At 65.2% G+C, this 57,671-nt stretch carries 47 protein-coding genes and 1 pseudogene (1 of these 48 running past the window's edge); 28 read left to right on the forward strand and 20 right to left on the reverse strand.

The window, feature by feature from the left end; translation table 11 throughout:
• Positions 1 to 223 precede the first annotated feature (223 nt).
• On the forward strand, positions 224 to 1,579 hold the full coding sequence (locus OXT71_00155) for a PQQ-binding-like beta-propeller repeat protein (GenBank protein MDE2924800.1): 1,356 nt from the start codon (positions 224 to 226) through the stop codon (positions 1,577 to 1,579).
• 18 nt (positions 1,580 to 1,597) lie between these two features.
• Here the strand turns inward: OXT71_00155 and OXT71_00160 are convergent, their stop codons facing one another.
• Positions 1,598 to 2,905, reverse strand: coding sequence for a Gfo/Idh/MocA family oxidoreductase (locus OXT71_00160; GenBank protein MDE2924801.1), 1,308 nt, complete (start codon positions 2,903 to 2,905; stop codon positions 1,598 to 1,600).
• Between the two features lie 71 nt (positions 2,906 to 2,976).
• Here OXT71_00160 and OXT71_00165 point away from each other — a divergent pair, with 71 nt between their 5' ends.
• Entirely contained in the window at positions 2,977 to 3,567 is a 591-nt protein-coding gene (locus OXT71_00165) for a DNA-3-methyladenine glycosylase I (GenBank protein ID MDE2924802.1), read from the forward strand.
• 13 nt (positions 3,568 to 3,580) lie between these two features.
• Here OXT71_00165 and OXT71_00170 read toward each other — a convergent pair whose 3' ends face one another.
• Entirely contained in the window at positions 3,581 to 4,639 is a 1,059-nt protein-coding gene (locus tag OXT71_00170; protein ID MDE2924803.1) for a sodium:calcium antiporter, read from the reverse strand.
• 193 nt (positions 4,640 to 4,832) lie between these two features.
• Here OXT71_00170 and OXT71_00175 point away from each other — a divergent pair, with 193 nt between their 5' ends.
• Positions 4,833 to 6,152 (forward strand): Gfo/Idh/MocA family oxidoreductase, encoded by a 1,320-nt coding sequence (locus OXT71_00175; protein ID MDE2924804.1) that lies wholly within the window; start codon positions 4,833 to 4,835, stop codon positions 6,150 to 6,152.
• 13 nt (positions 6,153 to 6,165) lie between these two features.
• Here OXT71_00175 and OXT71_00180 read toward each other — a convergent pair whose 3' ends face one another.
• Entirely contained in the window at positions 6,166 to 6,708 is a 543-nt protein-coding gene (locus OXT71_00180; GenBank protein ID MDE2924805.1) for a DinB family protein, read from the reverse strand.
• Positions 6,705 to 7,817 (reverse strand): deoxyhypusine synthase family protein, encoded by a 1,113-nt coding sequence (locus tag OXT71_00185; GenBank protein MDE2924806.1) that lies wholly within the window; start codon positions 7,815 to 7,817, stop codon positions 6,705 to 6,707. The genes OXT71_00180 and OXT71_00185 overlap by 4 nt, the downstream gene beginning before the upstream one ends.
• Positions 7,818 to 8,036: 219 nt before the next feature.
• On the opposite strand from OXT71_00185, the gene OXT71_00190 reads away from it, so the two are divergent.
• From OXT71_00190 to OXT71_00200, 3 genes are all read left to right on the forward strand, one after another.
• Positions 8,037 to 9,002: a dihydrodipicolinate synthase family protein gene (locus tag OXT71_00190; protein ID MDE2924807.1), complete on the forward strand. Its 966-nt coding sequence runs from the start codon at positions 8,037 to 8,039 to the stop codon at positions 9,000 to 9,002.
• A gap of 303 nt (positions 9,003 to 9,305) precedes the next feature.
• On the forward strand, positions 9,306 to 9,830 hold the full coding sequence (locus OXT71_00195) for a hypothetical protein (protein ID MDE2924808.1): 525 nt from the start codon (positions 9,306 to 9,308) through the stop codon (positions 9,828 to 9,830).
• A gap of 9 nt (positions 9,831 to 9,839) precedes the next feature.
• Positions 9,840 to 10,883, forward strand: coding sequence for a mannonate dehydratase (locus OXT71_00200; protein ID MDE2924809.1), 1,044 nt, complete (start codon positions 9,840 to 9,842; stop codon positions 10,881 to 10,883).
• Positions 10,884 to 10,896: 13 nt separating this feature from the next.
• Here OXT71_00200 and OXT71_00205 read toward each other — a convergent pair whose 3' ends face one another.
• A complete protein-coding gene (locus OXT71_00205) occupies positions 10,897 to 11,988 on the reverse strand; it encodes a Gfo/Idh/MocA family oxidoreductase (GenBank protein ID MDE2924810.1) in 1,092 nt (363 codons plus the stop codon).
• Between the two features lie 28 nt (positions 11,989 to 12,016).
• The gene (locus OXT71_00210; protein ID MDE2924811.1) at positions 12,017 to 13,642 is read right to left on the reverse strand and encodes a sodium/solute symporter; all 1,626 of its coding nucleotides are present in this window, start codon (positions 13,640 to 13,642) and stop codon (positions 12,017 to 12,019) included.
• A 284-nt stretch (positions 13,643 to 13,926) separates the two neighbouring features.
• Between OXT71_00210 and OXT71_00215 the strand changes: the two genes are divergently transcribed.
• A complete protein-coding gene (locus tag OXT71_00215) occupies positions 13,927 to 15,543 on the forward strand; it encodes an MATE family efflux transporter (protein MDE2924812.1) in 1,617 nt (538 codons plus the stop codon).
• Positions 15,544 to 15,556: 13 nt separating this feature from the next.
• Here the strand turns inward: OXT71_00215 and OXT71_00220 are convergent, their stop codons facing one another.
• Positions 15,557 to 16,747 carry a pyridoxal phosphate-dependent aminotransferase gene (locus OXT71_00220; GenBank protein MDE2924813.1) on the reverse strand — a complete coding sequence of 397 codons (1,191 nt, stop codon included), beginning with the start codon at positions 16,745 to 16,747 and terminating at the stop codon, positions 15,557 to 15,559.
• A gap of 34 nt (positions 16,748 to 16,781) precedes the next feature.
• Here OXT71_00220 and OXT71_00225 point away from each other — a divergent pair, with 34 nt between their 5' ends.
• The 8 genes from OXT71_00225 to OXT71_00260 all read left to right on the forward strand — a co-directional run bounded on the left by OXT71_00225 (position 16,782) and on the right by OXT71_00260 (position 23,201).
• Positions 16,782 to 17,522 (forward strand): phenylalanine--tRNA ligase beta subunit-related protein, encoded by a 741-nt coding sequence (locus OXT71_00225; GenBank protein ID MDE2924814.1) that lies wholly within the window; start codon positions 16,782 to 16,784, stop codon positions 17,520 to 17,522.
• 15 nt (positions 17,523 to 17,537) lie between these two features.
• Complete coding sequence (locus OXT71_00230) at positions 17,538 to 18,371, forward strand: methyltransferase domain-containing protein (GenBank protein MDE2924815.1); 834 nt, start codon at positions 17,538 to 17,540, stop codon at positions 18,369 to 18,371.
• A gap of 34 nt (positions 18,372 to 18,405) precedes the next feature.
• Complete coding sequence (locus OXT71_00235; GenBank protein MDE2924816.1) at positions 18,406 to 19,443, forward strand: helix-turn-helix domain-containing protein; 1,038 nt, start codon at positions 18,406 to 18,408, stop codon at positions 19,441 to 19,443.
• Complete coding sequence (modA, locus tag OXT71_00240) at positions 19,440 to 20,318, forward strand: molybdate ABC transporter substrate-binding protein (protein MDE2924817.1); 879 nt, start codon at positions 19,440 to 19,442, stop codon at positions 20,316 to 20,318. Before OXT71_00235 ends, modA begins: the two co-directional genes overlap by 4 nt.
• Positions 20,312 to 20,998, forward strand: a complete 687-nt coding sequence (modB, locus tag OXT71_00245; protein ID MDE2924818.1) for a molybdate ABC transporter permease subunit — start codon at positions 20,312 to 20,314, stop codon at positions 20,996 to 20,998. Before modA ends, modB begins: the two co-directional genes overlap by 7 nt.
• Complete coding sequence (locus OXT71_00250) at positions 20,985 to 21,653, forward strand: ATP-binding cassette domain-containing protein (protein MDE2924819.1); 669 nt, start codon at positions 20,985 to 20,987, stop codon at positions 21,651 to 21,653. The genes modB and OXT71_00250 overlap by 14 nt, the downstream gene beginning before the upstream one ends.
• A 152-nt stretch (positions 21,654 to 21,805) precedes the next feature.
• The gene (locus OXT71_00255; GenBank protein ID MDE2924820.1) at positions 21,806 to 22,675 is read left to right on the forward strand and encodes a hypothetical protein; all 870 of its coding nucleotides are present in this window, start codon (positions 21,806 to 21,808) and stop codon (positions 22,673 to 22,675) included.
• Entirely contained in the window at positions 22,563 to 23,201 is a 639-nt protein-coding gene (locus OXT71_00260) for an RES family NAD+ phosphorylase (GenBank protein MDE2924821.1), read from the forward strand. The genes OXT71_00255 and OXT71_00260 overlap by 113 nt, the downstream gene beginning before the upstream one ends.
• 57 nt (positions 23,202 to 23,258) lie before the next feature.
• On the opposite strand, the gene OXT71_00265 is transcribed toward OXT71_00260, so the two are convergent.
• The gene (locus OXT71_00265) at positions 23,259 to 24,926 is read right to left on the reverse strand and encodes a hypothetical protein (protein ID MDE2924822.1); all 1,668 of its coding nucleotides are present in this window, start codon (positions 24,924 to 24,926) and stop codon (positions 23,259 to 23,261) included.
• 214 nt (positions 24,927 to 25,140) lie between these two features.
• On the opposite strand from OXT71_00265, the gene OXT71_00270 reads away from it, so the two are divergent.
• Positions 25,141 to 27,099, forward strand: a complete 1,959-nt coding sequence (locus tag OXT71_00270) for a hypothetical protein (GenBank protein MDE2924823.1) — start codon at positions 25,141 to 25,143, stop codon at positions 27,097 to 27,099.
• Positions 27,100 to 27,132: 33 nt separating this feature from the next.
• Here OXT71_00270 and OXT71_00275 read toward each other — a convergent pair whose 3' ends face one another.
• Together OXT71_00275 and OXT71_00280 are read right to left on the reverse strand one after the other, a co-directional pair.
• Positions 27,133 to 30,312 (reverse strand): HEAT repeat domain-containing protein, encoded by a 3,180-nt coding sequence (locus OXT71_00275; GenBank protein ID MDE2924824.1) that lies wholly within the window; start codon positions 30,310 to 30,312, stop codon positions 27,133 to 27,135.
• A gap of 51 nt (positions 30,313 to 30,363) precedes the next feature.
• Complete coding sequence (locus OXT71_00280; GenBank protein ID MDE2924825.1) at positions 30,364 to 31,416, reverse strand: hypothetical protein; 1,053 nt, start codon at positions 31,414 to 31,416, stop codon at positions 30,364 to 30,366.
• Positions 31,417 to 31,532: 116 nt separating this feature from the next.
• Between OXT71_00280 and OXT71_00285 the strand changes: the two genes are divergently transcribed.
• Positions 31,533 to 33,323: a hypothetical protein gene (locus tag OXT71_00285; protein ID MDE2924826.1), complete on the forward strand. Its 1,791-nt coding sequence runs from the start codon at positions 31,533 to 31,535 to the stop codon at positions 33,321 to 33,323.
• A gap of 102 nt (positions 33,324 to 33,425) precedes the next feature.
• Here the strand turns inward: OXT71_00285 and OXT71_00290 are convergent, their stop codons facing one another.
• A complete protein-coding gene (locus OXT71_00290) occupies positions 33,426 to 34,631 on the reverse strand; it encodes a tetratricopeptide repeat protein (protein ID MDE2924827.1) in 1,206 nt (401 codons plus the stop codon).
• Positions 34,632 to 34,654: 23 nt separating this feature from the next.
• On the reverse strand, positions 34,655 to 35,908 hold the full coding sequence (locus OXT71_00295; GenBank protein MDE2924828.1) for a tetratricopeptide repeat protein: 1,254 nt from the start codon (positions 35,906 to 35,908) through the stop codon (positions 34,655 to 34,657).
• A gap of 139 nt (positions 35,909 to 36,047) precedes the next feature.
• Here OXT71_00295 and OXT71_00300 point away from each other — a divergent pair, with 139 nt between their 5' ends.
• Together OXT71_00300 and OXT71_00305 are read left to right on the forward strand one after the other, a co-directional pair.
• Positions 36,048 to 36,614 (forward strand): hypothetical protein, encoded by a 567-nt coding sequence (locus tag OXT71_00300; protein MDE2924829.1) that lies wholly within the window; start codon positions 36,048 to 36,050, stop codon positions 36,612 to 36,614.
• A gap of 49 nt (positions 36,615 to 36,663) precedes the next feature.
• Positions 36,664 to 37,557, forward strand: a complete 894-nt coding sequence (locus OXT71_00305; protein ID MDE2924830.1) for a hypothetical protein — start codon at positions 36,664 to 36,666, stop codon at positions 37,555 to 37,557.
• A gap of 15 nt (positions 37,558 to 37,572) precedes the next feature.
• Here OXT71_00305 and OXT71_00310 read toward each other — a convergent pair whose 3' ends face one another.
• Positions 37,573 to 38,301, reverse strand: a complete 729-nt coding sequence (locus tag OXT71_00310; GenBank protein MDE2924831.1) for a fatty acid desaturase — start codon at positions 38,299 to 38,301, stop codon at positions 37,573 to 37,575.
• 148 nt (positions 38,302 to 38,449) lie between these two features.
• Between OXT71_00310 and OXT71_00315 the strand changes: the two genes are divergently transcribed.
• Positions 38,450 to 39,454 (forward strand): sugar phosphate isomerase/epimerase, encoded by a 1,005-nt coding sequence (locus tag OXT71_00315; GenBank protein ID MDE2924832.1) that lies wholly within the window; start codon positions 38,450 to 38,452, stop codon positions 39,452 to 39,454.
• Between the two features lie 49 nt (positions 39,455 to 39,503).
• Positions 39,504 to 40,715 (forward strand): PQQ-binding-like beta-propeller repeat protein, encoded by a 1,212-nt coding sequence (locus OXT71_00320; GenBank protein ID MDE2924833.1) that lies wholly within the window; start codon positions 39,504 to 39,506, stop codon positions 40,713 to 40,715.
• Between the two features lie 91 nt (positions 40,716 to 40,806).
• On the opposite strand, the gene OXT71_00325 is transcribed toward OXT71_00320, so the two are convergent.
• Positions 40,807 to 43,635, reverse strand: a complete 2,829-nt coding sequence (locus OXT71_00325) for a VCBS repeat-containing protein (protein MDE2924834.1) — start codon at positions 43,633 to 43,635, stop codon at positions 40,807 to 40,809.
• Positions 43,636 to 43,654: 19 nt separating this feature from the next.
• A complete protein-coding gene (locus OXT71_00330; GenBank protein ID MDE2924835.1) occupies positions 43,655 to 44,245 on the reverse strand; it encodes a redoxin domain-containing protein in 591 nt (196 codons plus the stop codon).
• A gap of 72 nt (positions 44,246 to 44,317) precedes the next feature.
• Between OXT71_00330 and OXT71_00335 the strand changes: the two genes are divergently transcribed.
• The 3 genes from OXT71_00335 (at position 44,318) to OXT71_00345 (ending at position 48,491) form a co-directional block, all read left to right on the forward strand.
• The gene (locus OXT71_00335; GenBank protein ID MDE2924836.1) at positions 44,318 to 45,943 is read left to right on the forward strand and encodes a CRTAC1 family protein; all 1,626 of its coding nucleotides are present in this window, start codon (positions 44,318 to 44,320) and stop codon (positions 45,941 to 45,943) included.
• 65 nt (positions 45,944 to 46,008) lie between these two features.
• Positions 46,009 to 47,121 (forward strand): molybdopterin-dependent oxidoreductase, encoded by a 1,113-nt coding sequence (locus tag OXT71_00340; protein MDE2924837.1) that lies wholly within the window; start codon positions 46,009 to 46,011, stop codon positions 47,119 to 47,121.
• Entirely contained in the window at positions 47,106 to 48,491 is a 1,386-nt protein-coding gene (locus OXT71_00345; GenBank protein ID MDE2924838.1) for a tetratricopeptide repeat protein, read from the forward strand. Before OXT71_00340 ends, OXT71_00345 begins: the two co-directional genes overlap by 16 nt.
• On the opposite strand, the gene OXT71_00350 is transcribed toward OXT71_00345, so the two are convergent.
• The 4 genes from OXT71_00350 to OXT71_00365 all read right to left on the reverse strand — a co-directional run bounded on the left by OXT71_00350 (position 48,492) and on the right by OXT71_00365 (position 52,624).
• Positions 48,492 to 49,985 carry a hypothetical protein gene (locus tag OXT71_00350; protein MDE2924839.1) on the reverse strand — a complete coding sequence of 498 codons (1,494 nt, stop codon included), beginning with the start codon at positions 49,983 to 49,985 and terminating at the stop codon, positions 48,492 to 48,494.
• 6 nt (positions 49,986 to 49,991) lie between these two features.
• Complete coding sequence (locus OXT71_00355) at positions 49,992 to 51,728, reverse strand: thiamine pyrophosphate-requiring protein (GenBank protein ID MDE2924840.1); 1,737 nt, start codon at positions 51,726 to 51,728, stop codon at positions 49,992 to 49,994.
• Between the two features lie 197 nt (positions 51,729 to 51,925).
• On the reverse strand, positions 51,926 to 52,186 hold the full coding sequence (locus OXT71_00360; protein MDE2924841.1) for a hypothetical protein: 261 nt from the start codon (positions 52,184 to 52,186) through the stop codon (positions 51,926 to 51,928).
• A gap of 144 nt (positions 52,187 to 52,330) precedes the next feature.
• Entirely contained in the window at positions 52,331 to 52,624 is a 294-nt protein-coding gene (locus tag OXT71_00365) for a hypothetical protein (GenBank protein MDE2924842.1), read from the reverse strand.
• A gap of 151 nt (positions 52,625 to 52,775) precedes the next feature.
• On the opposite strand from OXT71_00365, the pseudogene OXT71_00370 reads away from it, so the two are divergent.
• The 3 genes and pseudogenes from OXT71_00370 (at position 52,776) to glcF (ending at position 56,537) form a co-directional block, all read left to right on the forward strand.
• Positions 52,776 to 54,143: pseudogene (locus tag OXT71_00370) on the forward strand (FAD-binding protein).
• Complete coding sequence (locus OXT71_00375; protein ID MDE2924843.1) at positions 54,132 to 55,274, forward strand: FAD-binding protein; 1,143 nt, start codon at positions 54,132 to 54,134, stop codon at positions 55,272 to 55,274. Before OXT71_00370 ends, OXT71_00375 begins: the two are co-directional and overlap by 12 nt.
• The gene (gene glcF, locus OXT71_00380) at positions 55,275 to 56,537 is read left to right on the forward strand and encodes a glycolate oxidase subunit GlcF (GenBank protein MDE2924844.1); all 1,263 of its coding nucleotides are present in this window, start codon (positions 55,275 to 55,277) and stop codon (positions 56,535 to 56,537) included.
• 65 nt (positions 56,538 to 56,602) lie between these two features.
• Here the strand turns inward: glcF and OXT71_00385 are convergent, their stop codons facing one another.
• The gene (locus tag OXT71_00385) at positions 56,603 to 57,004 is read right to left on the reverse strand and encodes a hypothetical protein (protein MDE2924845.1); all 402 of its coding nucleotides are present in this window, start codon (positions 57,002 to 57,004) and stop codon (positions 56,603 to 56,605) included.
• A 276-nt stretch (positions 57,005 to 57,280) separates the two neighbouring features.
• Between OXT71_00385 and OXT71_00390 the strand changes: the two genes are divergently transcribed.
• On the forward strand, positions 57,281 to 57,671 hold the beginning of the coding sequence (locus tag OXT71_00390) for a S8 family serine peptidase (protein MDE2924846.1). It continues 833 nt past the right edge of the window; 391 of the gene's 1,224 nt are visible here — the first part of the coding sequence; its start codon is at positions 57,281 to 57,283; its stop codon lies beyond the right edge, outside the window.

Here is a 57,671-nt window from a genome sequence, read left to right on the forward strand (position 1 = left end):
CCTCACAACTCATCCGGTCGGGGCCCCCAACTCCCCCCACCCGCCCCCCGCTGCGCTTCACCCGCCGAGGCCGGGGCATAGAAAGGGAAAGTGTAAAGGGGGGGACTTCCAGTCCCCCCTAACCCCCCCGGGACGGCGACAGGAATGTCGCCGCTCCGCCCTTGCGGGAAACGCTTTCCCGGCATACTCTTTGACCTCGAATCTCTCAACTGAGGTCCCCACCATGAAGAATCACATCATCGGCTCGTTCCGGCTCGCATCCCGCGTCCTCCGCCCTCTTCTGATCTGCTCATGTCTGATCTGGGCGGTGTTGATCCCGCAAGTCGCTCAAGGCGAGGACTGGCCCCAATGGAGGGGGCCGAATCGGGATGGAGTCTGGCGGGAGAGCGGGATCGTCTCCGAACTCCCTGAGCGGTTGAACTTCAAATGGCGGATGGAGATCGGCCAGGGCTATGCCGGTCCGGCGGTGGTGGGGAACCGGCTCTACGTCACCGACCTGGTGCCGGCCTCGGAGGACCGGTCTTCGGACGGCAACCGGGAGCGGGTGCTCTGCCTGGACGCCGGGACCGGAGCCACTCTCTGGAAGCACGAATACGCCTGCGACTACGAGATCTCCTACCCGCAAGGGCCTCGCACCACTCCCACCGTGGATCAGGGCAAGGTCTACACACTGGGGGCCATGGGTGACCTCATCTGCCTGGACGCCGCCACCGGCGAGGTCCAGTGGTCCCGGAACTACATCCGGGATTTCGGCGCCCAGCCGCCCGTCTGGGGATTTTCCGCCGCCCCTCTGGTGGACGGCCAAAAGCTCATCGTGATCGCCGGAGGGAGCGAGAACCGCTGCGTCATGGCCCTGGACAAGGAGACCGGCCGCGAGATCTGGCGATCACTGGAAGCCGACGAACCGGGCTACTCGGCCCCGGTCATCTTTGAGTTCGGCGGCGCCCGCCAGCTCATCATCTGGAATCCAAAAGGACTCTACGGCCTCGATCCGGAGACGGGACAAACCTACTGGAGCCGGGAGTTCCCCGTCCGCAACGGGCTCACCCTGGCCACCCCCATTTTCGATCCCGACCGGAACCTCCTGTTCGTGAGCGCCTTCTACGACGGGCCTCTCATGATGCGCACCGGCGCCGATCGGCCTTCGGCAGCGCTCCTTTGGAAGGGCAGGAGCACCAGCGAGATCGAGACCGACGGCCTGCACTCCCTCATGTGCACGCCGGTCCTGGACCGGGGGCATCTCTACGGTGTGGACAGCTACGGTCAGCTTCGCTGCCTGGACGCGCTGACGGGACAGCGGGTGTGGGAGACACTGAAAGCCACGGGAAAGGGACGCTGGTGGAACGCCTTCCTGGTCCGCCACCAGAACCGGTTCATCATCCTCAACGAGCAGGGTGAGATGATCTTCGCCCGGCTCTCGCCCGAAGGGTACCAGGAGACGAGCCGGACCACCCTGATCGAACCGGTGGTTCCCGTCCGGAGGCGCCTCACCGTCTGGTCGCACCCCGCGTTCGCCAACCGGTCCATCTACGCCCGGAACAACCGGTCGATCGTCTGCGCCGATCTGTCCGCCCGCTGAGACGCTGCGTCCGCCGGGCTAAGTCACCAACCGGGTCGACCAGTGATCGCGGTACTCCCGGGTCAACAGGGCGTTGGCCTCCGGGTCGTCCGTGATGGTCTCGGTGGCGGGATCGAATGAGAAGCTGCCCCGGGTCCGGGCCGCGATGTTCCCCAGGTGGCAGAGCGATGTGGACAGATGCCCCACCTCCGCGTCGCAATTGGGCGTTTCACGAGTCCGGATACAGTCGATGAAGTTGACGTAGTGTTCCCGGCCGCGCCTGACTTCGGCCAGTTCCTGCCGAACCAACCGGTGCTTGGAATCGTAGACGCGGAAGCCGTACGTGCGGTGTCCGTCGAAGTAGCCAGCGACCGCCTTGCCTTCGGTGCCGTAGACTTCCACGCCGTTCTGGCCATTGTTCATCTTGTAAGGGTTCCAGAGCCGCATCTCGTACTGGATGACCGTATCCTCGTAGTCGAAGACGACGGTCTGGGTGTCGGGCGTCTGCTGGTCGTCGTCGAAGTAGAGCTTGCGGCCGGCCCCGGTGACGTGTTTCGGCAGACCCGCCTTCATGACCCAACGCGCCACGTCGATCCAGTGGACACCGTCGTTTCCCAGGTCTCCACAGCCATAGTGCCAGTGCCAATTGACCGTCCCGCTGTAATGGTTCCGGTTGAAGGGGAGCACCGGGATGGGACCGTTCCAGAGATCGTAGTTGATGCCGGACGGGACCGGCTCGTCCTCCTTGTGGCCGATGTTGCGGCGCTTCTGGGTGTTCCAGACCTTGGCCATGAGCACCTTGCCGATCTTGCCCGAATGGACGTAATCGATGAAGCGGTGGGTGTTGGGCCGGCTCCTGGATTGGGTCCCCACCTGCACGACGCGATCGTATTTGCGCGCCGCCTCCACCATGAGGCGGCCCTCGCGGACGTTGTGGGAGACCGGTTTTTCCACGTAGACGTCCTTGCCGGCTTCACAGCAGAGGATGGTTCCGGGAGAGTGCCAATGGATGGGGGTGGCGATGACCACGGCGTCCACCGACTTGTCGTCCAGGACCCGCCGGATGTCCTCCTCCATCTTGGGACGTTTCCTCTGGGTCTCCTCCGCGATCTTGAAGGCAGGACCCACCACGTTCTGGTCCACGTCGCAGATGTAGGCCAGATCCACGTCGGGCATCTCGCCGAAATACCGGGTCAGGACGGGACCGCGGCCCCGGACACCCATCATGGCCACGGTCACCTTGTCATTGGCCGAAACCCGCTTGCGGCCGCCCAAACCGGCTGCAGCGGCCGAACCGATCGCGGCTCCGCCGGCCAAACTCGCTCCGAGAAAATTTCGTCTGTTCACGGTTTCACCTCCTGTTCCGGATGGATGGAATACCATGATTTGGATACCATTCCCGGGCTGGAGAATCAAGGATGAGGATTGAGACAGCGGCCGGTGACCTAGCGCGGTGCCAGTGGGCGGCGGGGCATCCGCTCCTTGCCGAGTACCACGACCGGGAATGGGGAGTTCCGGTTCACGACGACCGGAAGTTGTTCGAGTTCCTGGTCCTGGACGCCTTTCAGGCGGGATTGAGCTGGTTGACGATTCTCAAGAAGAGGGAGAACTTTCGGACCGCATTCGATGGATTCGATCCGCGGCGGATCTGCCGTTACGACGAGAGGAAGATCGCCCGCCTGCTCCAGGACCGGGGGATCATTCGCAACCGGCTCAAGGTGGTCGCCACGGTGGGGAATGCCCGCAGTTTTCTGGCGGTCCAGGAAGAGTTCGGGACATTCGACCGGTACATCTGGCAGTTCACGGGTGGGCGGACGCGCGTCAATTCGTTTGAGAACCAGGACCGGATCCCGGCCAGCACCCGGGAATCCGGCGCCATGAGCCGATCCCTCACAAAGCGGGGGTTTCGCTTCGTCGGACCCACCATCTGCTACGCCTTCATGCAGGCCGCCGGCATGGTGAACGATCACGTCACCGGTTGTTTCCGCTACCGGCAGGTCTGGGGCTAAGCGGCCTCGACGGTTACTCGCCCAGCGTTCCCAACGAGATCTGCGTTACCAGGTAGACCCCGTAAATGAGCAGCAGCGGGACGCCGTACCATCTCTGGAACCAGCCCCTGGAGGACGCCCGGAAGATGAAGACGCGAAACAGGACCAGGATCCCCAACATGAAGGGCAGGTGGACGTAGAGGAGGATCTGGGGCAATGAGGCGCCTGCCTCCACCACCGGCAACGGGGCCGCTACGGCCGAGAACCCCACCACGAACAGGACGTTCAGCACGTCCGCGCCGATGATGTTCCCCACCAGCAACTCGTTGTGCCCCCGGTAGATGCTGGCCATGCCGATCACCAACTCGGGAAGCGACGTCCCGAAGGCGACCAGGGTGGCGGCGATCACCACCTTGGGGATGAACCAGTGGTTCTCGGCCAACTCGATGACGCTGCAGATGAGGACCCGGCTCGAGAGCAGAACCAGCACCAGGCCGGCCAGCACGCTCAGCCAAAGCTGGAGCGTGCCATGGGTCACGTCGCCCGCCTCGCTGCCCATCTGGGCGGCCAGCTCGGGATGGCCCCGGCTCCAGCGGACCGAAAAAACGAGGTAGGCCGCCAGAAGCGCCACGAAAAAGAACCCCATGGAGCGGTCGATGACGGCCTCGTTTCCGGCGATCTTGTAGACACCCCAGCAGACGAGCACGAGCAACAGACCGGAGCCGAATTGGACCCAACCCTGCCGGTTGAGGATGAACCGGTCCGCCGGAAGCCGGGACAGAAGGCATCCCAGGCCGAAGATCAGGCCCGAGTCGACGATGATGGAGCCGACGGCGTTTCCCAGCGCCAGGCCCGGCTCGCCGGACCAGGCCGCCACCACCGATACGGCACATTCGGGACTGGTCGTCCCCAGAGAGACGATGGTGGCCCCCACCACCACCTTGGGAACGCCCAAGCCCTGGGCGATGCCCGAGGCGCCCTCCACCACCAGGTCGGCCGCTTTGGCCAACACCGCCACGGACGCCGCCGCGAGCAACAGCAGCATCCACTGGGACAGTCCGTCGAACCACTCGCTGGGAATCAGATATTCCAAATCGCCGCTCCTACGCCACCGCCTCTTTAATGTTCCAGTTCCCGGGCCGGAAACTCAAGCCTGGGTTTCCAAAAGTGGCTTCGACCCGGGCGTTGTCAAACCTCGTCCCGGCCCGGGCGGAGGAGATTGGCCGGGCATCGTAGTAGACTGGACAGGGACATCGCCGAACCGTTCGAGGGAGGAAAGACGGGCCATGAAGGAGCAATCGAATCGACGGGCATTCCTGAAGCGCCTGGGGGTGGGAAGCCTGGCCGCGGCGGCGGGTCCGGCCATCATCCGGGCGAGATCTTCCCATTCCCGGCTCCGCCTGGCCGGCGTCGGCGTGGGCGGAAAGGGTTGGACCGACCTGGGGGAGTGTGCCCTGGGCCACGACGTGGTGGCCATCTGCGACGTCGACGAGCGGCGGCTGGAACGGGCCGCCCAGCGCTATCCCGGCGCCAGGAAATACACGGATTGGCGCAAGCTCCTGGAGCAGAAGGACATCGACGCCCTGACCATCTCCACCCCCGACCACATGCACGCACCCATCGCCTACCAGGCCATGTCCCTGGGCAAGCACGTGTACACGCAAAAGCCCCTGACCCACTCGGTCCACGAGGCGCGCGCCCTCACTCGATTGGCCAAGGAGAAGGGCGTCGTGACCCAGATGGGCATCCAGCATCACTCCCTGGCCCCCTTGAGGACGGGGGTCCAAGTGGTCCGCGACGGGGTCATCGGAAAGGTTCGGGAAGCGCACGTCTGGACCAACCGTCCCGGGACCTACTGGAAACAGGAAATACAACGTCCGTCGGGGAGCGACCCGGTGCCCGGCCATGTTCACTGGGACCTGTGGCTGGGCGTGGCGCCCGAAAGGCCGTATGTGGACGGAGACGTCTACCATCCCTTTCACTGGCGGGGCTGGTGGGATTTCGGCACCGGCGCTCTGGGGGACATGGGCTGCCACCTCATCGATCCCGCCATCAACGCCCTGGAGTTGGGGCCTCCGTCCTCCGTCCGGGCGGAGGGCACCGATCCTCTGCCTGAGAGCGCTCCCCGCTGGTCCATCGTCCACTACGAGTTTCCGGGAACCCGGTACACGACGCCGACCCTGCCCCTGACCTGGTACGAAGCGGGGATGCGGCCGCCTCGCCAGCTCTACGGCGCACCCGACGACTGGCCCGGCTGGGCCAACGGGAATCTCCTGATCGGCGAGAAGGGGAACCTGCTGATGGCCGGGGGCCAAACGCCGATCCTGTTTCCCATGGAACGTTTCGCCGACACCGTCTTCCCCACCCAGCCGGACGAGAGTCACTACACCCAGTGGGTCAACGCCATTCTGGGGAAGGACACGGCTTCCACCGACTTTTCGTACTCGGGACCCCTGACCGAAACGGTGCTGTTGGGGAACGTGGCCTTCCGAACCGGCAAGACGTTGAAATGGGACAGCGCCAATCTGACGGCAGCCGGAGTCCCCGAGGCGGACCAGTACCTGCGCCGTCCCTACCGCAAGGGCTGGGAAACGGAGGGTCTCTGAACTCGGGTCCGAATTACCGGACCGGAAACCCCTCGGCCTGCTTCAGCCGTTCGACCTGGTCGTAGTGGCGGTCGGTGTGGAACCGGAGGAATTCCAACCGCTGGTAGGCGTCCAGGGGCCCCGACAGGTAGTGCAGGTCCAGCGCCTGGGCCGGGTCCAGTCCCGACAGGACCTGGGGGATCTGCTCCAGGGTGGTCTGGCAGGCTTCGTAACGGGCGATCCAATAGGAGAGGGGTCCCTCCCCCACCGGGTCGGTTTCGACCATGGCCTTCTCCTTGGGCTTCCAGGTCTTGGCGATCACCTCTTCGATGGGGAGACCGCGGTGCACTGCTTCGCCCGCGTGGAGGGGGACGCCCCGGCGCAAGCCTTCGGCCGCCAGCCAGATTCGCTGGACCCCCCTTTGCTCCGACAGGACCAGGTGCTCGATGTGCGCCTGGACCGACCAGCCGCCCGGCCCCTTGAAGGCGGCCTGAGCAGCCGACAGTCCCCGGTTGGCATTGATGATCCGCCTCCGAGCGGCATCCGCCGCCGCAATTCGCTCAAGAATCGAACTCATGATTCACCTCGATTCGCTGGGGCGACGCCGGCGTCACCCAACTCCTCCAGAAGTCCCCTCATCAACAGCGGCCAGACCAGGGTCGCGTCGGCGTGGACCTCGGCGTAGCGTCCGCCCTCCTCGGGAGAGACGAATTTACCCCAGCTGACCCCCTCCGCATAGCTGCAGCCCGAGAGCCCGCCCCAATGATCCGGCTCCGGACAGATGCGGACGCCATAGCGGAAGCGGGGCGGCGGACGGCGGATTCCCAGGCGGTTCACGGCCACCTCGAAGTAGGGGCCCACCTGCTGCGCCCAGTTGCGGGGGACTCCTCCGCCGATGGTGAAGATCCCCAATCGCGGCGCGGCGGCGGCGAACCGGGCATATTCCTGCAGGTCCAGGAACGGATTGAAGGGAGGAACCGCCCGGAAGATCTCATCCGGTTCAGCCGCTTCCCGGCCCTCCCGTGTGGCCGGCATCTCCCTTTCCATGGCCCAGTTGGCCAGGTCCAGTCCGATTTCGCTGTCGGTAAAGGCGGGAATGAAGACCGGGACTCCACTGCGGAAGGCGCTGCCGAGAATCCCCGGACCCCGGTCATCCTCGCTCAGCCGCCGTCCCAGCGCCCGGCAGAGGCCGGCTGACGACCAGGTTCCGCCTTCCGGCTCCTCCCGGGTCAGGACCGAATGGAGGAGTTCCTCCACGTCGTCCAGGTTCCGCTCCATCTCCAGAGTGTCGTAGATCCGGTTGTAGCCCCGGCGGTAGAGATACTCGTCGGAATGGCGGCTCTCGCAGCGGTAGTGGACGAGTCCCAGCGACTCGGTGAGCCCGTGGGCGATGAGGGCGCCGGTGGCGACCACGGCATCCACCCAACCCCGGTCCAGCATCCGGCAGATGATCCGTCCCTGCTTGGCCACGGTCATGGCCCCGGAAACGGTCAGGACCACGCGGCAACCCCGGTCGCGGATCATCTCCAGGAGGACCTGGAAAGCCTCTCCCAGGTTCCGCCCCCCGAAGGCGGTCCGGGACATGGCTCGCAACAGTTCGGGAACGGTGCCGATCTCTTCTATGGGAAGGCTCTCGAGGGGGACCAGGCCATCGGATCGCCCGTCGCTGCGACGCCTGTTTCTCATGGTTTGAACAAGTCTAGCAGGACCGAAAAACCGTAGGGGCAGCCCTTGTGGCCGGCATCCATTGCGCAAGAGGTTGCCACCGGAGGAAGGGAACCAGGGGGGACAAGACTGTCCCCCCTCCTGCTCTCCTGGAGACAACCGGCGGTGGACGCTGTACCATGAGGCCAGCGCGGGAGACGGCTCCCGCCTTTCCGTGGTTTCCAACCGGAGGTTGCTCTCATGTCCTCTTTGAAGGCTCCGTTCCTGCCCCTGGTTCTGGCAACAGTGATCCTCACGCCCTCCCTGCCGGCGGCTCCCGGCAAGATCAAGAAGCCGCTGACCCCCCGGCAGGTCATGGAGCACCTGGAGGGACCCATCTTCTCCCTGGTGCTGCCCTTCGACGCGGAAGGGAACGTGGATCACGGCGCCATCCGCAAGATGATCTCCAACGCCATGAGATACGACGTCCGGATCTTCAACATGACGGGCGGGAACACCAAGTACGACTGGATCTCCTACGACGAGGTCAAGGCCGTGACCCGGACCTTCGTGGAGGCGGTGGGCGATCACGGCATCAGCATCGTCTGCACCAACAATTTCTGGAATTCCCGGTTGATCGACTACCTGCGGTACGCCGAGGGGTTGGGGGCCGACGCCGTCGAGGTGCTGGCGCCGAGGATGGCGGAGGAGGACATCGTCGAGTACTTCCGGACCGCCGCCGCCAACACGCGCATGGCACTCTCGGTCAAGAACGTGGGCCTCAAGGACAAGACCTGGCGCAAGCTCCTGGAGATCGACTCCGTGGTGGCCATGAAGGAGCACGACATCCGGGAATACATCTTCCTGGAAGCCAAGTTCGCGGACCGGCTCCGCGTCTACAGCGGCGGCAGCATCTACCGCTTCCTGGCCGCCGCTCCCTATGGCGCCAAGACCTACTTCGACATCTACGCCATCATCGCCCCCTGGATCGCCAAGGAGTTCTGGGAGGCCTACCAGGCCGGGAACCTGGAGAAATGCTACGAGATGTCGAAGAATTACGACGTGCCCATCATCGAAAACTTCAGCCTCCCCTTCTTCCACGGGGCGCTGGAGCACTTCGGGCTCGCGAAGCGGCACCTGCGGGCTCCAATGAAATCGTACACCGACGAGCAGATGAAGGAAGTGAAGGCCTTCTTCGAGTCCCTGGGCTTGCACCCCCGGGAATAGGGAGCATTGTCAACCTGATTCGGCGGGTCCGTTCCCAACAGGAGGCCCAGTCCATCCGGAACGCCTTGGACTCTCGCTCGGGATAGCCGACCGGCACGCCGGCCCAACCGGCTCCTGTCGACGGTCCGCAGTTGCGACACGTTGACGACACCGGGTCGGGAAAGCCCACCTTCTCCACGGTCAAGGCGCACGTTGCCCGGCATGGCCCCGAGCCGGAGATTCGTAGTGATCGCCGCGTAGCCAGCGATTCTTCCAGCCGGCTGCTATCATTGCCGTTCTGATCCGCAGACCGGAGCGTCTCTTATGCTTCCCCGTTCTACTTTCCTGAAGGCTTCTTTGGTCTTCCTGGCGGCGGCTCTGCCGGGTTGCGGAGGCGGAAACCCCGCAACCGAGGCGGAGCGGGAGGCGCGGGAAGAAGCATTCCGGCAATCCATGTCGGGAGTCGTGCTGGAGGGATTCTTCACCGTCGGCGAAGGCTCGGAACTGCGGAAGGAAAGGTACGAAGTTGCCAAGGTCTCGAAGCTGGGCGGTGATATCTGGGTCTTTCAGGCCCGGATCCAGTATGGGAGCCGCGACGTCACGGTGCCGGTGCCGGTGCGGATGGAGTGGGCCGGGGACACGCCGGTCCTGAGCCTGACGGAGGTCGCCATCCCGGGCTTGGGCACCTTTACGGCGCGGGTCCTCTTCTACGACGATCAGTACGTGGGCGTCTGGCGCCACGGAGAGGTCGGCGGGCTGCACTTCGGGCAGATTGTTCCGGAATCGGCGGTTGGGAAACCGCCGTTCCAAGAATCGGCGGTTGGGACACCGCCGCTCCCGTCGGAATAGGGTCACGCCATGGCGAGACGAATTCGGGTGGCGGCCGGCAGCATCCGGGACCCCAGCGACGACATACTGACCTTCGCGGCCCAACTGGGTTGCAGCGGCATCATCCTCAACACGCCCAATCTCACCGGGCGGACTCCTTTCGGTTCCAGTCCCATCGGGTCCACCTACTGGAGCAAGCCGGGAGACGAAGAGGCCCCCACCCACTGGGACTACCTGGAACTTCTGCAACTGCGGACCCGGATCGAGTCGTACGGCCTGCGGCTGGAGGGCATCGAGAACACCCCCCTCCATTTCTACCAGCGGTGCATTCTGGGTCTTCCGGGACGGGACCGGGAGATCGAGAACTACCAGGAGACGATCCGCAACCTGGGCCGCGCGGGGATCCCCATACTCGGCTACCACTGGATGGCCAACAGCGTCTGGCGCACCTCCAAGAGCGAGCCGGCCCGGGGCGGCGCCCGGACCAGCGTCTACGACCACGAGCTGGGCCGAAGCGCTCCTTTGAGCTTCGACCGGGAATACTCCGACGCGGAACTCTGGGACAACTACGAGTACTTCATCCGGGCGGTCCTGCCCACCGCGCAGGAGGCGGGGGTCACCCTGGCGCTCCATCCCGACGACCCGCCCGTGGACTCCCTGGGAGGGGTGGCCCGGATCTTCAGGAACCTCAAGGGCTTCCGGCGCGCCATGGAGACGATCGCCCCCGAACCCAACCACAAGCTGGACTTCTGCATGGGGACCTGGGCGGAGATGGGTGTGGACGAGATGTTCGCGGGCCTGCGCTATTTCGGCGCGCGGGGCCGGATCGCATACGTCCACTTTCGAAACGTCCGGGGAGCCGTGCCCTGCATCACCGAGACCTTCATCGACGAGGGGGACGTGGACGTGGTGGAGGTCATGAAACTGCTGGTGGAGATGGGGTTCGAAGGATTCATCATCGACGATCACGTCCCCGAGATGCCCGGCGACACCCTCTGGTCGCACCGGGGGCGCGCCTACGCCACCGGCTACATCAAGGGGCTGCTCCGGGCCGTCGAATCGTTGACCGCCTGACCCTTTTTCGCGCTCAGCTCCCTACGGCCGCGACACGGCCGGTCCGGGCCGATTCGTAGATGGCTTCGATGATGGCCACCGCCTTTCGGGACTCGGATCCGTCCAGCATGAAGTCCTCGTCCCCCTCCAGCCAGTTGACGAAGCCGCGGATGTTCCCGGTGTGGAGGCTGTAGTCGATGGCCATGGGATCGGCGGCTCCCCCGCCGCTGCGGGTTTCCTGGGAAAAACGCCGGCGCACGCCGTCGTCCCCGGCCTGCTCCCGGCTGAAGGCCCAGGTGACGAGCTCGTCCTCCAGCACTTCCGCGGTCCCGCCCCTCCCCGCCAACTGAAGCCGCTTCAGCGAACCGGGAAACATGGAGGTGGCCCCCAGCAACTGGCCCAGTGCCCCGCCACGAAGACGCATGACGGCCACCGCCGTGTCCTCCACCTCGATCAGGTCCGGATCGTGACCCCGCTTGGCGGTGAAGGCGAAGATCTCTCGAACCGGATTGACGCCGGGCGGAAGATCCGGGATGGCGGCCGAGGCCAGCCACTGGGCCGCGTCGACGCCGTGAATGGACTGGTTCATCATGGCGCCGCCGCCGTCCAGTGCCAGCGTCCCCTGCCAGCGATCGGGCGCGTAGTAGGCGTCGTCACGCCACCAGGGCACATAGGCGTTGACCACCGCCAGATCGCCGAACCGGCCCTGGGAGGCGGCTCCGTGAACCTCCCGCAGCACCGGGTTGAAGCGCTGGGGGAATATGCCTCCCAGACGGATCCCGCTCTCCCGGGCCACCCGGATCATCCGGTCCACGCGCGCGACGGTGATTTCCAGGGGCTTCTCGCAAAGGACATGGACGCCGCGCCGGGCGCACGCCTCCAGCGGCTCCAGGTGAAACCCGCTGGGTGTGGCGATGGAGACGAAGTCGGGCCGGGCCTGGTCCAGGAGCTCCTGGTAGTCCCGGTACCAGCGGCAGCCGAACCGTTGTGCGAAGGCCTTGCCCTTGGCCTCGGTCCGGCAGGAACCGGCCACGAGGTCCACGTGCTCCAGATCGCCCATGGCCATGGCGTGTATGTCGGCGATGGCTCCGACGCCGATGATCGCGGCCCGGTAGGTCTTGCCCATTTCTCGTGTCTCCCGATGCGGGCCGTGACTATGGAGCCGGGGCGTTGTCGATCCAGGGATATCCCAGTATGAGTCCGGCCAATGCCAGGAGAGGAATCAGACAGACGGCCATCTTCAGGAGGATTCGCTGCCGGGAGTCCTCCGGCTTCATGAACCTGCAGGCCACGAGGCCCGCGGTCAGGTTCGCCCCCAGTGCGGCCGGAGAGATCCACTGGAAGCTGATGGCGGTGGTGTCCAAGCCGGTCCCCGCGGCGATCACTTCGTAGAAGCTTCCGGAGAATGCGACGAGGACGGCCGTGGTGACCCCGTAGATGGTGCCCACGATCACTCCGGCGGCCCGGGCGAAAGGAACGAACATGGCGAAGAAGAAGAGGCCGAAGATGGGAGTCACCAGCAGGTTGGTGGTGCGCTGGGTCATGGCCGTGAAGTTTCCCGGAACCTGGCCGATGAAGGTGCTCCCGACCACGACGATGGCCCCCACGGTGAGGGCCAGCATCTGGGCCGACCGGACGTGCCCCTTCTCCGTCTTGGGCTTCAGTCCGAACCGGTCCAGGAAGTCGGTCATGATCACCGCGGTAATGGAGTTCACTCCCGAATCGATGCTGGACATGGCGGCGGCGAACATGGCCGAAACCACGAGGCCGGTGACTCCCGGCGGCAGGTGAAAGGCGACGAAGCGGGGGAAGATCCGATCTCCGTCCGTGGTCAGACTCAGACCGGCAAGCTCGTCGGGCCTCTGCTGGAAGTAGCCCAAGAGCGCGAATCCCACCAGGACCAGGGTGAAGGCCACAAGCGTGCCGGCTCCCATCTGCGTCAGGTAGGCCTTCTTGGCGGCGCGTGCGTCCCGGGTGGCCATGAATCGCTGGACCGACACCTGGTCGCCTCCGGCCGTGCAGATCTGCCAGAGGCTGGCGCTAAGAATGGTGCCCAGGACCGTCACCCGCATCCTGGGATCGAAACTGAACAGAGGTTGCGTATCCCAGGTGGGTTGCCAACTGGTGGGGAACCAGGTGAATCCTCCCAGTTCGTAGGTCACCAGCCCGATCACCAGCCAGGCCCCGCCGAACAGCAGGGTGAACTGGAGGAAGTCGGTGATGACCACCGCCCCCAGGCCTCCCAGAGAGGTGTAGATCACCGAAACGAAACCGGTGACCAGCACCACCAGCGGGATCCATTCGTCCCCCACGCCCAACATGGTCGTCATGGCCTTGGCCGCGATGTAGACCAGCAGGGACATCCAGACCAGCCGCATGAGGATGAACAGGACCGACCCCAGCAGACGGATCCCCAGGCCGAGCCGTTCCTCCAGCAACTCGTAGGCGCTCGTGACCCGCTGCCGCATGTAGAGGTGCAGGAACAGGCCCGAGACGACCAGAAAAGCGATGGGATAGGAGCAGAGGTTGGCCACCGTGGCCACGGGCCCCTTGGCGATGGTCTCTCCCGGCATGGAGAGATAGGAGATGGTGCTCAGCAGCGTGGCGAAAAGGGAGATGCCCACCAGCAGCGGATTCATGGCCCCGCTGCCCACGAAGTATTCGCTGGTGCTTCGCTGCCGGCGCGAGAAGTAGTAGCCCAGGCCGATGGTCGACGAGGCGTAAGTGACGACGATCAGCCAGTCGATGAGGGTCAGCCCGCTCTGTCCTGTGATGTCCATGGCGTTGCGGCCACGAACTCTACCATTTTGGCTCGGCGGCTTTCCAGCCGCCGCACCGGGGCGGCGGTTTCCCAACCGCCGATTCCCGAGTTGCAGGCGGACGCGTGCAAGACCGGGCGATTGGGAAATCACCCTTCCGCTCGGGGCGGCGGTTTCCTAACCGCCGATTCCTGAGTTGCCGGGGGACGCGTGCAAGACCGGGCGATTGGAAATCGTCCCTCCTGGTTCCCTGTGCTGTTAGACTATCGGCTTCGATTCGGCGCCCGTCCCGTATAGATTTCCTCATGACGAAAACGCCCGACAGTCCTTCTCCGTCAGTCCAGCCCCTGCTTGAGCTCTGGACCATCGCCTGGCCCACGGTCATGACCATGACCAGCTACACGGTGATGCAGTTCGCCGACAAGCTCATGGTGGGGCAGGTGGGGCCGGTGGAGGTGGCCGCCCAAGGCAATGGCGGCGTCTGGGCGTTTACGCCCATCGCCTTCACGCTGGGTCTGTTGACGGTGGTCAACACCTTCGTCAGCCAGTCCTTGGGAGCGAAACGCGCCCTGGACGCCCCCCGTTACGGCTGGGCCTCGCTCTGGCTCAGCGCCGGGATGTGGGTGGCGCTGATGCTTCCCTACGCCCTGTTGCTCCAGTATCTCTTCCCGCTGATCCACTCCGCTCAACGGGACCAGATTCAACGTGGGTTGGAAAACGCTTCGGGAGCCGATCTCGTGGCGGCGCAAGCGGAAATGGAGCAGTTGGACACCTTGATCGGCCTGGAGACCCAATATGCGCAGATTCTCCTGGCCGGATCGATCCTGCTCCTCATCAGCCGGGCCCTGCACCACTATTTCTTTGGCCTGCAAAGACCCAAGGTGGCCACGGTGTCGGCCATCTGCGGGAACGTGACCAACGTCGCGGTGAACTACGCGCTCATCTTCGGACATCTGGGCGCGCCCGGCTGGGGCCTGCCCGGCATCCCGGGCCTGCCCGCCCTGGGACTGACGGGCGCCGCCCTGGGAACCATCGCCGGCACGCTGGTGGAATCGGTGATCCCCGTGATCCTGTTCCTGGGTCCCTCCATGAACCGGGAGTTGCGGAGCCGGCGGCAATGGAGACCGCAGAAGGGCCCCATCCTGGACCTGCTCCGAATCGGAGTCCCGGCAGGCGTCCAGGTGGGAAACGAAATGGCCTGCTGGTCCATCTTCATGACCCGGCTGGTGGGGGTCTTCGGGACGTATCACCAGACCGCGGGGTGGATCTCCATCACCTACATCCACCTCAGCTTCATGCCGGCCCTGGGCCTGTCGGTGGCGGTGACCACGCTGGTGGGCAACTACCAGGGTGCGGACCGGCCCGACGTGGCGGCCGCCCGGGCCCGCCTGGGAGTCCTGGTGGGCCTGATCTACATGACCCTGTTCGGAGTCATCTTCTATCTCTTCCGGTATGAGCTGGTGTCCATCTTCGTGGGCGGACTCCATCTGGACCCTGCCGAGGCCCGGCAGATCGTGGAGATCGGAGCCACCCTCATGATCTGCGCCGCCATATTCCAGGCCTTCGACGCCTTCGGGATCATCTACACGGGCGCCCTCCGGGGCGCCGGCGACACGCTCTGGCCCAGCGCCGTCACCATCCTCTACAACTGGGGCTTCATACTCGTCGGCGGGTGGCTCATGACCCGGTACTATCCCCAACTCGAATCGGTGGGTCCCTGGGTGGCCGCGACGGTGTACATCATCGTTCTGGGCGTGACCATGGCCTACCGGTTCGAATCCGGCCGCTGGCGGACGTTGCGGATTCTGGAGCCGACGAAGCAGGATGCCGCCCGGATCGCACCCCTCAGCCCCACGGCGCCGGTGTCCGAGCCGGGAGCCGCCGTGGTGGACATCGCCGAGGAAGTGGGACGCGTCGACTGAGCAAGAGTCCCGGTTACCAATCGCCGCTCTCGAGGAAACGGCAGATCCGCTCCATGGCCGGCTCCAGGACGGAAAAGCCGGGCGCCGTGCAGATGCGGAAGGATCCGCCGCCGCCCCGGCCGAAGGCCACGCCCGGAGCCACCGCCACCTTGCACTTGCGGAGAAGCGCCATGGCGAAGGCGAAGGAATCCTCCAGTCCCTCGACGGCGGGAAACACGTAGAAGGCCCCTGCCGGTTGCAGCACCGAGACCGAGTCCAGGGAGGCCAGGGCCTGGAAACAGTACTGGTTGCGCTTCCTGAACTTTTCCACCATCTGCGGGATCCCATCGTCCCGGTGGCGGAGCGCCAGTTCGCCGGCCCGCTGGATCATGGAAGCGGCGTGGGAAACGATGAACTCGTTGATCTCGGCGCCTTTGAAAATGAGGTCCCGGCGTGAGACCACCCATCCCAGCCGCCAGCCCGTCATGCAGTAGCTCTTGGAGAAGGATTGGACCACCACCACCGCGTCGGACCGGTCGGCGATCCGCAGGATCGAGGGAGCCGCCCCGCCCTGGTAGTAGATCCGTTCGTAGACCTCGTCGGCCAGCAGCCACAATCCGTTGCGGCGGCAGAAATCCAGCAATCGCCGCTGGTCTTTCGGCGACGCCACCCAGCCCAGGGGATTGGAGGGCGAACTGTAGATGAGCAGCCGGGTCCGAGGCGTCAGTGCAGACTCCAGAGCGTCGAAATCGGGGACGAATCGTCCCTCCCGCTCCAGAAACGGTACTTCCCGGGGGTTGCCGTTGAAGAGGCTGACGATAGCCGCCGCGTTGGGCCAGTTGGGGGTCAGGAGCAGCGCCTCGTCCCCCGGATTCACGAGGCACCGGATCGACAGGTTGAGGGCCTGGACTCCGGAAGCCGTCACCAGGATCTCGGAGGCCGGGTCGAGACGAACCTCATGGAGCTCGAGATACTTTTCGGCCAGGGCCTCCCTGAGACTGGGCAGTCCCGCATTCTCGGAATAGAACGTGTAGCCCTCCGCCATGGCCCGGCTTGCCGCCTCCTTGATGAAATCGGGCGTGGGCATGTCCGACTCGCCGAATTGGAGCCGGAGCACACCCTCCATGGTGAAGGCCACTTCCCCCAGCTCCCGAATCTGGGAGGGCTTCACCTGGAACACGCTGGACGCCAGACCGATGCCGTCGCCGGATCGTTCGTTGTTCATATTCCCGGGTCAGTCTACTACGGCGGCACGGGCCGTGAGTCAAACCGGCCCGCAGATTGACACGGCGACCCGGCTCGTCCAGGCTTCGGATCCATCCACGATGGATTTCTTCACCGTCTCCCCGTCCTGCCGGAAAATGGGTCTCCACTCTCGTGCCCTCCTCTTCCGGGGGGTCGCGATCCAGCCCTCACCGCCCGACTTTCCGGAACGGGTTCTCCGGGCCGCGGAGGTTCTCCGCGCCCGATTTTCCACTCCCCGGTCGGTCCGGGAGACGGGCCAGGTGGTGGAACTGCACTCCATCTTCCGAGCGGTGGGAGTCAACCCCCGAAAACTGCAGCCGTCCTGCGAAAGGCTGGTGCAATTGGCCCTGAAGCGGGGCTCCATACCCACCATCAACAACCTGGTGGACACCTACAACCTGGTGAGTCTCAAATGGATCTGTTCCCTGGGAGCTCACGATCTGGACCGGCTCTCCCCTCCGGTCGAGCTCCGGTTGCTGAACGGGGACGAGACCTTCATTCCCTTGGGCAGCCGGGAGCCGGAATCTTTCGGAAAAGGCGAATTCGGGTACGTGGACGCCCGGAATCGCTTGATCTGCCGGTTGGACGTCCGCCAGGCCGAGTTCAGCAAGATCACCCCCGGGACCACCAACGTGCTGCTCATCGTGGGCGCCACCCGCGCTCTCGGCTCCTCCGGTGTGGAACGGATTTTGACCGAGACCGTGGACGAGATCACCGGGGCCTGCGGCGGCAGCGGCCGGATCCTGGACGGATGACGGGAACCATCGAATATGACGAGCTTTCGCGACTTCGAGCACGGACGATGGCAGGAGGCCGTCGAGACCTACGCCGGCTACTGGGCCGGCCTGACCCGGCAGACCGTCCCGCCCCTGTTGGAAGCGCTTCGCGTGACTCGGGAAACCCGCCTCCTGGACGTGAGCTGCGGAACCGGACATGTCGCGGCGGCGGCGGTCTCGGCAGGGGCTTCGGTCGTTGGAGTCGACTTCTCCAGTGAAATGCTGTCCAGGGCCCGACGCCTCCACCCCGCCCTCGACTTCCGGCTGGGAGACGCCGAGGATCTGGACTTCCGCGACGGGAGCTTCGACGCCGTGGCCATCAATTTCGGGATGCTCCATTTCCAGCATCCGGAGCGGGCTCTGGCCCAGGCGTACCGCGTGCTCCGCCCGGGCGGCCGGGCCGCCTACACGGTCTGGGCGCCTCCGGACCAGTCCCGGGCCTTCGAAGTGGTCTACGGCTCCATCCGGGACTACGGCACCCTGGAGGTCCCGCTGCCGCCCGGGCCGCCCTTCTTCCGTTTCAGCGACCCTGAGGAGTCGCGCCGGATCCTCCTCGAAACCGGGTTCTGGGAGCCGCGAATCGAGTCGATCCGCCTGACCTGGCGACTCCCTTCGGCGACGGTACTCCTGAGGGCGTTCGAGGAGGGGACAGCCCGCACGGGTCCCACGCTATTGGCGCAGCGACCGGCTGACCTGGTCCGGATCCGCGAGGCCATCCTGGAGCGGGCGTCGGCCTACGAAATCGACGGCGGCCTGGAAGTCCCCATGGTGGCCGTCCTCTGCCGGGGACGAAAGGAGAATAGCCCAGGTGAAGTACGGGTGAGTTGACAGCTTAGTATCAGAATTGGATACTTCTGTATCCATGCGAAACAGCCTCTCTCACCGGCGACGGCGTCTGAACTGGTCTCAGCAGGAACTGGCCCGCCGCTCCGGCCTCTCCCGGGCCGCCATCAGCGCCATCGAGACGGGACGGGTCATTCCTTCCACCGCGGCCGCGCTTTCCCTGGCCCGCGCCTTCGACTGCTCGGTGGAGGAACTCTTCAGCCTGGGCGAAATCGACGGGCAGCAGGTCGATTGGGCCTGGGAGCCCCGGCGGCAACGGGGCCGTTTCTGGCGGGCGAGAGTCGGCGGCAGGACCCTCGCGTTCCCCACCGAGTGGACGCTGGCGGGCAGTCTGCGGCATGACGGCGTCTATGGAGAATCCAAGCTCGAGCTGACCCGGCCCATGAACCCGGAGAAGACGCTGGTGGTGGCCGGGTGCGACCCGTCGGTGGGCTTGCTCTCCTCCCACGTGGGGGCCGATTGCGGGCTCCGGGTCCTTCCCCTGATCCGCTCCAGCCGGGAAGCGATCCGGCTTCTGGGACGGGGCCTGGTGCACGCGGCCGGCCTTCATTTCGACCATGCCGAGAACCTCCGGGCTGCAGGCGAGGTCCTGGGCGGAAACTTCCATCTCGTCCGGGTGGCTCGATGGGAGGCGGGCGTGGCTCTGGACCCGGCTCAAAAGGCCGCGTCCATCCGGGAAGTGCTGGCCTCGAACCTGCGCTGGGTCGGCCGTGAGGAAGGCTCGGCCGCCCGGCAGTGCCTGGATCAGATTCTGGGATCGGGCGAGAAGCCCACCGGCTACCACCGCACGGCCCGCGACCATCATGGCGTCAGCGAGACCATTCGGACCGGCTGGGCCCAGGCCGGGATCTGCGTCCGCCTGCCGGCGCAGGAACGGGGCCTGCGCTTCCTCAAGGTCCGGGAGGAGAGCTACGACCTCTGCTACCGGGCCGACCTGGAGTCCACGCTCCCCATCCGGAGTCTCGTGGAAGTCCTCCGCTCCCGGTCCTATCGAAACGACCTGCAACAACTGCCCGGCTACGAGGCCGCGGGCGCCGGCGACCGGATCCAGGAATGACGGCGCGACGTCTCATGCCGAAACGCTCCCTGCCGAAACGCTTGCGCACGGCCGCCGCGGTCCTGCTCGCGGCCGCGGCGCCGGCCTGCGGCGTCCGCGAAGAAACCCCTTCTTCCATCCTCTTCTTCGCGGCGGCCAGCACCCAGGACGCCGTCCGGGAGATCTCCACCCGGTTCGAGGCTGCGAGCCAGGTGCCGGTGACCCTGAATTTCGCCGCCTCGTCGACCCTGGCTCAACAGATCCTGGCCGGCGCCGGAGGCGATCTGTTCCTCTCCGCCAACGTTCATTGGGTGAAGGAGGTCGTCACCGAGGGCCTGGCTTCCAGGCGGCGGGACCTGTTGGGAAACCGGCTCGTGGTCATCGCCCCGTCGGGGAGCGGCCTCCAGCTCCGGAAGCCGTCCGACCTGTTGGATCCGAAAATCGCCCGGCTGAGCCTGGCCGACCCCGAGGGCGTCCCCGCGGGGATCTACGCCCGGGATGCGCTGCAAAGACTCGACCTGTGGCGGCCCCTCCAATCCAAGGTGGTGCGCGGTTCCGACGTGCGCCAGGCCCTGTTCTTCGTGGAGCGGGGAGAGGCGGAGGCGGGTATCGTCTATGCCACCGATCTGCGGATCTCGGAGGAGGTGCAACCACTCCTGGAACTCGACACCGCCTCGAGCCGGCCCATCGTGTACCCCCTGATCCTCTTGAAATCTCCCGGCGAGGCGGCCAAGCGTTTCTTCGAGTACCTCTCCTCCCCGGAATCCGCTGAGGTCTTCCGTCGATTCGGGTTCTCGATACTTGCAGACCAGGCTGCCGGAATCGCGTCCGCGCCGCGGGCCGGGCCGCAAATTGCACCATCGGCGGGGAAAACGCCAACCGGAGGCCCATGCTGACCGAACCGGAGTGGAACGCCGTCGTCACCAGCCTCAAGGTGGCCACCGCCTCTGTGGCCCTGGGCCTGCCGTTCGCCATCGGCCTGGGCTACTTCCTGGCCCGGTGGAGGTCGGCCGGCAAATGGATCGTGGAGACGGTGGTGAACCTTCCCCTGGTATTGCCGCCGGTGGTCACCGGCTATCTTCTCCTGCTCCTGATGGGGCGAAACGGCCCCCTGGGCCGGCTGCTGGACGAGTTTCTGGGCTGGCGGGTGGTCTTCACCTGGTACGCCGCGGTTGCCGCGGGAGCCATCGTGAGCTTTCCACTGATGGTCAGGACGATCCGCGTCTCGTTCCGGAGCGTGGACACGCGCCTGGAGGAGGCGGCTCGAAGCCTGGGCCGGAGCCGGCTCTCCACCTTCTACCGGGTCAGCCTGCCGCTGGCCCTGCGGGGAATCGTGGCCGGCTCGGTGCTGGGCTTCGCCCGCACCCTGGGCGAATTCGGCGCCACCATCATGGTGGCCGGCAACATCCCGGGACAGACCCAGACCATTCCCACCGCCATCTATTCCCTGGTGCAAAGCCCGGGCGGGTGGGACCGGAGCAAACGCCTGCTGTTGGTGTCCATCCTGCTGGCCTGCGTCACGCTGGCGGCCAGCGAGATCCTGGAACGGAGACGGGAACGCCATGAGCTATCTTGACTTCCGGGCCAGCCACCGGTTCTCCACCGGGTTCCTTCTTGAGGCCGAGTTCGAGACGGACCAGTTGGTGACGGCTCTCTGCGGCCCCTCCGGGAGCGGAAAAACCACAATTCTGGAGATGATCGCGGGTCTGAAGCAACCTCAGCAGGGACGCATCGAAGTCGGCCGCAAAGTGGTCCTGGACCGGCAGCGGCGAATCATGGTGCCTCCCGAGCGGCGCCGCATCGGGTTCGTCTTCCAGGACCGGCGCCTGTTCCCGCACCTCACCGTGGAGAGCAACCTCCGCTTCGGCCGCAGGCAAAATGGAAGGCCGGGGGACGGGATCCGCTTCGACCGGCTGGTGGAGGTCCTGGATCTGGAGCGCCTGCTGAAACGCTACCCCCGTAACCTCTCGGGCGGTGAGCAGCAACGGGTGGCGTTGGGCCGGGCCCTGCTGATCCACCCGGAATTCCTGCTCCTGGACGAACCCACGGCGGCGCTGGACGAACCCCTGCGGGACCGCATCCTGGACTACATTGCGCGGGTCATCGACGAGTGGCGAATCCCCACGCTGATCGTGAGTCACGTCCGCGAGGCGGTCCTCCGCCTAGCCAGCCGAACGATCCTGCTCAACCAAGGCCGGATCGTCACTTCCGGGTCGGCGTCGTTACTGTAAGAGGGGACGAAAACAGCCGGGTTTGCGGAGGAGGCTCGACAATTCCACACGCCCTCCCCGCGACCGCCGATTCGCAAGATCGACCCGTTGGGACGATGGTATACACTAGCCAAAATCAACAGCGCTCGAATCTGCATCCCAAGGAGATCGGCATGAAATCTCTTCCCGAGAGCTACTTCGCCGCACGAGGTTTCCGGGAAACTTCATATGAATCGCTGAACCAGGCTCTGATGCTCGTTCTCGAACAGATGGAGCCGACGGTCTATGGCGACGTCACTCGGGAAATGCGGGCCGTGGAGCAAGACGTCCCTCGTCAAGGCTGTCTGGTCCTGGAACCGCAGCCGGAGCCTGATCCACTGGCTCAGACCACCGTCCAATCTGCCGCGAAACATGCCCTGATGCTCGTTCTCGAACAAATGGAACCGACGGTCTACGGCAACGCCACTCGAGAGCTGACGGTCGAGGAGCAGGACGTCCTTCGTCAAGGGGGTCTGGTCCTGGAGCCGCAGCCGGGGCCTGATCCACTGGCTCAGACCACCGTCAAATATGCCGCCATCGTCACGCGGAGCCTTTCGAGCAAGGCTGCGAGCCGTCGGCTCGGACTGAGCCCGGGCCGGATTCGCCAGATGATCGGAGATCGATCGCTGTACAGCTTTCTGATCGGCCATCGCCGTTACGTTCCGGACTTCCAGTTTCAGGGTAACCGGTTGGTGTCCAACATCGCGGGAGTCAACAAGGCGCTCCCGAGTGATCTGCATCCTGTTGAGGTGTACAACTGGTACCACTTGCCGAATCTGGATCTGTACCTGGATGAGGACATCGATCACACCATCCGACCACTGGAATGGCTGAAGGGAGGATACGACGCCGAGCGAGTGGTGTTTCTCGCCAACCGCATGAGGGGGCGCCATGGCCAAACTTCCGAACAGACCAGATCCGGTCAGACTCCAGCGCCTTCCTCCGAGCTTGGTCTCACTTCGCAGCGGGACTCCGCTACACCGAATCTATCGGCGCGGCGGTGACCATCCGACCCAGTGGCGCCGGTTCCGACACTACGGGCCGACCTCGGCTCGTTTCGATCACCACCACCCCGACGACGCGGAGAGATCTCAAGAACAGACGCGCGGCATCCTCTATCTTGCCGTCGATGTTTCGACTGCGCTGGCGGAAGTCTTCCAAGAACGGCGGACCGTCGACAGATTTCTTCAGCGGCCCTGGCTGGTGTCATTCAAGCTGGCTAACGACCTGTCATTGCTCGATCTGACCGGCACTTTCTGCGTCCGAGCCGGCGGTTCCATGAAACTGGTCAGCGGACCGGCCATCTACTCCCAGAACTGGTCGCGTGCGTTGTACGAACGCTACGGCAGCATACATGGGCTCTACTACCCCTCCTCGCTCACCAATCGGCCTGTGATCGCACTCTATGAACGCGCCCTCGCCGTCAATCCGTTCCCGGAGACACCCGGCTTCCACGGCGAGTTGAGCAGCCCGATGTTGATCGAGCCGATCCGACATGCATGTCGGAAGATTGGTTACGAATTCCTCTGAACGACTCCCGCGGGGGAGGTTTTCTCCTCGGGAGATGCCATGACGGCAAGCTCGATCCTACTGAAACCGGAAGGAATAGAACTTGCCGTTGCGCAGGTGGAAACGCAATTGAACCGGCTGGCCGGCCAGGGCCGACAGATCGGACGATCCGGCCCAGGAGACCGGTTGGGCGGCGACGGTGCGGGTGACCGGATCCATCTCCTCCAGACCGAAACCCTCCAGCGGTTCTCCTTGAGAGTTCAGCACCTCCACCCTCAGGGAAGAGTGGTGGTCCACGCCGGCCGACCCTTTTTGCGAGTCCTCGAAGCTCACCAGCAGGCGGCTTCCTTCGAATATCAGCGGGCGGGTGGTCACCGTCCCCGGATTGGGACCGGCGTCCAGCGAGACGAAGCCGTCCAGGGGAAGGGTGGCCAGTCCCACAGCCGCCTCGGCGTTCTCTCCCTCCGCCAACAAATCCTCCACGCCGTGGCGCCAGTTGACGCCCAGGTAGAAGAACCAGATCGTGCCGTCGTGCACGATGGGCTGCCGGACATAGACGCAGCCGTCGTCCCACGTGCCGTTGGCTCCAAGCGGAATGAAGGGGCCCCGGTCCGGGAGGCGCAGAAATTCGCGGCCGGCGCGGCTGTAGGCGAAATGGCTCTCCATGGTCAGGCTGTTGGTTCGGAACACCCAGGGAAACCCCAGGTAGATTCCTTCGTAGAGCAGAGCCGGCATGCCGTAGAACTGGAGGTCCGCCGGATCCATCGAATCGGGAATCAACGCCGGTTCGATGGGCGACCAGTGAACGAAGTCGTCGCTGGACGAGAAACCGATGGTCCGGATCCGGCGGTTTCCCGCGGCAGGCGCCAACTGGTCGAGCGTGTGGGAGGGCAGGCTGGCGGCTCGAACCTCGGTTGGAATGGATTCGTAGGCTGCGACGGCCTCCTGGTAGTCCTTCCATCCGGGCCGCAGATAGGCCACGTACTTCGTCCGGGAAGGGTCCCAACCCAGGACGGTGTGAGTGTCGCCCGTCCCCATCATGACCGGGTTTCCCGGATACTCGTTCCAGGCGAGCCCGTCAGGCGAAAAGTAGAGGCAGATGCCGATCTTTCCGTTTGCCGCCCGGGCGTAACCCAGGGCCTTGTAGCGCCGGTCCGGATCCTGTTCCCTGTGGTCCCGGAACGCGTTGGGTGCGCGGCCCGAGTTGTAGAGCCCGCCTTCGGAGCGGACCGACCGGTCCGAAATGATGTTGTTGCGGGTCGAGCCCTCGAACTCCACCAGACCCAGCTCGGGTCTCTCCCAGCGAACCCCGTCCCGGGAGACGGCGTAACAGGACAGGTCCAGTTGCTCCTGGTAATTGCTGGCGCGAAGCAGGCTCTCGTATTCCTCCAGTGGTCCGGGAGGCCGCTCGGCCGTGATCAGACTGGGGACGTACCACATCTTGAAGAGGGCGTCCTGGGGATCGTAGATCACGGAGCTCACGGCGGCGAAGTTTCCTTCCCACTTGCGCTCCGGCCTCAACACCGGTCCTCCGGGATGCTTGACCGGCCGGTTCAGGACCCGGGAGACGGACGACATGGTCTCCACGATGTGGTCGTCGATGAAGAGCTGCTTGACGGAGCCGATCCGGACCGGCTCCCGGTCCCGGGACGGATGCGAAGAGCATCCGGCCAATCCGGCCACGATGAGGACGGCAGCAGCCGCCAGACACCCATTCTCCAGCGAGCTTCTCCCGTTGCAGGTCATGCGGCGCAGTCTACCGCACCCACGTGTCCGGAAGTAGATGCCAGGATGGGGCCGGCGGTTTCCCAGCCGCCGATTCTTATTACCAAAGCAAACGAGGGAAACCGGGCGATTGGAAATCATCCCTCCCACGCCGTGCCGTTCCCATCGGTGGAAACGGACACGGCGCACTTGCCACGGACCGGCCGGCATGTTGCCATGGAACCGAGGTGATTCCATGAGCATCAACAACACATTCCGCCGGTTTCCGATTCTCTTCCTTTTCCTCCTCCCCTCCTGCGGTGGGGATCCGGTCCGGGAGGCGCGGCACTGGCTCGAGTTGGAAAGCGGCGAACTGACGCTCGGCATCGACCGGGACCTGTCGCTCTCGGTCTACTACGGCTCGGAACCCACTCCCACGTGGAGATCGGAGACGCCCGGCGTCGAGGTCCGGGCTTCCGGTTCCCCGGAGCAGAACAGTCCGCGCACTCTGAGCTGCAAGGATGCAGCCCGGCAACGAGCGGAAGAGTACCGGGAGGGCGAACTGGAAGGCTACCGGGTCCGGTTGAGCGGATGGGAAGACACCGACGCCGTCCTGGGGTGCGACGTGGCTCTGGACCGGCAAGGCCAGCTCCACGTCCAGGTGTCGCAGGCCGGGGGCAACGACGTGATCCGGGAGGTCTTGGACCTGTACACGTTGGCCCTGGAGCCGGACCCGTCGTCCTACCTGGTGGTCCCCTGGGGTTCCGGATACATGATCCGGTCCGACTCTCCCGGCCCGGTGTCTCTCGCCGGCCTTCTTGGAGCCGAGTACAGCCTGCCCCTAGTCGGACTGGTGGCAGGCGGGCGGGCGGCCTACACGATCGTCGACACCTGGTGGAACGCGGCCGTCCGCGTGGATCACGATCCGGGCCGGCACTCCCGGATCGCCCTGGACTGGAAGGCCTCGTTGGACAGTCTGAGCTACCCCCGGCGGGCTTTTTGGGTCTTCGACCGGGAACAGGACCACGTGGACATGGCCAAAGCCTACCGGCGGCACGTGGAGGCCACCCGTTCCCTGCCCACCCTGAGTGATCGCATGGCCTCCGAACCGGGCTTGAAGCGGTTCCTCTCGGGGATTGAATACCGGCTCATCACCTGGAACCCGGAGCACCACCCGCAGGTGCTGGAGAACATCCGCCGCTTCCAGGCCGCGGGTCTCCCGGTCACCTTCTTTCACCCCAAGTGGCCGGCGGGGGAGAGGACGCCGGCCGGCTGGCAGGAGTACCTGAGAGAAGAGCCGACGGTGGCCGGGGGATGGCCGGCGGCCCGACGGCTGGAGGAGCAGGCCCACGCCCTGGGGTGTTCCGTCAAATTCTTCGTCATGCCCCACGTCTTCCACGAGGACGCACCCTACTACGACCCGTCCAAGCTCAGCGGCGTCGATTTCCCCCGGTTCAGCGACGCTTACGCGTTGGAAGCCCTCAAGGCCCTGCTGGATCACGTCCAGGCCAAGGGATTGAGAATGGATGCCCTCTACTTCGACGGCCACGCCGCCCATCGGGGGCACTCGGAACACCAATCGGCGGAGGGCCCCATTACTCGCCGGATGACCTATGAGACGCAGGTGGAGACGTTCCGGGAGGCCCGGCGGCGGGGAATCGTCCCCGGCGCCGAGTTGGCCCGTTTCTGGTGCATGGGGGAGAGCGACTACTTCTTCTTTACCGACTGGTCCCGGGACCGGCTCCGGGAAGGCGAACCGATCCCTCTGTTCCAGTTGGCATTCAACGACTGCTACGCGGCGCACTTCTCGGGCGGCGGCTACTATTTCGCCCCCAAGTATGACTGGTACGCCGACCGCCACCCCCGGCTCTACGAACTCATGTACGGGGCCATGCCCTCCCACAACTGGCTTCCGGGAGGAGAAGCGCTGATTGAAAAGCACCATTGGGAGACCGGCGCCATGAAGCGGCGCCTGGAATGGCTCCGCCTCTGGCATGCCTACTTTCAGTCGGTGGGATACGCCGAGATGACCAGCCACCAGTTCCTGAACGGCGACCGCACCCGGCAGCGGGTCGAGTACGCCAACGGTGTCTCGGCCGAGTTCGATCTGGCTCAGGGCCGGTTTCGAGTTCAGGGAGTCGAGGTGATCGAGGAAGACTGGCAGGAGCCTCCGGCGGTCGTTCCGATAGCGGGAGAAGAAAAGAGAGAAGAGTGAAGAGTGGGGACAGGAATGTCCCCACTCCTGCCCCTACCGATCCCTGATCTCTCGTCTCTCCTCCTCGGGGGGTCTCCAGCGGCGGGTGGCCAGCGGCTCGTAGATCTCATATCCCGGCCCGTAGCCGGCGCTCTCGGTTCCGATCACGTACTGGTAATCCAGTATGAACCGCATGAGATCGGCCATCTCCTGGGGGGTGACGTTCTCTTCGAGACCCTCCGGCATGAGCGACTTGCCGGTGGCCCGCATCTCCAGGATGTCCTTGCGCAACACGGTGTTCCGGACGTCTTCCCCCTCCATCAAGGTGATGCTCTCCGAGTTCTGGTCGGTGATGATGCCCGTGAAGAGGCGCCGCTGCCGGTCGGTCACCACGTACTGGAGATACTGGGGCTCCACGAACCGGTTGGGATCGAGAATATTGGTTAGAAGCGGCTCAGGGTCCTTGTAGGAGCCCATGATCAGGTTGGGCCCCACCAGGTGCTCCGTGGAAGAGAGACGGTGGCACTGGACGCACTCGCGCCGGTAGACCGCTTCTCCGTGAGTCCGGTCCCCCTCGAGGGTCAACGCGACCTGGTAGTCGGCCAGGGCCTGCTGCCGCGTGCCGTCCGTCCGAGAGGCGAAAAGGGTCTTGGCCTGATCCCGGATCGCCTCGTCGTCATGGTTCATGAGGAGTTCCCGGCGGCTGGAGTTGAGCTGGCCGGCAGCAACCCGTTCCTCCTGAACGGCCTGAAGCAGTGCACGCGTCCAGGGCCTCCGGGAGAGGAGGCCGGTCAGGACCCGGTTCCGAACGTCGGGCGTCTGAGCCGTCCAATCCTGGAGCAGGATGCCGGCGATTTCGGGGGCGTCGTGACGCTCCAGGGCCTCGATCCCGGCGAGCTGCACCGCCTGGGTCTGGCTGGACTCCACAAGTTTGGCGAGAGAGTCCCGCACCTGCGGGAAGGCGCCGTGGGCCAGGAGTCGAATGGCCTCCAGACGCTCCTCCTCGGGGACCGACTCGTCTCCAGCCATTTCCGCAACCCTGCTCATGAGGTCCCGTATCATCCGGGCGGCCGGGCGCGAAAGACTTCGGACCCGGGCGAGAGACTGGTTGGAGATGGCCAGGCCCTCCGCCAGGCCGGTGACCACCACCTGCTGCATCCGCACGGTATCGGACATGGCGGCGTGGGTGGCCGCCGCCCCGGCGAGCCGCCGGATCTCCGAGGCGTTGTTGCGGGCCCCCACGGTGCGGGCCAGCGGCTCCAACCAGGCTCCGGCCTCCGGCTTGGCAGTAAAACCCTCCGTCTCCAACAGCCGGACGAAGAGGCGGTCGGCGATTTCACTGCTGGAACTCAAAACGGCATTTCGAGTCCAGCGGTCGCCCGAGTCCCGCTCGGCGATCCGAACCAGTCCGGAAATGGGCCGGCGGTTCCCGACCTCACCCAAGGCCAAGGCAACCCGAAAACGCACCTTGGGATGGTCGTCCTTGGCCAGCGCCAGCACCTTTCGGAACAGAGACCGGGAGCGACCGAAACGGGACTCGGACAGTTGCACGGCGTGTACGCGGACTCCCGGTGACGGGTCGGCCAGGGCCTGGACCAGATGCGCGTCCTTCAACGCTCCCAGTCCGTTCAGGGACCAGAGGGCGTGCATTCGGGCCAGCGGCTTCTCGCTTTCGTTCAGAAGCCGGACCAGATGGGGAACCGCCGACCGGTCCTGGCGTTCGTAGATGAGCCGGTGGGCCGTTTCCCGCCACCAGCCTCCCGGGTGCTCCAGGTGGCCGACCAGTTCCCGCGTGGCGGCCTCCCCCAGACGCGGCCGCGGCGGGACCTGGAACCCGTCGGGCTCCAGCCGGTAGATGCGGCCATGTTCCTGACCCCGGGTGAAATCCAGATGCTTGACCACGCGGGCCGGGACGTGGGCCGCCTCGATCAACTCCCGGTACATGTCCAGAATGTAGAGCGTTCCGTCGGGCGCATTGACCGAGTTCACGGGGCGAAACCAGTTGTCGGTGGAACGGACCATCTCCACGTTCTCCGGCTCGCCCCTCACCGATCTGAAGCTCACCCCGTCCTCCTCCAGGACTCTCCGGTGCAGCAGGTTGGCGGTGTTGGCGCCGATGAAGAGGCTTCCCCGGTAATCTTCGGGATAGGCGTGACCCCGGTAGATCTGCACCCCGGCGCCGGCGGTCTGGTAGTCGTGTCCCACGCCGGCGCTGCGATTGCTCCGCCCCGCGAAGACACGGCGGGCTTCCCGGATGGTCCGCCAGAGCTCGACGGGACTGATCTTGTAGACCCGGGTCGATCCGCGCACCAGTGGATTCACCTCCAGGGAGCCGTGTCCCTCCCAGTGGAAGCCGTGCAGGTCGAAGAAGAGATAGGGGTTGCGCTGCAGGTAGCCGCCGGGCATGACCACGTGCCGGCCCGACGAACCCGCGGTGCAGACGTAGCGGTTGTACCAGTCGTCGAAGCTGTGTCCGAACTGGAATGTCTGGGTGGTCAGCTCCAGTTCACGGGTCACGGGGTGGAACCGGAAATCCCGGTCGTAGACGGAGATGGGCTCGGCCTCCGGCTGGTCCCCCGGCCGGATGTAGCCGCCGTCGCCGCCCGTCGAGGCGTAGATCTTGTGGTCCACGCCCCAGATCAGGTTGTTCACCATCTGTTGTTCGTTGGTGACGCCGAATCCGGTGAAGACGACCTCCCGGACGTCGGCCTTCCCGTCTCCGTCGGTGTCCTTCATGTAGTAGACGTGGGGAGGAGCGGAGACGTAGACCCCCTGTTTCCAGACGGCGACGCCGGTGGGCCAGATCAACCCGTCGGCAAAGACGTGGCTGACCTCGAAGCGTCCGTCCCCGTCCTGGTCCTCCAGCAGCCGGACCTGTCCCCGGGGCGCCTCGCCATCACCCGGCTGGTAGGGATAGTGTCTCAACTCGGCGACGTACATGCGCCCGTTCTCGTCGAACGTGGCCGCCACCGGCTCGTTCACCATGGGCTCGTGCGCCACCAGCTCCAACCGGAACCCGTCTGCCGTCTCGAAGGTCTCGAGGGCTTCGGCCGGCGTCTTGGGAGGAACCTTCTTCAGGTACTCGCTGAGGGCGGCATCGTCCCGGGAGATGTCCACGATCCGCTTGAAACGTTCCTCGGGCGTCTCATCCGGTTCGGGACCGCAGGACACCGGCAACGCCAGGCACAAGACAGGCAAGACCCGGCGGAACAGGGACCCATTCTTTCTCTTCATGTGCGCCATCATCCTTGATGGGGGTCCGAATTGAAACCCCGGCAGGGCGGTTCAATCAGGCTGCCCGCAGGAGGCCACCGCGCTGGCGACTCTCCAGGTCCCGTTCCTGTCGCAGGCGGCGTAGTACATCCGGTAACGGTTCCCGCCGAGCCGGATCACCGACATGTCCTCGGCATGGACCGCATCCGGTCCCGGACCGCCGTAGCCGGCTCCCTCGACGATGCAGGTCCGCCGCTCCCAGAGGAGGCCGTCCTCGGAGGTGGCGGTGTAGATGCGCGACCGGTAACCGGCCATGTCGGCTGCGATGGAGGCCGCGGCGAAGTCGCGGCTGCTGCCGCTCGACACGGCGTCCACGTCCTCGCTGGGATGCGGAGGAGCGACGGCGCGGGGCGGGAGGTCCTGCCACGCCGAGTAGACCATGACCCTTTCCCCTCCGGCCCGCCGCGGCGGGATCTCGTCGGCCGCCGTGATCCCTATTTCGTCCGTCTCCCCGCGCAGATCCCGCAGCCGAACTCCGGATTCCCACTCGAAGTCGAGGCCGTCGCGACTCACTGCGCTCACCACGTGGTGAGCCACCCGTTCGCTGCGGCCCGGTCCGCCGGGACCGTATTCCGAGGCGCAGCAGTAGAGACGCGCTCCTCCCTGGGGAAGGGGAACATAACGGGGCGCCCCGACGCCTCCTTGGGAATGGAGCCGGACGCCCTCGTACTCCCACTCCAACTGATCCCGGGAGACGGCGCTGCAAATCACGGTCGGTTCATGAGCAGGTCCCCTGGCTTCGAAATACATCCGCCAATGGCCCTCGTCCGTCCGGGTCACCGAAGGGGCCAGCACCCGCAGCGACAGGTGGGGAATGCCGGGCCGGGGCGCCACCCGAATTCCCGGCTCAGGGCGGAATCGGAGACCGTCGCGGGAGAATGCGCTGAGGATGTAGCCCTGGCACTCCGGGAAGGGCTTGGCCGGTCCCACGGCGGTGTAAAAGAGGCGGAACCCGCCCGACGGAACCACCACCACGCCGGGCGCCTGCACCTTGGACCGGTCCAGATCCCTTGACCCTTCGACCCGCGCCCCCGGTTCCCTGTGCCAACGAGTCAACAGACGCATGTTCAGATAGACGATTGTAGGTAGAATTCGCCGATGAATCGACGCGAATTCATGGCAACAGGAGTTTCGGCTACGGGAGGTCCGGCAATCTCGCCCCCTGCGGCGGAGAGGAGACGATGACGAGTCAACCGGAAGCAACGGAGATCATGGGGCCTGTCCGGCGGAATCCCCCTCGGTACCTGTCCGATCTGGATCGCTGCCTTCCGGCCTCGGCGCTGAGCCGGGAGGGCCGGCTCTTCGGCTGGCGGATGATCGACTACGAGACGGAGCACTTCAAAGGCATCATGCTGCGGGCCGGACCCGAGACGGCGGCCGCCGCCGTGGAATATCCCCTGGAGCCGGAAGGGTGGCACGATGTCTACCTGGGATTGTTCAATACCGCTTGGAGGCCGTACCTGGATCAGCGCCTCTGGGTGAAATTGACGGAAGACCCCGCCTTCAGTTGCCTCTTTCTCCAGGCTCCCGACGTCGAAAAGGGTCAGGTGATCCAGGACCTGTTCTGGAGGACCGCCGACCTGACGGGACAGCGCCTGAGCTTCAAGCAGGTGGCCACCGAGCTGATCCCCGACGGCCATCCCTGCCGCAGCACCTGCGACACGGTCTGGGTTGCCTACATCAAATTGGTCCCCCTCGATGCCGATGAGGTCACGGCGCTTCAATCAGACCGGAAACAGACCGGCACCCGAAGGCTCTTCGCCACCCAGGACTGGGGTTCGGGTTTCGCCTGGGATGCCGGCGAGGGGGCGATCCGGGACCAGTTGGAGGCCTACCGGCACACCGACTTCAAGCGGATCTACTGGGAGGGGGCCGCCGGCGACCTCTGCTCCTACTTCAGCCGGGTCGCCAGGACCTGGACTCCGGAATACGCGCGGATGGAGGACTATCCGGTTCCCGCCTACCGGCGGATCGTGGAGAACTTCGCCGAATACGAGAAGCGGGGGATCGATCCCTTCCGCGTCGCCATCGACTACAGCCACGAGCTGGGACTCGAGTTCCACGCCAGCTACCGGTTCTGCGAGGGCATGGGGCCGTTTCACTTCTCCCCGCCCTTCGACCAGATCAACCGGGGAGGATTCTACGACCGGCATCCCGAACTGAGAGCGGTGCGCCGGGATGGCAGCCGGGCCCCCAGGATCTCGTTGAGCTACCCGGAGACCCGGGAGTTTTTGATCTCGCTCTTCCTGGAGATGGCCGGGTATCCCGTCGACGGGATCTCGATTCTCTACAATCGCCGGCCTCCGTATGTCGAGTACGAGCCGCCGGTGGTGGATGGATTCCGGGAGAAGCACGGCCAGGACCCCCGGGAGATCGACGAGAGAGATCCGCGTTGGCTTCGTTTCAGGGCGAGCGTTCTCACCGGTTTCATGCGGGAGCTCCGGGAGAGGATGCACCGGCAGGCCCGCCGCCAGGGACGTGCCCGGCCGCCGGCCCTGTCGGCGTGGGTCTTCGGCGGCGAAGAGGAGAACCTCTTCTATGCCATGGACGTGCCCGGCTGGATCCGCGAGGGCCTCATCGACGGCGTCGTCCCCTATACCTCGGCCGAGGGTCTCTTCAGTTGGGAGTTGGCCTGGGAGAGGGCCGGGGACGTCGAGTATTGGCTGTCGCTGACTCGGGGAACGGAATGCGAGCTGGCACTCAACGTCATGCCCAGGGTCTTGATGCCCGAACAGTACCGGAGGAAAGCCCACCAGCTCCTGAAGGCCGGCGTTCCCTACCTGGCGTTCTGGGACAGCTCCAAGACCTGGGCCGTCGACAAGATCGACGCGGGGTCCTACCAGCACCTCCGTCGGCTCGGCCACACCGAGGAGTTGGACGACTGGATTCAGGCCGGCGAACCGGACCTGGTCCATGCCTCGACGCCTCTGACCAAGGTGGGGGAGTGGGAGATGACGTTTATCGCCGAATAGGAGGGGGGACTGTTCGTCCCCCCCTGTTTCCTGCTGCCACGCAACTTGCTGGATGGATAGTGGAGAGAGGGACTCTGTTCCGCTACCCCCCGCTCCCGGCGACTAAAAGTCGCCGCTCCTTTCCGGCCGGATCAGGCCTTGCTGTTCCCAGGCGGCCAGCCTCTGTTGGAGTTCCCGGGAAGCCTTGTCGCCTGATTTGAGGGCGATGAAGTTCCGGAACTCCCGGGCGGCGCCGGCGAAGTCCCTTTTCTGGGCCAGGATGGCTCCGTGGACGTAGTGGCTTCCGGCGAGGTATCTCTTGGAACCGTTCTCCCGGACCGCCTTGATCGACTTCAAGGCCCGGTCCAGCCGGCCCAGTTGCAGGTTGGCGACGGCGCTGAAGTACTGGGCCCGCATGATATGCGGATTCAGGCCGACGACGTGGTCGCAGTTGCGCGCCGCTTCCTCCCAGGACTCATCCCGGACCGCCATCATGGCCAGAAACATGTAGGGCCGCAGGTACTTGGGATCGGCGTCCGCCGCCCTTCGGAAATGCTTCCGGGCCGTCTCCCGGTCCCGGAGAGCATGGTGGCATCGGCCCAGGAGGTACCAGGCGGCGGCGAACTCGGGGTAGAGTTCGATGGCCTCTTTCAGGTGCCGGATGGCCTTCCGGACGTCCCCCTGCTGCTTCTTCAGCTCCAGGTCGGCCTCCCGGTAGTGCCTCTGCGCCTTCTTGGGAGCAGCGAGGGTGTTGAAGCTGACCGTCGAACCGCCCACGTGTTCCAGGCGCCTCAGTACGATCACTCCCACGTCCGAGCTGTCCATGTAGCTGCGGACACCCAGGGAGATGGTGTTGGACCGGAAACCTTCCAGCGCCGTCCGGATCACGCAACCGCTGAGATCGAATCTCTGGGCATCCTGGCGTTCCCCGGGAACGCGGGAAAAGGGATCGAAGGTGTCGGAGCCCGTTCCGGCGCGGTTGTTGGACCCCCCGCTGCCGCCCAACTCGAAGCTGAACCGGCCTTCGTCTCCGTAGGTGTGAGTCTCCTGCCGGACCGAGCCGCGGCAGACCAGCTCGACTTTGAGGGACTCGGGGAGGGGATTTCCGTCCTCCAGGATCACCTGTCCGGCCAGCAGCAGCCGCTTCGGGACCTCGATACGGTTGTCATCGAAGCTTCTACCGGTGAGGTCGGCGTCCTGCGGCCGGTCGTCAGTCGTCCCGAACAGAGGACCCGGCCTGACGTTCTGGGCCGGAGACACGGGCACGAGGAGCAGCGGCCCGGCCAGCAACGCCGCCAGCCGGAACCGGGTCAGCTTGTATCTACACATGAAAGGGCCGCCTGCCTGCGTGTCTATTGAACCGTTTGTCCGGCTTGGGTCGGAGACGGTTGATCGGCCTGGATCAGGCCCTGCCGCTCCCAGGCCACGAGATTCTCCTTGATCCGGGCCGCACCCCGGCCTTCCGGAGCGATCTTCAGAAAATGCCGGAACTGTTTCGCGGCCGACTCGAAGTCCCCCCTGCGGGCCAGGACGGCTCCCCGGATGTAGTGGCTTCCGGACAGGAACCGGGAATCCTGGCTCTCCTGCACCTTGATGGCCGACGCTTCCGCCGCCTCCATCCGGCCCAGGTTCAGACTGGCCACGGCGTGGTAGTACCGGCACCGCACCATGAAGGGGTTCAACTCCACCACCTTCCCGCACAGTTCGGAGATCCGCGGCCAGTCGCCGGCGCGGATTTCCATGTCCACCAGCGAGAGATAGGGACGAACGTAATTCTCATCCGCCTCGATGGAGGCTTCGAAGGCTTGCCGCGCCCCCTCCTGGTCCTGGTGGTCCATCCGGACCAGACCCAGGAGGTGCCAGGCGGTGGCGTACTTGGGGTAGGCTTGGACCGCCTTCTCCAACTCCTTCCGAACCTTGTCCAGATTCGTCTTTTCTTTTCTCAGTTCCTTTTCGGCCTTGGCGTACGCCTTCCTGGCCTTTCTGGGCGCCGCCAGGGCGGTGAAGCTCACAGTGGAGCCGACCACGCCCTCCCGCCGTTTGATGGCGATGGCGCCGATGTCGGGACGGTCCAGAGCTCTTCGCAGCCCAAGCTGGATCCGGTCCGAGACGAAGCCGGGAAGATTGGCCCTCACCTCGCATCCGGACAGGTCCATCTGATCTCCACCGGCGGTGTACTCGCCTCCCGGGACCCGGGCAAAGGGGTTCACGTTGTCGGCGTCGTTGCGGGCGACGCTGGCATCGAGGAACGCGGAGCTTGGATTCGGACTCAGGTCGAAGCTGAACTGCCCTCCCTTGAAGGTATGGACCTGCTGCCGCACCGATGCGTGGCAGACCAGTTCCACCACGATGGTCTCGGGGACCGGGCCCCCATCCTCGGTCACCACCTTGCCGGCGAGGAACATGGGCCTGGGCATTCTCCGGTCTCGCATCTCTCCGGCCCGCTCGCTCCAGACCTGCTCGGCCGGCCCGTCGACGTTTCTTCCCCCAGGTTGCCGGCTTGGCCCTTCACGGTCTCCCCGGCCTATGGAATTCTGCTGTCCGGGAAGAAATGAAGTGGCCAGGGCCAGCAGCAAGGAACTTGCAAGGAAAGCTTTTCGACCCATGAGGCCTCCTGGCGCGGGTGAATGCCTGACTCGGTCTGGGCTTCAAAGAGTTATATCACTTGGCACAAAACCGGTCCATGAAGGCCGGTGGAGGGGTGAGCAGAGAGCCTGATTTTGGTAATGTGGCGGTCTGACTGTCATGAAAACGTTGGAGTTGAAGAGCGGAGAGATCCAGTCGGCAGGGGCGATCCTGCGGGCGGTGGAATCCATTTTGGGAAATGAGCAGAAGACTCCCGTCGTGGTCGTTCCGGCCATGGGTCTGACCCGGAAGCAGTTCCTGGAGGCCGGGAGGAAAGCGGCGGACCAGGACATGGTGGTGGCGACGACGCTGGCCGAGGGACTTCGGACCTACCACATGCAGGTGGCCCGCCAATTGACGTCGGGGACCAACTGGAGCGAGGCGCTGCGGCGTTTGGGACTCATATTCCAGGACGTGACGGACCTGCTCAAGGGACTCCACCTGTTGGGGGAAGTCAGCCCGCGGGCGGAACTCGTCGCGACTTTCTACGGCCAGTCCCTGGCGGCGACGATCCTGGCTCATAGCTTGAAGGAGCGGGATCGCGAGGCCCGGGCGCTGGTGGAGAGAAGTTTGGCCATCCACCCGAACAAGTCCTCGCTGGAGGAACAGGTCGGCGGCCTGTTGGCGGAAGGAACGATACCGGTGTTGCCCCGCGGCTTGGCAAAACGGATTTCGGAAGGGTCCTAGCCGGAACCTCTTCGTCGCCAGGTTTGCCGCAAGGGTAGAATAACCGCACATGGACCATAGCCGTTGGAAAAAACATGCCGGAACGGCCGGGGCGATACTCCTCGGTGTGTGGTTCCTGGTTGCCACCTATGGCAAGGGCTGGAACCCTGACGACTTCGGCGCCTTCATCGATCGGATCCGGCAGGAAGAACTGGACTTCCTTTTCACCGCCGTTCAGGTGGCGCTGATCGCCCTGGCCCTTCAGGCGGGATTGGGGACGGCGTTGCTGTTGGGAGTTCGCCACCTCGTCGTCCTGCTGCCGACCGCGGCCTTGGTGATCTTCCTTATCTTCCTCAACGGACGCGACTATTGGCTCGTCTCCCAGGGACTGAGGGAACCGGGAAGTTGCGGCTGCTTCGGGTCCCTGATCGAGCGCACTCCCGCGGAGGCGTTCTGGCAGGATCTACTGTTCATGGTTCCTATGACCCTGCTTTGTTTCTGGAGGCGGCGCAAATCAGCAGGAATTCCGAAAAGGCGACTCGGCTTGGCGCTGCTGGCGGCTCTCGGGGCCTCCATCTGGGCCTACAGGAGCGCGGACATCGAGTTTATCGAGGCGGCCCATCGGCTGGGCTCACTGGGAGAAACCTCCCGGTTCGTGCCCAGTTCGAGCTACTCTCTGACCATCGACGGCCAACCCGAAGAACGAGCCCGGATCTATGAATCGGAAGGGGCCAGCGGATTTCTGATTCAGGCGCCCGGCCTGGACGGACCGCTCCTGATGGACCTTCGCAACAGCACCGTCCGCAGAATCGATCCGGCTTTGGTCCGGACCGTTTCCGGCGAAGCATTGGAATTGACGGAGTCTCCCCGAAAAGGCGAAGAGACACCATTCTCGCCGGGAACTGGTGGTGTCCGCTTCGAGTTGGGGGGAAAGACGTTCACGCTGGGACCACCTGCCCGGTAGCCCCAACGCCGGAGTTCACGACGAGGGCTGGCGCTTGAGGTGCGGCCTGACCTTGCACAGCTTCAACCACTCGAGCAGGCGGATGACGGGCCATGCCGGGTCGATCTCGCTCAAACGAAGACTCAGCTTGGGTGACGACGGGGCGTGGTGGTGGTTGTTGTGCAGCCCCTCGCCGGCGGTCAGCCACGCCACCCAACGGAGGTTGGTGGCGGTGTTGCGGAAGTTCTTGTAGCCCACGGCGTGGCAGGCGCCGTTGATCATGCCGTTGAGGAAGACGTAGACGACCGCCTGCAACAGAAACGTCACGATCCCGGCGATGGGTCCCAACAACACGCCCGCCGCCACGACGCCCAGAAACAGCCCCAGGTAGCCCTGCCGGTGCATGAAGTCCTCGAACCGGTTGGTGCGGATGTCCCGGGTGTACCGCGCCACGGTCTCCGGGTTGGCCGCTTCCTTGCGGTAGAGGTAGGCGTTGGTCAGCAAGACCTTCCAGAGGCCCTCCAGCTTGGGGCTGTGGGGGTCGCCATGTTCGTCGGGAAACTGGTGGTGCTTGCGGTGAACCGCGACCCACTCCCGCGGGTCGATGGCGGTATGCAACCAGAGCCAGAACTGCATGCCCATGGCCACGGCAGGATGCAACTTGAGGGCATGGTGGGACATGTACCGGTGAAGGTAGATGGTGGTGCAGAGATTGGAAATCTGAACCACCACGGCCAAATAGATGGCCGCATAGAGGAATATCATTTTCAGGTCCTTTCTTCGGACACGGTACTCCCGTGCCGGCGGAGGAAAGTATAGCCAGCCATGGCACGACTCGCAACACGACGAGTGGAGTGCCTCCGCCATGAAAGGCCGGTTTGGGTGTGCTATTCTCGCGGTTCGGGAGGCGTTTATGGGACGACCGGTCACGTTGTTTACAGGGCAATGGGCGGACCTGGATTTCGACACCATGTGCCGCAAAGCCAAGGAGTTCGGCTACGACGGCCTGGAGCTGGCCTGCTGGGGAGATCACTTCGAGGTCCATCGGGCGCTGGAAGAGGATTCCTACTGCCGGAATCACCGGGACACGCTGAACCGGCACGGACTCCAGTGCTACGCCGTGAGCAACCACCTGGTGGGCCAGGCGGTCTGCGACAACATCGACGACCGGCACCAGGCCATCCTGCCCCCGTCGGTCTGGGGAGACGGCGACCCGGAGGGAGTTCGCGAAAGAGCCGCCCGGGAGATGGAGAACACGGCCCGTGCCGCGGCCGAGTTCGGGCTCAAGATCGTCAACGGGTTTACGGGAAGCAGCATCTGGCACCTCCTCTACTCGTTTCCCCCCGTGGACCCTGAAACCATCGAGCAGGGTTTCCGGGACGTGGGCCGCCGCTGGCTGCCCATCCTCCAGGTATTCCGGGAATGCGGCGTGCGGTTCGGACTGGAGGTCCACCCCACCGAGATCGCCTTCGACATCGCCACCACCGAGAAGACCATCGAAGCCGTCGGCGGGCACGAATGCTTCGGCTTCAACTACGACCCCAGCCACCTGGGCTACCAGGGAGTCGACTATGTGGACTTCATCCGGACCTTCGGGGACCGGATCGTCCACGTCCACATGAAGGACGCGTACTGGTCGCCGTCGCTCACCCGCGTCGGCGTGTTCGGCGGGCATCTCCCCTTCGGGCACCCGGACCGTTTCTGGAACTTCCGTTCCCTGGGCCGGGGCAGCGTCCGATTCGAAGAAGTGATCCGGGCGCTGAACGACATCGGCTACGACGGCCCGCTCTCGGTGGAGTGGGAAGACGCGGGCATGGACCGGGAGCATGGCGCCACCGAGTCCGCCGCTTTCGTCCGATCCATCGACTTCAAGCCCTCCAGCGTGGCTTTCGATGCCGCCTTTTCCGAGGAGGACTGACCGCCCGGATCCCGGGGCCGAGACCGTCGCCGGCCGAACCCGCCATACCATGAACCGCCTCCTCCCCTTCCTGGTCCTCAACGTCAGTCTCCTGCAGGCGGAGGAATGGCCCCAGTTCCGGGGTCCGGCCGGACAGGGCCACTCGCACGCAGAAAAACTGCCCCTGAACTGGTCCGAGGAGAAGAACATCCTCTGGAAGGTCCCGGTCCCCGGCTCCGGATGGTCTTCCCCGGTGGTCCGGAGCGGCCGGATCTGGATGACTTCGGCGCAGGACAAAGGCCGCTCGCTTCGACTAGCCTGTCTGGATCTGGAGACCGGAAAACTGCTTCACGACCTGGAGGTCTTCCGGCGGGAAGACCCGGGAAGCATCCACTCCAAGAACAGCTATGCGTCTCCCACGGCGTTGCTGGAGGGGGATCGGGTCTACGTCCATTACGGGGCGAACGGCACGGCCGCAGTGTCCACCGATGGACGAGTGCTCTGGCGCAACCGGTTCGAGTACGAGCACGGCCACGGTCCGGGCGGCTCTCCGGTGCTCTTCGAGGACCTGCTCATCGTCGCTTGCGACGGGACCGACGTGCAGTACGTGGCCGCGCTGGACAAGGAGAGCGGACAGGTTCGCTGGAAGACCCAACGGCAAGGATACATGGCCTATGCCACTCCCTTGGTCATCCAGGTGGGGGAGCAGACCCAGGTGGTCAGTCCCGGTGGAAACCAGGTTGGAGCCTACGATCCCCGCAATGGGAAGGTGATCTGGTGGATCACCCACAACGGATTCTCGGGCGTGCCCCGCCCCGTCTTCGGCCACGATCTGGTTTACGTCATCTCCGGATACATTCGTCCTGTCCTCTACGCCGTCCGGCCCGGCGGCAGCGGAGACGTCACCGAGAGCCACATCGCCTGGAAGCTCACCCGGGGAGCGCCTCTGAACCCCTCACCGATCCTGGTGGGGGACGAGTTCTACCTGGTCAGCGACGTGGGCGTGGCGAGCTGCCTGGACGCCAAGACCGGGGAGGTCCATTGGAAACAGCGTCTGCCAGGCCAATTCTCCGCCTCGCCCCTCTACGGCGCCGATCGGATCTATTTTCTCAACGAGACCGGGGAGACCTTCGTAGTCAATCCCAGGAAAGCTTTTCGGGAACTGGCGAGGAACCAGGTCGAGGGCCGGACCCTGGCTTCCCTGGCGGTCGCGGGTGAAACCCTGCTGTTGAGAACCGACACCCACCTGTACCGGATCGAACAGACGTCGGAAGAGTATTAGTCGGAGCGGAGCGGAGCGGCGGTTTTCCTACCGCCGGTTCTTTGGCCATGCGCGAACGAAGCGGAACCGGGCGACAGGAAAGTCGCCCCTCCTAGCGCAATTCCACGGCCGACAGGATGGGCCAGACACCGCCGGCCGGAGAGGTGAAGACGGCCCGGTACTGGGCCCAGCGGCGGGTTCCATCCAGGCCGGCGATCCCGGTTCCGGACTCCTGGTAGAAGGAGCTGGCGCCGGAGGGCCCGGTCCACTCGGCGGATTCCAGGCCGTCGCGGCTGGACGCGGTGCGGACCTGGAACTGCAGTCGGGCTCCGTGGGGCTCCTCCCCCTCCCAGATCAGCCGGACGCCGCCGCGTCCGGGTAGTTCCAGCGGCGGCGAGAGGTATTCCTCCTCCAAGCGCCGGGTGTAGATGTCCCCCGGATCGGTCATCTGGCTGTAGTGGGGACCGAAGCTGGGGATTTCGGTCTTCCGGTCCCGGTGGAACCCTTCAGGGCCGTTCCAATAGATGTAAGTGTTGATGGAGTGGTCACCGTCTTTCATGTGATTGTGGACCACGATCTCGGGCCAGCCATCCCGGTTCAGGTCCACCGTCTGGATGGCGGAGGAGGAATAGGCGGGAAGATCGGTCCGGTTGGTCCGGCTGTAGGCGCCTCCTTCCCCGCCCCAGTAGATGAACACCGGCAGGGTGCGGGTGCGGCCCGACATGTAGTTGGACAATACCAGGTCCAGGTGTCCGTCCCGGTTCAGGTCGGCGATGCCGCACTCGATGGGCGAGTGACCCTCCAGCTCCACCTTGTTCTCGAGCGTGGGAACCCCTTCGGCGGTCCCCCAGAGCAGGTAGCTGTTGCCGGTGTAGGTCCGGGTCTCGGGGTCGAAGCTCCCCACCAGCATGAAATCCAGGTTTCCGTCCGAATTCAGGTCGGCCAGTTCCACGTTGCCGGCCGGCAGCACCCGGCTCCAGCTCCGCTCCGGCGAGTAGCCGTCTTCGGCGCCCCAGAAGATCTCGTAGATGCCGTACCAGCTCCCGGGGAAGAGCAGGTCCAGATGGCCGTCCCGGTTCAGGTCCGCCACCCGGTTGTTGGTGCACCTCTGGTTCTTCAGGGGGAGCGAGGTCCGGCGGGCGTCGGAGTAGCCCTCTTCTCCGCCCCAGTAGACGGTCCCCAGCTTCCGGCCCCGGCCGTGGGTGAAGACCAGCTCCAGGTAGCCGTCCCGGTTCAGATCAGCGGCGCTGACCCCATGGGCGTTGGCGGCGGCCAGCTCCTGGCGGTTCCCGGGGGAGTAGCCGTCCCGGCTGCCCCAATAGATCCAACTGTACCCGACGTAGGAGTTGGTGAGGACCAGATCGTTGAAGCCGTCGTCGTTGAGGTCGGCGACGGCGACGGCGTAGGCGCCGTGGCCCGGCAGGGCCGTGCGGGACGCCGTGGAATAGTAGTGGTGGGGGTTGCCCCAGTAGATGTTGTTCAGGACCTGGCCGGCGTGCTTGCCGCTCCACCGGTTCACCAGCACCACATCCAGGTTTCCGTCGAGGTTGAGGTCAGCCAGGTTGACGCTGTTGCCGCCGAACCCCTGCAGTTCGGTCCGCATATACGGCGCGAAGCCGGTGGAACTTCCCCAGTAGACGTACGAGGGCACGTCGGCGGACTGACCGTCATGGGCGTTGGCGAAGACCAGGTCGAGGTGACCGTCCCGGTTCAGGTCGCCCGAAGCCACGTCGGCCGGGGCCAGGGTCGGGAGCTGGGACCGCAGTTGCGCCGAGAAGCCCTCTGCCCCGCCCCAGTAGACGTAGGACTCGGGCAGCGGCTCCCCGTTCGAGGAGTTGGACACGGCCAGATCCAGGTATCCGTCCCCGTTCAGATCGGCGATGTCCGAGCCGGTGGGAGCGATGGCGGGAAGGGTCTGGCTGGGAGATGGGACCGGCCCGTCCTTCCCTCCCAAGAACAGGAGGACGTTGCCGTCCCGGGCGCCCTCACCCGACACCGTGACCACCACGTCGTCGAAACCGTCCCGATCCAGGTCGCCGGTCCCGATGCTCCCGGGAGGAGCCGTCTCCGCCTCCCACGAGCGGTCAGCGGCGTAGACGCCCTGGCGGCCAAAAAAGATCTGGACCCCTTTCGATTGAGGGCTGTTGTTGATGAAGATCAGGTCGGGGTCCCCGTCCCCGTTCACGTCGCCGCCGGCCACGTCCCGGGCGCCGCGGGTGGGAACCAGTCCCGGGCGGTCGGGATCGAAACCGTTGGCGCTGCCCCAGTAGATGTAGGAGGAGAGATCCACCTTGGGCGAAATCTTCTCAGCTCCCGCTTCCACCCCCTGATTGGCGAAGACCAGGTCCACGTATCCGTCGGAGTTGAGGTCCCGGGCCACGACGCCCGCCGCCCACCGGGTGGGCAGTTCGGTGCGTCCGACGCGGGAATACCCGTCCCGGCTCCCCCAGTAGACGTACGCCGTCCGGACGCCCGGATAGTTGTGGATGTAGTTGCAGAAGACCAGATCGGGGAATCCGTCCCGGTTCAGATCCGCCACCGCCGACCGGCCGCCGCCGAAGGAGGGGAGCCGGGTCACGTGATCGGTCCGGTCCATCAGGCCGTAGACCACCTGCGCCAGAGGCCGTTCCCTCCAGAGTTCGGGGAGAAGGGAGCGGGGGCCGTCGGCGCTGCCCCAGTAGACGAGAGCGTCAACCACGCTCATGTTGTCGTGGGTGTTGCTCAGGACCAGGTCCACGTGTCCGTCCCGGTTCAGATCCCACTGGTTGATGACCTGGACGGTCCCCTTCCTGGAAACGTAGACGTTCGCCCCTGCGTTCCCCAGGGTCCCCTGGCTGAAGTCCTCGAAGCCGGAATGGCGGATGGCGCCGTCCCTGGCCGGCGAAATTCCCATGAACCCGGACCAAAGGACACAAAAGACCGCAAGCCCCCGAACTGGCATCTCAAAGTTCTCCTATCTGTTATCTGCCGGCCAGGTCCGCGATGAAGCACCCCACGGCCTGCGTCTCCGGTTTTTCGACCGATTCCCCGTTGAGCACAGCCTCCAGCGCCAGCTTCAAATCGCGGCGATTGGGTTTGGCCCGTGCCTTGCCGAAATCGGTGTACCGGTCGTCGATTCGCCCACGGTAGACGAGCCGTCCGCCGGCGTCGAAGACGGCCGCCTCCGGAGTGACCCGGGCGCCCGTGCGGCGCACCAGGTCGTGGTGGGGATCACGAAGGATCTCTCCCGGAATTTGATATTCCTCCGCGTGCCGCCGGATGGACTCGGGCTCTTCCCGGGGGTCCACGTAGACGAACCAGAACCGCACTCCCCGGGGCGAGAATGCCTCATGCAGCCGCCGAAGTTCGGGCGCATACCGGTTGGAGATGGGACAGTCGCTGCGCATGAACAGGAAGACGCCAGTCGAGTCTACGGCGGCGAACGGGTCCACCCGCTCCCCTGACAGGGTCGTCAGGTTCAACTCCGAAGGACCCGAACCGTAGCCCCAGAAGATAAAGAGGCTCAGGGTCCAAGCCGCCACGCCGGATTGGCGCCGTCGCGAAGTCTTCACGCTTCAATTTTTACACGATGCGCCAGCGTACGCGAGCGGCCTCCTCATCTTGCTAGACTGGCGGAGATGATCATGGCGATCCTGCTACTGCTTTCCGGCGGAGTTCACTTCACGGAGGTGAGCCGTGAAGCGGGGCTGAACTTCCGGCACCGGGGCGGCGGCAGCGCCAAGGACCACATCCTAGAGACGGTGGGCAGCGGAGTCGGTTGGATCGACTACGACCGGGACGGCTGGCTCGATCTGTATGCCGTCAACGGGGGCCTCTGGGAGGAGCTGGGAACCGGGAAACGCAGCGTCTCCAATGCCCTCTACCGCAACCAGGGGGACGGCACCTTCCGGCCGGTGACCTCCGAGGCGGGCGTGGGAGGGCGCCATTGGGGCATGGGAGTGACCATCGCCGACTACGACAACGACGGCTGGTCCGACCTCTACGTCTGCAACTACGGTCCCAACCTCCTGTACCGGAACAACGGCGACGGCACCTTCCGGGACGTGACCCGGGAAGCGGGGGTGGGGGACTCCTCCTGGAGTTCCAGCGCCGCCTTCGCCGACGCCAACGGGGACGGGTGGCTGGACCTCTATGTGGCCAACTACGTGGAGTTCGACCACGAGAATCCGCCCGAAGCATCGCCCGATTGCCAGTACCGCGGAGTCCAGGTCCACTGTGGGCCGGGGGGGCTTCCGGCGGCCCGGGACACCTTCTACCTCAGCAACGGCGACGGCACCTTCCGGGAAGCCACCAAGGCGGCGGGGATGGAGGCTCCGGCTTCCTACGGGATGGGCGCCGTCTGGTGCGACTACGACGGCGACGGCGCCAGCGACCTCTATGTGGCCAACGACTCCATGGCCAACTTTCTCTTCCGCAATCGGGGAGACGGAACCTTCGAGGAACGGGGAGTCGTGGCGGCCGTGGCCTTCAACGAGGACGGGCAGGCTCAGGCCGGCATGGGGATCGCCTTTGGCGACTACGATCGGGACGGACGATTCGACGTCTACGTCACCAACTTCTCCGCCGACTACAACACCCTGTACCGGAATCTGGGAGGCGGCCGTTTCCGGGACGTGACCCGCCCCACCGGTTTGAGCCTGCCCAGTCTGCGCTTCCTGGGGTGGAGCGCCCACTTCTTCGACTACGACCACGACGGCTGGGAGGACCTTTTCGTGGCCAACGGGCACGTCTTTCCGCAAGTGGATACCCGGCCCACGGGGACCCGGTTCCGGCAGAGGAGCCTCCTGTTTCGAAACCTGGGCAACGGCCGTTTCCGGGAGCTGGCTTCAGATGAGGCATTGGGGCTTTCCCAGGCTGATTCCAGCCGCGGCGCCGCAATTGCCGACTTCGACAATGACGGGGACGTGGACGTGGCCGTCTCCAACATGGACGGGGGGCTGTCCCTTTACCGCAACGAGGGGAGCAAGGGCCACTGGCTGCGCCTGAGATTGGAGGGGACGGAATCCAATCGGGACGCCGTGGGAACCCGGGTCACGCTCATCTCGGGGGATTCGACTCAGATCCGGGAGGTGCGGGCCGGGTCGGGGTACCAGTCGTCCGACGACCCGCGGCTTCACTTCGGGTTGGGGACGGCCGGCGAGGTCCAGCGGATCGAGGTGCGTTGGAGCCGGGGACAACGGCAGGTTCTGGAGAAACTGGAGGCGGATCGGGAGTACGTGGTGGTGGAAGGAGGAAAGAGGAAAGAGTGAACAGACGGTGCTGGAGAGGATTGAACGGCTTGGCGAGTTTCGCCATTGGCTGCTAACCTTTGGCCATGAGAGCTGACGAGAATTCCGGCCGGATCAGCCGGCGCAGGTGGTTCGGGGTCGCGTCCGCGTTGTTGCTGACGCGATCGGTCCGGGCCCAGTCGCAATCGACTCAGGGGACCCCGCTGGAGGACGACCGGGTCTCCCTGAGCTCCATGGCGGACGTGGAGGGAACGCTGACTCCCGTCGACCGGTTCTTCGTCCGGAGCCATCATCCGCAACCCCGGCTGTCGCTCAAGACCTGGCGGCTGCGGGTGGAAGGGGCCGTGGACAATCCACTGGAGTTGTCCTTCTCCGACATGGTGGAGACCTCCACCAGGACTTTGGAGGGACTCCTGGAGTGCGCGGGAAACCGGACGGGGCTGGTGAGCAACGGACTCTGGGAGGGCATCCCCCTTTCCGACCTGATCCGGCGGGCCCAGCCCAAGGAGGGAGCCAAGAGGGTGCTGCTCCAGGGGGCGGACAAGGGGTCCCTGATGCCCGAAATGCCCGAGTCCCCCTACTCGCGGATCCTGCCGCTGGAGAAATGCCTGGCTCCCGAAACCCTGGTGGCCTTCAAGCTCAACGGGCAATTCCTGCCCCGGCGCAACGGTTTTCCGGCCCGGGCCTTCATTCCGGGCTGGTACGGCATGGACTCGGTCAAGTGGTTGACGCGGGTCCGCGTCCTGGACGCCTTCGACTGGCCCTCCGCCTACTATTCCAGCGGCATGGACCTGCTTTACCAGAGGTATGTCAAGTTCGGATCGCGGGAAGAGATCACCGGCCGGGTCTCGGAGGTCCAGGTCAATTCAGGGTTCTCCTTTCCGCCGCCGGGAGCCAATCTGGCGCCGGGCCGATATCCGGTTCGGGGTTTTGCCTGGGCCGGTCCCCACCGCGTGGGCGCCGTCCAGGTCAGTCCGGACCGGGGCGCAACCTGGAGCCCGGCCCGGTTGGAAGGCGAATCCCGCCCCTTTACCTGGGTCCGGTGGAGTTATGACTGGACGGCGCCCAAGGGGGAGCACCTGCTGATGGCCCGGGCCCAGGATCATCGGGGGCGCTGGCAGCCGATTCGGCGGGACACCAACAGAACCGACGGATACGAACTCAACTGGTACCCTTCCGTCCAATGCAACGTGCTCTGATCCTGATCCCGGCGGCTTCGATTGCCGCTTTCCTGTCGCTGGTTACGGTGGCGGTGTTCGCCTCCGCGGCACCGCCTCTCCAGGAGCCGCCGCAGCTCTCCGAACTGGAGGGCCCCCAGAGCCAGCAGGCTCTGGCACGGTTGCAACAGTTCTTCCGGACCGTGCCGGACGCGAGGGCGCCCGCCGTCCTGCACCAGGTCCTGGAGGGAACGACAGCCGCCGCGGCGCACACCATTGTCCTGGAGGAATACGAACGGCGGAAGCTGCATGGCCAGGGCCGGGCGACCCTGGAGGCGCTCGGCAAGGAGCACCCGGCCCGGGCCATCTATGCCATCGACCTGGTGCAGTTGGCGGTCCTGGAAGGGGACCTGGATCGAGCCAAGGCGGACCTGCGGTCGGCCGCGGCCCGGTTCCCCCATGACACCGAGCTGCACGCCAACCTGGGACGTTGGTTGTACGGCCGCCAGCAGACCGATCTCGCTCTGGCCGAGTTGCTCCGTGCCCAACAGACCGGTCTGCGGGACCCCCAGACGAACCTGGTCCTGGCCAGCCTCCTGGCCCGAGCCGGTGCGCTGGAGGACGCCATCGACACCGCCGCCTCCATCACCGTCACTCCCGGTCTGGATTCCCGGCTCCGGGGAGAGGCGGCGGCTCTGGCCGGAAAGAGTTACGCCATCCTGCGCAACGAGGCCAAGGCGGTGGAGTTCCTGGAGCAGGCCATCCGGCACTCTCCGCAGGTCGAGGACTACCACCTCTCCCTGGCCAGCGCCCATCAGCAGGCCGAAAACGCAGGGTCGGCCGTCCAGGCCTTGAGGCGGGGGTGGGAACGGCTTCCCGGTGCGCCCGGGATCGGACAATCGCTGAGCCGGCAACTGCTGGCCGCCGGCGAACCCGAGGAAGCGGTCCGGGTTCTGGTGCTTCTGACCTCCCGGCATCCCAACCACGGAGACGCCCTCCGGCTCCTGGCCCAAGCCTACCGGTCCGCCGGGGATGCGGCGAAGGCGTCCCAGACCTGGCGGAGACTGCTACGGCAACAGCCGCGCTACCCCATGGCCAATATCTTCCTGGCCCAATCCCTGGCCGAGGAGGGGGCGCCGCCCGGGCAGATCCTGGCGGCCCTGGACAGGGCGGAGCGGATCTCCCCGCAGGACGCGGATCTCTACTACCTGAGGGGCAGGATCTTCAACTCCCTGGGACGCCACCAGGACGCCGTGGCCCAACTCCAGCGGGCCATCCGGCTCCAACCCAACTTTTCGGGGGCCTACTACCAGTTGGGCCTGGCCTACCAACAGTTGGGGCGGCCGGAACTGGCCCAGGAGCAGTTCCGGCGCCGGACCCACCTGGAGGAGGGGACGGGCCGGACCCGGTGACTACTTGAACTGGAACGAGTAGAGCTTGGCGTTCTTGAAGTAGATCCGCAGCTTGATGGGCCTGTCCCGCAATCCACTGAGGTCGCTCTTCCCATTCCAGGACGCGACGTGGGCCACGCCGGTGGTGGTGATGGGATCCGCATCGTCGAAGCCGTAGCCCTCGATGGCGTGGTGGTCGCCTCCCACAATCTCCGCCCGCACCTCGCAGGGACCGGCTCCCCATTGCCGCAGAGCCGACCGCACGTTGAGATGGAGGCGGTCTCCCTCAAAGGTGAAGGAACGCGTCACCACTTCGCTGAAGGGATAGCGCTGGCGCTCGTGTCCGTGAACGCCGTCCAGGGAGACGAACCCGTCCGGCGGAGTCACGGCCAGGCCGATGGCTCCCAGGGCCTTGTCCCCCAAGTTGAACAGGCTCTCGGGGGAACGCCAATTCACCCCGGTGTAGTAGCTGAGGAAACTTCCCTCGTGGACCTGAGGGTCCTGCGAATAGACCACGGCCGAGTCGAAACTGTTGCCGGGTCCGGGCGGTATGAAGGGCTCCCGGTAATCCCGGTTGTAGTGGATGCCGTCGCGGCTGAAGACCGCCTGGGGCAGGATGCTGGTGTTGGTGGTCCGGAAGTTCCAGAGCATTCCCACGTACATCCCCTCATAGACGACCACCGGCATGTGGTAGAACTGGAGGTCCGGGTAGTCCTCTTCGTCCGGGAGGATAATCGTTTCGGGCTGGCTCCAATGGATCATGTCGGGGCTTTCCGCCCGGCCGATGAGCCGCTTTCCCAGGGGACAACGAAGATGGGCGCAGTTCTCCATGTGCACGGCGTAGGTCTCGCGGATGGGATCCCAGCCCATGAAGCCGGTGGGTCCCCAGCGTCCCACCCGGGGTGAGGTGTCGATGATGGGGTTGTTCTCGTATTCCGTCCACGCGAAGCCGTCGGGCGAATAGTAGAGGTGAAACTGCATCCCCGGCGTCCGGGTGGACCCCGTCCGCTCCAGCCCCTTGTAGCGCTTGGCCGGATCCTTCTCGTGCCGGTCCTTGAAGAAGTAGGGCCGGAACTGCTCCCGGGGGAGGATGTTGTTCTCACGGGAGCCCTGGTATTCCACCTTGCCCAGGTTGGGCTTCTCCCAGTGGAAACCGTCCTTGGAAACGGCGATGCAGATATTGCCGCCGCCTGTTTCGACGACGAACTCCCCCTGGTCCTGACTGGCCTTGTAGGAATTCACGCTGTACCACATCCGGAAGAGGCCCTCTTCCTCCTCGTAGATCACCTTGCTGACCCGGACGTCGTTGCCCTCCCAGGGCTTCTCGGGACGGATGATGGGGTTGTGGTCGACCTTCCGGGCGGGATTCAGGACCTGGCGCGTGGCCAGCATGCTCTCGATCAGGTAGTCGTCGATGAAGAACTGCTTCTGCGACCCGATGTGGATCAGGCCGGACTGGGCCTGGCCAGCCAGGAGCCAGATGCAGACTGCCGTAGTGCCGATTCTCGTGTGCATGTGATCTCACTCCCCTCCCATGGGGTAGTCCCAGGTGCCGGGAGCCCAGAACCTGGGGATGTGTTCCTCTTCCTTGGTGATGGTCTCGATGAAGGCCGGATCTCCGCCGCGGGTCACCTCCAGAGCCTTGCGGATGGCGGGGGCCAAGCCGTCGGGCGTGTCCACGCGTTCGGCATGGACCCCCAATCCGCGCACAACCTGCGCGTACTCGCCGCTGAAGGCGTTGCTGCCCCAGTGCTTGGTGGCATAGGGCATGTGGCTGGAATAGTGGGTCATGACGCCGTTGTTCAGGACGATGTGAAGCGTCGCGATCTTGTTGCGGGCGGCCGTCTCCAGGTCCAGTCCGGCCATTCCGAAGGCGGCGTCCCCCATGATGTGGATCACGTCCTTCTCGGGGGCCGCCATCTTGGCTCCCAGGGCCAGGCCCAGGCCGTAGCCCAACTGGGTGGACTTGCCCCATCCGATGTAGCCCCGGGGAGCGAGGGCCGGCCAGAAGGGGACCAACTGGTCCCGGGGAAAGCCCGAATCATGGGTGGCGATGGCGTTGGCCGGGTCCACGGCGCGGATCACCTCCCGGAAGACGCGGTAGGGACTGATGGGGACCTCGTCCGACTCGAAGTGGGGGCGCCATTCGGCCTCGAAATCCGCCCGGACCCGGGCGATTTCCGCCGCGACGCCCTGCTCGTCCGTCCGGCCCCCGGCGCCGATCTGGCGCTCGACCTCCTGAATGATCTGCCGCAGAACGACCTTGGCATCGCCGATGGCGCCGAAATCGACGGCGTGATCCTTGTTCAGGTCCTCGGGACAGTTGGTGAGCTGGGCCAGGGGGACGCCTACCGGGACGGGGCCGTTGAAGACCGAGTGGGTGAAGCTGGTTCCGGCGCCCAGGATGAAGTCGGTCTTGCGGAGAAAGTGGTCGACCATGAGGGTGCTGCTGTGGCCCGCCGTTCCCAGGGCCAGGGGATGGTTCTCGGGGAAGGCGCTCTTCCCCGCCAGGGAGGTGAGCACCGGGATGTGGATCAGCTCCGCCAGCTCCACCAGCTCGGGCGTGGCTTCGGCGTACAGCGCCCCCTGACCGGCGTTGATGACAGGACAATCGGCGGCCAGCATGGCCCGGACCAGGTCCCGGACTTCATCCGGGTCCGCCGCGGAGCGGTGCCTGCGAACCGGCGTGTAGTCGAACTCGCCCGGGTACTCCTCGGTCCCCACGTCGTCGGGGATCTCCAGCAGGACCGGCCCGGGGCGTCCGTGCTTGAGCAGAGTGAAGGCGTAGCGCAACATCTCGGGAAGCCGCTCCACCAGGTTGCAGTTTCGGGTGTACTTGGTGACCCCGTGGTACTGATCGCAGGACGCGAAGTCGGGATGGACCTGCATCCGCCTCCTGGGAGCCCCTCCCGGAAAGAGGAGGATGGGAACCGAGTCGGCGAAGGCCTGGGCCACGCCGCCATAGGCGTTCTCGGCGCCGGGGCCCCGCTGCATGGTGAAGATGCCGACCTGGTTCCCGTTGCGGATGCGGCTGAATCCGTCGGCCATGTTGACTCCGGCGCGCTCCTGCCGGGTGATGATGGGACGGATGCCCTCCTTGGCCACGGCGTCGATGAGCTTCTGTTCGGGGAAGGCGGCGATCCATTCCACCCCTTCCAGCTTCAGGATCTTGGCGATCACGGAGTTACCGTTCATTGACATTCTTCTCCTTTTCGTGACGGTCCGCGGCAAGAACCAAGCGCGCCGGGGAAGGACCATGGGAGCGGAGCATGGGAGTCGCGAAGGAAATCGAGTTGATCAGGAGTGCGGCCCCAACCCGCATGAAGTGTCCCCGGTGGCCAAGGATGGACGCACCATCGCGGCGCCGCACCCATCGGGGACATTATCGGGAGGTCCGGCGGGGCGGTCAACCGTCGGCGCAGGGGGATTAACCGGTCGATACGATCGGAATCCCGTCACACAGCAAAAAGCTTCACAAAGACCGCGGCTATCGTGGCCGCGATTCCCATGCCTCCGGCGAGCCCGCCGAGGACCCACGCCTTCGTGGCCACATGCTTCATCTCGGTCTTGAACTCGGTTTCAAGGCGGATGAGTCCGGATTCAAGTCCGTCCATTCGAGTTTCAAGCTTGTCGAACCTCGTTTCCAGGTGCTTGAATCGCCCGTCGATTACATTCATCTGAGCATCGAAGTCCTTTTTCTCAAGGGTTTCGCTCATGCCCACGTCACTCCTATGCGATGAGAACTTGATGCAACTCGCAGTCTATCATGGGAATTCACCCAACCGAGACCGTCCCGTTCGGGAGAAGACCGGATACGGACGGCTTGCCGGCATGCTCGATGACCACCGGAACAGGCCGGGTCAATCGACCTTGACGCCCATGTTGTTAAACGTGCAATGGATCATGGAGCCGACATTCCCCGTGGGATCGTCGATGAGAACCACCTTGTAGGAACGCTCGTCCCAAGCGCAATACATGGATGCCGGGAGGCCGTCCAATCGGTTCCAGGACCGAAAGAATCCAATGGTCACCTTCCAGACGCTCTTCTCGCCGTCGAAGACCACCTCTTCGACACCCACGTGACTGATATCTTCCCCGGCAAAAAACTCGGCGACGCAGTGCCTCGCCTTTTCCACGGCTTCCCTGACGTCCATTCGGACCTCCTGTTCCATGATCCCCACTTGCTTCATTCCTGCTCTGTTGAGACCTGCCTCTACTTCAACGCCGCCGGATCGAAAACTACGAGCGTGCAATCGCCGCCTGTGGCCCATCCCGGAGACGGCGTAGTAGACTGGTCGCCGGGAAATGCGGTCCTTGGGCGCCCTGAAAACCATCTATCCCCCGGAGCGGGTCCTTTCGGGTCCGGCCCAGGTGGCCCCCTATGAATCGGATGCGCTGACGGCGTTTCGGGAGCGGCCGTTGGCCGTGGTCCTGGCCGAGTCGCAGGAGGAGGTGATCGAGACGGTCCGCCTCTGCCACCGGGAGAACCTGCCCTTCGTGGCGCGAGGCAGCGGCACCAGCCTCTCGGGGGGATCGCTGCCGATCCGGGAGGGCATCATCATCGGACTCAACCGCCTGAACCGGGTCCTGGAGCTGGACCCGGCGGAGCGGTGCGCCGTGGTGGAGCCGGGAGTCATCAACCTGGACCTGAGCACGCTGGGCGCTCCCCACGGGCTCTACTACGCTCCCGACCCCTCGAGCCAATCCATCTGCACCATCGGCGGGAACGTGGCCTTCAACTCGGGCGGCGCCCATTGCCTCCGCCACGGCATGACCAGCAACCATGTCCTGGGGCTGAAGGCGGTGCTGCCTGACGGCGCCGTGGTGGAGCTGGGGAGCAAGAGCCTGGAAGGGGTGGGACCGGACCTCACCGGGTTCTTCGTGGGTTCGGAGGGGCTCTTCGGCATCGCTCTGGAGATCACGGTCCGGCTCATCCCCAAGCCCGAGTCGTACAAGACGATCCTCGCCGCCTACAACAGCCTGGAAGCTGCCGGTGACGCCGTGGCCCGGGTGGTGGCCACGGGACTCCTTCCGGGCGCCATGGAGATCATGGACCATCTGGCCATCGAAGCGGCGGAGGCCGCCGTCCACGCCGGTTACCCGCAGGAGGCCACCGCCCTTCTCATCGTGGAACTGGAAGGAGAAGCCGCCGAGGTGGAGGCCGAGTTCCAGCTCCTGGAGCCGGTGATTCGCGCTTCCGGCGCCTTCGAGATCCGCGTCGCCCGGGACGAGGGAGAACGATTGCGGATCTGGAAGGGACGCAAGAGCGCGTTCTCGGCGGTGGGACGGCTCAGCCCCGACTACATCGTCCAGGACGGTGTGGTCCCCCGGAAGCAACTGGGCTCGGCCCTGGCTGAAATCGAGATGCTGGGACGGAAGCATGGGATCCGGGTGGCCAACGTCTTTCACGCCGGAGACGGCAATCTCCATCCCCTGATCCTGTTCGACGGCACCGAGGCGGGCGCATTGGAAAAGGCGGAGGAACTGGCCGGTGACATCCTGCAGATGTGCATTCGCAGGGGCGGCTCCATCACCGGAGAGCACGGAGTGGGCATGGAGAAGCGCGAATACCTGGCCCACATGTTCGCACCGACCGATATGGAGGTCATGAAGCGGATGCGGCGGTCCATCGATCCGCTGGAAATCGCCAACCGGCGCAAGATGTTCCCCGACGAGAACGGGCATGGGCGGGTGTCCGCGTCCGAGATCACGCGTTCGGGCAATGGTGCTGGGACGACGTTGCGGCCCGGGTCGTTCCGTGAGGTGCAGCAGGCCGTCGCGGATCACGCGCGCATCCGGCCGCGCGGCGGTGGCACCAAGCCGGCTCTCTCCCGGCCGTCCGCGGGAATTGCCTCTCTGGAGCTGAGCGGCTTGTCCGGCATCGTGGAGTACGAACCGGAGGAGTACACCTTTACGGCTCTGGCGGGGACCCCGGTGGCCCAGGTCCGGGAGAGATTGGCTCGAGAAGGACAGTACCTGCCCTTCGATCCGGTGTTGGTGCGGGCCGGAGCCACACTCGGCGGGACGGTGGCGGCGGGGACCGGCGGCTCGGGGCGTTACCGCTACGGCGGCATCCGGGATTTTCTCCTGGGAGTCCGTTTCGTCAGCGGCCGCGCCGAGCTGGTGCGAGGCGGCAGCCGCGTGGTCAAGAACGCCGCCGGCTTCGATCTTCCCAAGCTCATGGTCGGCAGTCTGGGACGACTGGGAATTCTGGTGGAAATGACGTTCAAGGTCTTTCCTCTTGCGCGGCGCTGGTTGACCTTGGAGGCGGCGCTGCCGAGCCTCCGGGAGGCGCTGGAGGCCATACGGCGCCTGCGGGCCGCTCCCCTGGATCTGGCGGCCGTTGACCTGGAGCCTCCCGGGCGGCTGTTGGTGCGGGTGGGAGGCCGGAGGGAGTCGGTCGGCGCCCGGTTGGAACGGGTTCGAGAGTTGGTGGGTCACGGCGCCCAACTGCAGGGGCAGGAGGAGCGTGACCACTGGGATGCGGACCGGGAATTTGACTGGGCGCCTCCCGATTGGAACCTGATGAAGGTGCCCATGACCACGGGCCGGATCGCCGAGTTGGAAGAGAACCTGAGGTCCATTCCCTGCCGGACGCGCTACTGTGCCGGCGGGAGCTTGGCTTGGCTGGCCTGGCCGGGTCCAATGGACCCCGTGGACCGGGCGTTGGGCCATTTGGATCTCACCGGACTCGTGATCCGGGGAAACGGAGACACGGCCCGCCCGGGCCGTACCCAGGACCGGGTCTTCTCCAAGAGGATTCAGGACGCGCTCGATCCGGACGGGCGTTTTTCGGAGGCATAGGTGCAACACAGCATTGAGCCGGAACGGTTCGGACCCCAGGGCGATGCCATGGCCCACCAGGTGAAGACGTGCGTGCACTGCGGCTTCTGCCTGCCCGTCTGTCCCACCTACAAGGACCTGGGACAGGAGATGGACTCTCCCCGCGGCCGTATCCTGCTCATGAAGGAAATGCTGGAGGGGAGCCTCGAAATCGAGGCAGGCCTCCCCTACGTGGACAAGTGCCTGGGTTGCATGGCGTGCGTCACCGCCTGCCCCTCGGGCGTCGAGTACGGTGAACTGCTGACCCCCTTTCGGGCGCTGGCCCGAAACCAGGTCAAGGGAACGCTGCTGGATCGTCTCACCCGCCTCGGCTTTCGGCTCCTGCTGCCCTATCCACGGCGGTTCCGGGCCGCCGCGGCTCTGGGCCGACTGGCACGGCCGTTCACCGGGATGCTGCCGGAGCGGATGGCGGCCATGTTGGAGTTGCTGCCCCGGAAACTGCCGTCGTCTGCTTCCCTGCCGTCCGTCTATCCCGCCATCGGAAGCCGCAGGGCTCGTGTTGCTCTGTTGTCGGGGTGCGTGCAGCAGGTGCTGTCGCCGGACATCAACTGGGCAACGCTGCGGGTTCTGGCTCGAAACGGCGTCGAGGTGATCGTCCCGGCTGAACAGGGGTGCTGCGGCGCACTGGCGCTGCACACCGGGGACGCCGACCACGCCCGGCGCCTGGCGGTCCGCAACTTCGACGCCATTCCCAACGACGTGGACGCCGTCATCACCAACGCCGCCGGCTGCGGTTCCGGCATCAAGGAGTATCCGCTCCTTTTCCGGGGGGATGGACGGGAGGAGAAGGCCCGCCGCTTTTCAACTCGCGTCCAGGACGTCAGCGAGTTCCTGGACAATCTCGGCTTGAAACGGGAACCTCCGCCGCTGCCGTCGGCCATGAAGGTCGCCTATCACGACGCCTGCCACCTGGCCCACGCGCAGGGTATCCGGTCGGCACCGCGAAAGCTCCTGGGACGGATTCCGAATCTTACCCTGATGGAGCTGATGGACGGCGAAACCTGCTGCGGCTCCGCGGGGACCTACAATCTGGAACAGCCGGAGATCGCAAACCGCTTGGGCGCAAACAAGGCGGCCGTCATAGAGCGAGTCCAGCCGGATGCCGTGGCCGCCGGGAACGTCGGCTGCCTGATGCAGATCGAAAGCCACCTGCGGCGCCTGAACAGTACGCTACCTGTGCTCCACACGGTCGAGCTGCTGGATCGAGCTTACGAATCGGTATGACTCAGCGGCTGCGTCGGATCCGACACCTGTCAGAGTGGCTGATTGCCGGGGAAAAGGAAGAAGGGTCACGCTGCGGTGCCGGGTCCGCTCCCGGCGAAAGACTTCCGCAGCAGGTCGAGAGTTCCGTCGATCCGTCCCATGCGGTCCCGCAGGTCGCTGTACCGGGACTCCAAGCCGTCGATCCTCACGGTCAAGCGAGTCTCCACGCCATCCATTCTCTCAGTCAAGCGGGTCTCGACTTGGTCGATTCTCCCAGTCAAGCGAGTCTCGACTTCGTCGATTCTCCCGGTCAAGCGAGTCTCCAACCGGTCCATCCGGGACTCCATATCCACGCGCTGGTTGCGAATCGTTCGGGCCGTGAAAAGGAACCCCAATATCACGATGGCGGGGGTGAACCACTGGGCAAGAGCCGGGGTGAACCACTGGGCAAGAGCCGGGGTGAACCACTGGGCAAGTTCGGTCAACATCGGTTCCTCATGTTATCACGTCCCCATTTGACCGGAATCGTCGGCCACCACGATTCTCCGGGCCAGCCCCTACGGAACCGGTTATGTTCTGGTCCGAGGCTGGTCGCCCTCTCCTGAGCTTTTTTCGGTCCCTCTATAACCGTAACGCTTCAATCGCAGAATCTGCGACGATTCCGGCCAAAAAGGGCTACCCGAAAGGCTCGAGTCGGGGACAGTCGCTTTATTGCCCTCGGTGCCCTCCAAAGGCACAGACCCAACACACAGAGGAGTTCAGACATGACAAGCTACGTCATTTTGAAAGATGCCAATGCGGGACGGCGGCGGAGTTGGTTCGAGAGTCGGCAGCACGTAAGCGGAGTGCCGTCCCCCGGCGGGATGTCGACGATGTCCGGGGACATGCCGCCCGAACCGGAAGTGAGCGTGGAGGACCTGGAACCGCAAGACCTGCGGGAAGCGGCTCGTGACCCGGGCATTCTGGATTTGGCGCGGACCATGCCGACACGCTTGATTGAACCGATGGCATCGGCTGCCGCCGTAACGGCCGGACCGACTTGGGGGATTCAAGCCGTAGGGGCTGACAACAGCTCCGCCGACGGCCGCGACGTTCTGGTCTGTGTTCTGGACACCGGCATTGACGCCGGCCACCAGGCCTTTGCGGGGGTCGATC

This window comes from Acidobacteriota bacterium, assembly GCA_028874215.1.
GTDB lineage: Bacteria > Acidobacteriota > UBA6911 > RPQK01 > JAJDTT01 > JAJDTT01.

Coding starts and splice junctions, on each gene's coding strand:
- OXT71_00155 (MDE2924800.1), top strand. CDS start 224: ATGAAGAATCACATCATCGGCTCGTTCCGGCTCGCATCCCGCGTCCTC.
- OXT71_00165 (MDE2924802.1), top strand. CDS start 2,977: ATGAGGATTGAGACAGCGGCCGGTGACCTAGCGCGGTGCCAGTGGGCG.
- OXT71_00175 (MDE2924804.1), top strand. CDS start 4,833: ATGAAGGAGCAATCGAATCGACGGGCATTCCTGAAGCGCCTGGGGGTG.
- OXT71_00180 (MDE2924805.1), bottom strand. CDS start 6,708: ATGAGTTCGATTCTTGAGCGAATTGCGGCGGCGGATGCCGCTCGGAGG.
- OXT71_00185 (MDE2924806.1), bottom strand. CDS start 7,817: ATGAGAAACAGGCGTCGCAGCGACGGGCGATCCGATGGCCTGGTCCCC.
- OXT71_00190 (MDE2924807.1), top strand. CDS start 8,037: ATGTCCTCTTTGAAGGCTCCGTTCCTGCCCCTGGTTCTGGCAACAGTG.
- OXT71_00195 (MDE2924808.1), top strand. CDS start 9,306: ATGCTTCCCCGTTCTACTTTCCTGAAGGCTTCTTTGGTCTTCCTGGCG.
- OXT71_00200 (MDE2924809.1), top strand. CDS start 9,840: ATGGCGAGACGAATTCGGGTGGCGGCCGGCAGCATCCGGGACCCCAGC.
- OXT71_00205 (MDE2924810.1), bottom strand. CDS start 11,988: ATGGGCAAGACCTACCGGGCCGCGATCATCGGCGTCGGAGCCATCGCC.
- OXT71_00210 (MDE2924811.1), bottom strand. CDS start 13,642: ATGGACATCACAGGACAGAGCGGGCTGACCCTCATCGACTGGCTGATC.
- OXT71_00215 (MDE2924812.1), top strand. CDS start 13,927: ATGACGAAAACGCCCGACAGTCCTTCTCCGTCAGTCCAGCCCCTGCTT.
- OXT71_00220 (MDE2924813.1), bottom strand. CDS start 16,747: ATGAACAACGAACGATCCGGCGACGGCATCGGTCTGGCGTCCAGCGTG.
- OXT71_00230 (MDE2924815.1), top strand. CDS start 17,538: ATGACGAGCTTTCGCGACTTCGAGCACGGACGATGGCAGGAGGCCGTC.
- OXT71_00235 (MDE2924816.1), top strand. CDS start 18,406: ATGCGAAACAGCCTCTCTCACCGGCGACGGCGTCTGAACTGGTCTCAG.
- modA (MDE2924817.1), top strand. CDS start 19,440: ATGACGGCGCGACGTCTCATGCCGAAACGCTCCCTGCCGAAACGCTTG.
- modB (MDE2924818.1), top strand. CDS start 20,312: ATGCTGACCGAACCGGAGTGGAACGCCGTCGTCACCAGCCTCAAGGTG.
- OXT71_00250 (MDE2924819.1), top strand. CDS start 20,985: ATGAGCTATCTTGACTTCCGGGCCAGCCACCGGTTCTCCACCGGGTTC.
- OXT71_00255 (MDE2924820.1), top strand. CDS start 21,806: ATGAAATCTCTTCCCGAGAGCTACTTCGCCGCACGAGGTTTCCGGGAA.
- OXT71_00260 (MDE2924821.1), top strand. CDS start 22,563: ATGGCCAAACTTCCGAACAGACCAGATCCGGTCAGACTCCAGCGCCTT.
- OXT71_00265 (MDE2924822.1), bottom strand. CDS start 24,926: ATGACCTGCAACGGGAGAAGCTCGCTGGAGAATGGGTGTCTGGCGGCT.
- OXT71_00270 (MDE2924823.1), top strand. CDS start 25,141: ATGAGCATCAACAACACATTCCGCCGGTTTCCGATTCTCTTCCTTTTC.
- OXT71_00275 (MDE2924824.1), bottom strand. CDS start 30,312: ATGAAGAGAAAGAATGGGTCCCTGTTCCGCCGGGTCTTGCCTGTCTTG.
- OXT71_00280 (MDE2924825.1), bottom strand. CDS start 31,416: ATGCGTCTGTTGACTCGTTGGCACAGGGAACCGGGGGCGCGGGTCGAA.
- OXT71_00285 (MDE2924826.1), top strand. CDS start 31,533: ATGACGAGTCAACCGGAAGCAACGGAGATCATGGGGCCTGTCCGGCGG.
- OXT71_00290 (MDE2924827.1), bottom strand. CDS start 34,631: ATGTGTAGATACAAGCTGACCCGGTTCCGGCTGGCGGCGTTGCTGGCC.
- OXT71_00295 (MDE2924828.1), bottom strand. CDS start 35,908: ATGGGTCGAAAAGCTTTCCTTGCAAGTTCCTTGCTGCTGGCCCTGGCC.
- OXT71_00300 (MDE2924829.1), top strand. CDS start 36,048: ATGAAAACGTTGGAGTTGAAGAGCGGAGAGATCCAGTCGGCAGGGGCG.
- OXT71_00305 (MDE2924830.1), top strand. CDS start 36,664: ATGGACCATAGCCGTTGGAAAAAACATGCCGGAACGGCCGGGGCGATA.
- OXT71_00310 (MDE2924831.1), bottom strand. CDS start 38,301: ATGATATTCCTCTATGCGGCCATCTATTTGGCCGTGGTGGTTCAGATT.
- OXT71_00315 (MDE2924832.1), top strand. CDS start 38,450: ATGGGACGACCGGTCACGTTGTTTACAGGGCAATGGGCGGACCTGGAT.
- OXT71_00320 (MDE2924833.1), top strand. CDS start 39,504: ATGAACCGCCTCCTCCCCTTCCTGGTCCTCAACGTCAGTCTCCTGCAG.
- OXT71_00325 (MDE2924834.1), bottom strand. CDS start 43,635: ATGCCAGTTCGGGGGCTTGCGGTCTTTTGTGTCCTTTGGTCCGGGTTC.
- OXT71_00335 (MDE2924836.1), top strand. CDS start 44,318: ATGGCGATCCTGCTACTGCTTTCCGGCGGAGTTCACTTCACGGAGGTG.
- OXT71_00340 (MDE2924837.1), top strand. CDS start 46,009: ATGAGAGCTGACGAGAATTCCGGCCGGATCAGCCGGCGCAGGTGGTTC.
- OXT71_00345 (MDE2924838.1), top strand. CDS start 47,106: ATGCAACGTGCTCTGATCCTGATCCCGGCGGCTTCGATTGCCGCTTTC.
- OXT71_00350 (MDE2924839.1), bottom strand. CDS start 49,985: ATGCACACGAGAATCGGCACTACGGCAGTCTGCATCTGGCTCCTGGCT.
- OXT71_00355 (MDE2924840.1), bottom strand. CDS start 51,728: ATGGTCCTTCCCCGGCGCGCTTGGTTCTTGCCGCGGACCGTCACGAAA.
- OXT71_00360 (MDE2924841.1), bottom strand. CDS start 52,186: ATGAGCGAAACCCTTGAGAAAAAGGACTTCGATGCTCAGATGAATGTA.
- OXT71_00365 (MDE2924842.1), bottom strand. CDS start 52,624: ATGGACGTCAGGGAAGCCGTGGAAAAGGCGAGGCACTGCGTCGCCGAG.
- OXT71_00375 (MDE2924843.1), top strand. CDS start 54,132: ATGTTCCCCGACGAGAACGGGCATGGGCGGGTGTCCGCGTCCGAGATC.
- OXT71_00385 (MDE2924845.1), bottom strand. CDS start 57,004: ATGTTGACCGAACTTGCCCAGTGGTTCACCCCGGCTCTTGCCCAGTGG.